This window comes from Spiractinospora alimapuensis, from assembly GCF_018437505.1.
Lineage (GTDB): Bacteria > Actinomycetota > Actinomycetes > Streptosporangiales > Streptosporangiaceae > Spiractinospora > Spiractinospora alimapuensis.
Genome location: NZ_CP072467.1, coordinates 5078298 through 5135968 on the forward strand (window position 1 = coordinate 5078298; position 57671 = coordinate 5135968).

53 protein-coding genes and 1 pseudogene (2 of these 54 cut by a window edge) are annotated in these 57671 nt (G+C 67.4%); 23 read left to right on the forward strand and 31 right to left on the reverse strand.

Annotated elements, in window-relative coordinates; translation table 11 throughout:
* Together J4H86_RS23735 and J4H86_RS23740 are read right to left on the reverse strand one after the other, a co-directional pair.
* Positions 1–1390 carry the 5' portion of a serine/threonine-protein kinase gene (locus tag J4H86_RS23735; RefSeq protein ID WP_236540489.1) on the reverse strand. Its footprint begins 86 nt before the window's first position, so 1390 of the gene's 1476 nt are visible here — the first part of the coding sequence; it begins with the start codon at positions 1388–1390; the stop codon falls past the left edge of the window.
* 1357 nt (positions 1391–2747) lie between these two features.
* Positions 2748–2963: a hypothetical protein gene (locus tag J4H86_RS23740; RefSeq protein ID WP_236540491.1), complete on the reverse strand. Its 216-nt coding sequence runs from the start codon at positions 2961–2963 to the stop codon at positions 2748–2750.
* Positions 2964–3057: 94 nt separating this feature from the next.
* Here J4H86_RS23740 and J4H86_RS23745 point away from each other — a divergent pair, with 94 nt between their 5' ends.
* Complete coding sequence (locus J4H86_RS23745; protein WP_236540493.1) at positions 3058–3450, forward strand: hypothetical protein; 393 nt, start codon at positions 3058–3060, stop codon at positions 3448–3450.
* Positions 3451–4042: 592 nt separating this feature from the next.
* Here J4H86_RS23745 and J4H86_RS23750 read toward each other — a convergent pair.
* Complete coding sequence (locus J4H86_RS23750; RefSeq protein ID WP_236540494.1) at positions 4043–4807, reverse strand: TrmB family transcriptional regulator; 765 nt, start codon at positions 4805–4807, stop codon at positions 4043–4045.
* A 199-nt stretch (positions 4808–5006) separates the two neighbouring features.
* Here J4H86_RS23750 and J4H86_RS23755 point away from each other — a divergent pair, with 199 nt between their 5' ends.
* Complete coding sequence (locus tag J4H86_RS23755; RefSeq protein ID WP_236540495.1) at positions 5007–6047, forward strand: carbon-nitrogen hydrolase family protein; 1041 nt, start codon at positions 5007–5009, stop codon at positions 6045–6047.
* Entirely contained in the window at positions 6040–7377 is a 1338-nt protein-coding gene (locus tag J4H86_RS23760; protein WP_236540497.1) for an MFS transporter, read from the forward strand. Before J4H86_RS23755 ends, J4H86_RS23760 begins: the two co-directional genes overlap by 8 nt.
* A 74-nt stretch (positions 7378–7451) precedes the next feature.
* Here J4H86_RS23760 and J4H86_RS23765 read toward each other — a convergent pair whose 3' ends face one another.
* Positions 7452–9359: a hypothetical protein gene (locus J4H86_RS23765; RefSeq protein WP_236540498.1), complete on the reverse strand. Its 1908-nt coding sequence runs from the start codon at positions 9357–9359 to the stop codon at positions 7452–7454.
* A gap of 307 nt (positions 9360–9666) precedes the next feature.
* Between J4H86_RS23765 and J4H86_RS23770 the strand changes: the two genes are divergently transcribed.
* Positions 9667–10458 (forward strand): IclR family transcriptional regulator, encoded by a 792-nt coding sequence (locus J4H86_RS23770; protein WP_269134599.1) that lies wholly within the window; start codon positions 9667–9669, stop codon positions 10456–10458.
* Positions 10459–10476: 18 nt separating this feature from the next.
* On the opposite strand, the gene J4H86_RS23775 is transcribed toward J4H86_RS23770, so the two are convergent.
* The 9 genes from J4H86_RS23775 to J4H86_RS23815 all read right to left on the reverse strand — a co-directional run bounded on the left by J4H86_RS23775 (position 10477) and on the right by J4H86_RS23815 (position 17353).
* Complete coding sequence (locus J4H86_RS23775) at positions 10477–11265, reverse strand: 2-keto-4-pentenoate hydratase (protein ID WP_236540502.1); 789 nt, start codon at positions 11263–11265, stop codon at positions 10477–10479.
* Complete coding sequence (locus J4H86_RS23780) at positions 11262–11711, reverse strand: ester cyclase (RefSeq protein ID WP_236540504.1); 450 nt, start codon at positions 11709–11711, stop codon at positions 11262–11264. Before J4H86_RS23780 ends, J4H86_RS23775 begins: the two co-directional genes overlap by 4 nt.
* A gap of 4 nt (positions 11712–11715) precedes the next feature.
* Positions 11716–12267 carry a flavin reductase family protein gene (locus J4H86_RS23785; protein ID WP_236540506.1) on the reverse strand — a complete coding sequence of 184 codons (552 nt, stop codon included), beginning with the start codon at positions 12265–12267 and terminating at the stop codon, positions 11716–11718.
* Positions 12268–12287: 20 nt separating this feature from the next.
* Entirely contained in the window at positions 12288–13661 is a 1374-nt protein-coding gene (locus J4H86_RS23790) for an LLM class flavin-dependent oxidoreductase (RefSeq protein WP_236540508.1), read from the reverse strand.
* Between the two features lie 438 nt (positions 13662–14099).
* The gene (locus J4H86_RS23795) at positions 14100–14528 is read right to left on the reverse strand and encodes a VOC family protein (RefSeq protein WP_236544150.1); all 429 of its coding nucleotides are present in this window, start codon (positions 14526–14528) and stop codon (positions 14100–14102) included.
* 104 nt (positions 14529–14632) lie between these two features.
* On the reverse strand, positions 14633–15928 hold the full coding sequence (locus tag J4H86_RS23800; RefSeq protein ID WP_330932450.1) for a flavin monoamine oxidase family protein: 1296 nt from the start codon (positions 15926–15928) through the stop codon (positions 14633–14635).
* 82 nt (positions 15929–16010) lie between these two features.
* Positions 16011–16589 carry a PadR family transcriptional regulator gene (locus J4H86_RS23805; protein WP_236540509.1) on the reverse strand — a complete coding sequence of 193 codons (579 nt, stop codon included), beginning with the start codon at positions 16587–16589 and terminating at the stop codon, positions 16011–16013.
* 49 nt (positions 16590–16638) lie between these two features.
* On the reverse strand, positions 16639–16986 hold the full coding sequence (locus J4H86_RS23810) for a hypothetical protein (protein WP_236540511.1): 348 nt from the start codon (positions 16984–16986) through the stop codon (positions 16639–16641).
* A 4-nt stretch (positions 16987–16990) separates the two neighbouring features.
* Positions 16991–17353: a hypothetical protein gene (locus tag J4H86_RS23815; protein WP_236540513.1), complete on the reverse strand. Its 363-nt coding sequence runs from the start codon at positions 17351–17353 to the stop codon at positions 16991–16993.
* Between the two features lie 168 nt (positions 17354–17521).
* Here J4H86_RS23815 and J4H86_RS23820 point away from each other — a divergent pair, with 168 nt between their 5' ends.
* Positions 17522–18379 carry a helix-turn-helix domain-containing protein gene (locus tag J4H86_RS23820; RefSeq protein ID WP_236540515.1) on the forward strand — a complete coding sequence of 286 codons (858 nt, stop codon included), beginning with the start codon at positions 17522–17524 and terminating at the stop codon, positions 18377–18379.
* The gene (locus tag J4H86_RS23825) at positions 18376–18576 is read left to right on the forward strand and encodes a DUF397 domain-containing protein (RefSeq protein WP_236540517.1); all 201 of its coding nucleotides are present in this window, start codon (positions 18376–18378) and stop codon (positions 18574–18576) included. The genes J4H86_RS23820 and J4H86_RS23825 overlap by 4 nt, the downstream gene beginning before the upstream one ends.
* Positions 18577–18615: 39 nt before the next feature.
* Here the strand turns inward: J4H86_RS23825 and J4H86_RS23830 are convergent, their stop codons facing one another.
* The 7 genes from J4H86_RS23830 to J4H86_RS23860 all read right to left on the reverse strand — a co-directional run bounded on the left by J4H86_RS23830 (position 18616) and on the right by J4H86_RS23860 (position 24887).
* Positions 18616–19215, reverse strand: a complete 600-nt coding sequence (locus J4H86_RS23830; RefSeq protein WP_236540519.1) for a GNAT family N-acetyltransferase — start codon at positions 19213–19215, stop codon at positions 18616–18618.
* 189 nt (positions 19216–19404) lie between these two features.
* Complete coding sequence (locus J4H86_RS23835) at positions 19405–19788, reverse strand: hypothetical protein (protein WP_236540521.1); 384 nt, start codon at positions 19786–19788, stop codon at positions 19405–19407.
* Between the two features lie 425 nt (positions 19789–20213).
* Positions 20214–21815 (reverse strand): serine/threonine-protein kinase, encoded by a 1602-nt coding sequence (locus tag J4H86_RS23840; RefSeq protein WP_269134498.1) that lies wholly within the window; start codon positions 21813–21815, stop codon positions 20214–20216.
* Positions 21816–21841: 26 nt separating this feature from the next.
* A complete protein-coding gene (locus J4H86_RS23845) occupies positions 21842–22444 on the reverse strand; it encodes a C40 family peptidase (RefSeq protein WP_236540524.1) in 603 nt (200 codons plus the stop codon).
* A 155-nt stretch (positions 22445–22599) separates the two neighbouring features.
* A complete protein-coding gene (locus tag J4H86_RS23850; RefSeq protein ID WP_236540526.1) occupies positions 22600–22893 on the reverse strand; it encodes an endonuclease domain-containing protein in 294 nt (97 codons plus the stop codon).
* A 42-nt stretch (positions 22894–22935) separates the two neighbouring features.
* A complete protein-coding gene (locus tag J4H86_RS23855; protein WP_236540529.1) occupies positions 22936–23529 on the reverse strand; it encodes a type IV toxin-antitoxin system AbiEi family antitoxin domain-containing protein in 594 nt (197 codons plus the stop codon).
* 71 nt (positions 23530–23600) lie between these two features.
* Positions 23601–24887, reverse strand: a complete 1287-nt coding sequence (locus J4H86_RS23860; RefSeq protein WP_236540531.1) for an MFS transporter — start codon at positions 24885–24887, stop codon at positions 23601–23603.
* A 284-nt stretch (positions 24888–25171) separates the two neighbouring features.
* Here J4H86_RS23860 and J4H86_RS23865 point away from each other — a divergent pair, with 284 nt between their 5' ends.
* The 14 genes from J4H86_RS23865 (at position 25172) to J4H86_RS23930 (ending at position 41561) form a co-directional block, all read left to right on the forward strand.
* Entirely contained in the window at positions 25172–25717 is a 546-nt protein-coding gene (locus tag J4H86_RS23865; RefSeq protein WP_236540533.1) for an SRPBCC family protein, read from the forward strand.
* Between the two features lie 98 nt (positions 25718–25815).
* Positions 25816–27117, forward strand: a complete 1302-nt coding sequence (locus J4H86_RS23870; protein ID WP_236540535.1) for an AAA family ATPase — start codon at positions 25816–25818, stop codon at positions 27115–27117.
* 474 nt (positions 27118–27591) lie between these two features.
* A complete protein-coding gene (locus tag J4H86_RS23875; protein ID WP_236540538.1) occupies positions 27592–29190 on the forward strand; it encodes an FGGY-family carbohydrate kinase in 1599 nt (532 codons plus the stop codon).
* The gene (locus tag J4H86_RS23880) at positions 29187–29837 is read left to right on the forward strand and encodes a histidine phosphatase family protein (RefSeq protein ID WP_236540540.1); all 651 of its coding nucleotides are present in this window, start codon (positions 29187–29189) and stop codon (positions 29835–29837) included. The genes J4H86_RS23875 and J4H86_RS23880 overlap by 4 nt, the downstream gene beginning before the upstream one ends.
* A gap of 309 nt (positions 29838–30146) precedes the next feature.
* Positions 30147–31553, forward strand: coding sequence for an ABC transporter substrate-binding protein (locus tag J4H86_RS23885; protein ID WP_236540542.1), 1407 nt, complete (start codon positions 30147–30149; stop codon positions 31551–31553).
* Positions 31553–32503, forward strand: a complete 951-nt coding sequence (locus tag J4H86_RS23890) for a carbohydrate ABC transporter permease (protein ID WP_236540544.1) — start codon at positions 31553–31555, stop codon at positions 32501–32503. The genes J4H86_RS23885 and J4H86_RS23890 overlap by 1 nt, the downstream gene beginning before the upstream one ends.
* 5 nt (positions 32504–32508) lie before the next feature.
* Positions 32509–33372, forward strand: a complete 864-nt coding sequence (locus J4H86_RS23895; protein ID WP_236540545.1) for a carbohydrate ABC transporter permease — start codon at positions 32509–32511, stop codon at positions 33370–33372.
* Positions 33372–34520, forward strand: coding sequence for an ABC transporter ATP-binding protein (locus tag J4H86_RS23900; RefSeq protein ID WP_236540547.1), 1149 nt, complete (start codon positions 33372–33374; stop codon positions 34518–34520). The genes J4H86_RS23895 and J4H86_RS23900 overlap by 1 nt, the downstream gene beginning before the upstream one ends.
* A complete protein-coding gene (locus tag J4H86_RS23905) occupies positions 34517–35296 on the forward strand; it encodes a DeoR/GlpR family DNA-binding transcription regulator (protein ID WP_236540548.1) in 780 nt (259 codons plus the stop codon). Before J4H86_RS23900 ends, J4H86_RS23905 begins: the two co-directional genes overlap by 4 nt.
* Entirely contained in the window at positions 35293–36039 is a 747-nt protein-coding gene (locus J4H86_RS23910) for an HAD family hydrolase (protein ID WP_236540549.1), read from the forward strand. The genes J4H86_RS23905 and J4H86_RS23910 overlap by 4 nt, the downstream gene beginning before the upstream one ends.
* Positions 36036–37115, forward strand: a complete 1080-nt coding sequence (locus J4H86_RS23915) for an ABC transporter ATP-binding protein (protein WP_236540550.1) — start codon at positions 36036–36038, stop codon at positions 37113–37115. The genes J4H86_RS23910 and J4H86_RS23915 overlap by 4 nt, the downstream gene beginning before the upstream one ends.
* A gap of 195 nt (positions 37116–37310) precedes the next feature.
* Complete coding sequence (locus J4H86_RS23920) at positions 37311–38357, forward strand: 2-hydroxyacid dehydrogenase (RefSeq protein WP_236540551.1); 1047 nt, start codon at positions 37311–37313, stop codon at positions 38355–38357.
* Between the two features lies 1 nt (position 38358).
* Complete coding sequence (locus J4H86_RS23925) at positions 38359–39846, forward strand: FGGY-family carbohydrate kinase (protein ID WP_236540552.1); 1488 nt, start codon at positions 38359–38361, stop codon at positions 39844–39846.
* 29 nt (positions 39847–39875) lie between these two features.
* A complete protein-coding gene (locus J4H86_RS23930; RefSeq protein WP_236540553.1) occupies positions 39876–41561 on the forward strand; it encodes a glycerol-3-phosphate dehydrogenase/oxidase in 1686 nt (561 codons plus the stop codon).
* On the opposite strand, the gene J4H86_RS23935 is transcribed toward J4H86_RS23930, so the two are convergent.
* Positions 41516–42388, reverse strand: coding sequence for a hypothetical protein (locus J4H86_RS23935; RefSeq protein ID WP_236540554.1), 873 nt, complete (start codon positions 42386–42388; stop codon positions 41516–41518). The genes J4H86_RS23930 and J4H86_RS23935 overlap by 46 nt on opposite strands.
* A 129-nt stretch (positions 42389–42517) precedes the next feature.
* Entirely contained in the window at positions 42518–43120 is a 603-nt protein-coding gene (locus J4H86_RS23940; RefSeq protein WP_236540555.1) for a hypothetical protein, read from the reverse strand.
* A 434-nt stretch (positions 43121–43554) separates the two neighbouring features.
* Between J4H86_RS23940 and J4H86_RS23945 the strand changes: the two genes are divergently transcribed.
* Positions 43555–44406, forward strand: a complete 852-nt coding sequence (locus tag J4H86_RS23945; RefSeq protein WP_236540556.1) for an SAM-dependent methyltransferase — start codon at positions 43555–43557, stop codon at positions 44404–44406.
* A 56-nt stretch (positions 44407–44462) separates the two neighbouring features.
* Here the strand turns inward: J4H86_RS23945 and J4H86_RS23950 are convergent, their stop codons facing one another.
* The 6 genes from J4H86_RS23950 to J4H86_RS23975 all read right to left on the reverse strand — a co-directional run bounded on the left by J4H86_RS23950 (position 44463) and on the right by J4H86_RS23975 (position 50891).
* Positions 44463–45449 (reverse strand): aldo/keto reductase, encoded by a 987-nt coding sequence (locus J4H86_RS23950; RefSeq protein ID WP_236540557.1) that lies wholly within the window; start codon positions 45447–45449, stop codon positions 44463–44465.
* The gene (locus J4H86_RS23955; RefSeq protein ID WP_236540558.1) at positions 45446–45838 is read right to left on the reverse strand and encodes a MerR family transcriptional regulator; all 393 of its coding nucleotides are present in this window, start codon (positions 45836–45838) and stop codon (positions 45446–45448) included. Before J4H86_RS23955 ends, J4H86_RS23950 begins: the two co-directional genes overlap by 4 nt.
* A gap of 118 nt (positions 45839–45956) precedes the next feature.
* Positions 45957–47762, reverse strand: coding sequence for an SMP-30/gluconolactonase/LRE family protein (locus J4H86_RS23960; RefSeq protein WP_236540559.1), 1806 nt, complete (start codon positions 47760–47762; stop codon positions 45957–45959).
* 336 nt (positions 47763–48098) lie between these two features.
* Complete coding sequence (locus tag J4H86_RS23965) at positions 48099–48749, reverse strand: pentapeptide repeat-containing protein (RefSeq protein WP_236540560.1); 651 nt, start codon at positions 48747–48749, stop codon at positions 48099–48101.
* A gap of 58 nt (positions 48750–48807) precedes the next feature.
* Positions 48808–50193, reverse strand: a complete 1386-nt coding sequence (locus J4H86_RS23970) for a dicarboxylate/amino acid:cation symporter (RefSeq protein WP_236540561.1) — start codon at positions 50191–50193, stop codon at positions 48808–48810.
* Positions 50194–50321: 128 nt separating this feature from the next.
* Entirely contained in the window at positions 50322–50891 is a 570-nt protein-coding gene (locus J4H86_RS23975) for a GNAT family N-acetyltransferase (RefSeq protein ID WP_236540562.1), read from the reverse strand.
* A 253-nt stretch (positions 50892–51144) separates the two neighbouring features.
* Here J4H86_RS23975 and J4H86_RS23980 point away from each other — a divergent pair, with 253 nt between their 5' ends.
* Both J4H86_RS23980 and J4H86_RS23985 read left to right on the forward strand, forming a co-directional pair.
* Positions 51145–53658 carry a xanthine dehydrogenase family protein molybdopterin-binding subunit gene (locus J4H86_RS23980; RefSeq protein WP_236540563.1) on the forward strand — a complete coding sequence of 838 codons (2514 nt, stop codon included), beginning with the start codon at positions 51145–51147 and terminating at the stop codon, positions 53656–53658.
* A 175-nt stretch (positions 53659–53833) separates the two neighbouring features.
* Entirely contained in the window at positions 53834–54967 is a 1134-nt protein-coding gene (locus tag J4H86_RS23985; RefSeq protein WP_236544152.1) for a CaiB/BaiF CoA transferase family protein, read from the forward strand.
* A gap of 81 nt (positions 54968–55048) precedes the next feature.
* On the opposite strand, the pseudogene J4H86_RS23990 reads toward J4H86_RS23985, so the two are convergent.
* From J4H86_RS23990 to J4H86_RS24000, 3 genes and pseudogenes are all read right to left on the reverse strand, one after another.
* A pseudogene (locus J4H86_RS23990) lies at positions 55049–55936 on the reverse strand (SAM-dependent methyltransferase).
* Positions 55937–55960: 24 nt separating this feature from the next.
* Complete coding sequence (locus J4H86_RS23995) at positions 55961–56848, reverse strand: SAM-dependent methyltransferase (RefSeq protein WP_236540565.1); 888 nt, start codon at positions 56846–56848, stop codon at positions 55961–55963.
* A 512-nt stretch (positions 56849–57360) separates the two neighbouring features.
* Positions 57361–57671, reverse strand: the 3' portion of a protein-coding gene (locus J4H86_RS24000) for a glutamine amidotransferase (RefSeq protein WP_236540566.1). The gene runs 436 nt beyond the window's last position; 311 of the gene's 747 nt are visible here — the last part of the coding sequence; its start codon lies off the right edge, out of view — the gene reads right to left on this strand; its stop codon occupies positions 57361–57363.

Below are 57671 nucleotides of genomic sequence, written 5' to 3' on the forward strand. Positions count from 1 at the left end.
ACCCCGTCTGGCCCGGTGCGTAGTCCGAGCCCTGCAGCCGCACCACTCCCCGCTCTGGGGCGTCGGGCACGGTGAACCTGATGGTCTGCGAACCCGACCACGCGTCCACGTCGCCCGTCAGCGCGCCCTCGGCGGCGTTGGCCGGCCCGTCCTCGGTCAGGACATGGAAGTTCTGCCCGGTGAGCAGCCCGGTGAGCGCGCTCTGGTAGGTGGCGAGAGCGGTGAACTCCACGCCGTCGTCGGTGGACTGGGCGTCGACCATCTGCACGACCCAGACGGGCTCGTCGTCCTCGCCCAGTACGATCGTGTCGTCGCCGTCGATGGCGCTGACCTGGTAGCCGTTGACCTCGGCCGGGAGTCCACTGGCGTCGAACGGCTCCTGCCCCTCCGGCGCGTCCGCGGAAGCGTCGGGGGCGGGCTGCTCGTCGGCCACGGCCTCGGCGGCGAAGGGCCCCACGTCATACATCGCGTAGCCAACCGAGGCCGTGCCCAGCACCAACGCGCTCACGGCGACGACCAAAGCCGGCATGCCGCTGGACGTGGGGGCCTGGGGTGGGGCCGGGATCTCGGTCCAGTCCCGGGCGAAGAGCTGGCCGAGGGCCTCGTCCGCGGCCACGGGTTCGGTCAGGTCTCCCTCGGCCCACAGGGCGTAGACCGCCGACAGCGCCTCGGTGGCGCTGGGGCGACGTTCCGGGTCCCGGCTCAGCGCGGCACGTACCAACGGGCGCAGGGATTCGGGAACGCCGTCCAGGATGGGCGCCTCTTCGGTGACCCGGTAGGCGAGGATCTCCGGAGCGCCGGTTCCGAAGGGTTCCCTGCCGGTCGCGGCGAACGCCACCAACGCGCCCCAGGCGAACATGTCGCCCGACGGGCCGAGTTCCGCCCCGCCGTAGGCCTCCGGAGCGATCCATCCCGGGGTCCCGGCCACGCCCCCGGTCGCGGTCAGGGTGTCGTCGTCGGCCGCGCGGGCGATACCGAAGTCGAGAACCTTGGGCCCGTCCGGAGACAGGATCACGTTCCCCGGCTTGAGGTCGCGGTGGACGACACCCGCGGCGTGCGTGGCGGCGAGAGCCTCCGCCGTGCCGGCGGCCAACCCGAGCAGCATCGGCCCCGTGAGGCGACCCCAGTCCTTGGTGTACTGCCACAGCGTCGGGCCGGGAACGTACTCCGTCACCAGCCAGGGCCGCTCCGCGCGAGGGTCGGAGTCGAGGACACGCACGGTGCAGCGACCGCGTACCCGATCGAGCACCAGGGCTTCGCGGGAGAACCTGGCCCGGAACTCGTCACTGCGGGCGTGCGTGGCGTGGACCATTTTCACCGCAACGCACTGGCCGGTGCGGTCCGCCGCGGCGTACACCGTGCCCATGGCGCCCGAGCCAAGGCGTCCCACGACCCTGTATGGCCCGACACGGGCCGGGTCGTCACCGGACAAAGGGCGCAGGTCCGTCGGGACGGCACCACGGGTAAACCGAGAAGAGGGGGGCATGGATCCGCTTCGCAGACGGGGACAACTTCAGGCAGTTTACGACGATGCACATGCCCTCGAAGACCGTTTTGGTCGATTCGATCGGGGTTATGAAGGCATGATCACCGTGAGCGTCGTTTCGGGGCGGTGTAGATCACATTGGGCGACGGTGATGTGGCCGCTGGGTCACGGTTGGCGCCGCGTTTCGGTCGCTTCCCGCACAGAGGTTCGGCTCCCGCCCATGGGTGGGGGCCGGGTAGTCCACTGTGACCTGCGTCGACGGACAACCTGGTGGCGGGCCCCGAGGAGCTGCTCGGCGCGTCCGCGCCGATGATGGGGCCGGTGTGGTGGGCAGGGGGTGTGGAGACTGTCCGTGTTCGGCCACCGTCAGTGACCCGCCCCGCCCCGCCGTAGGGAGGCCCCGGGGAAAGGAATGGCATATTGCGGCGGACCCAATATCCGGCCACCAGGTCGACGAATGTTGGATCGACGCGTAGCCGGGACGGGGGTGAGGAGCCCGGCATGTGGGAACCCGCCGCGCCGCTGGCTCCAGGGGCCACCATGTGAGCGCGGTGGTCGGCCTGGGGTCGTTCGGTCCGCCCCCCAGGCTTCGTGGCGCGCGTCGGTGTGGGTGAGACGTGGGGAGAACCCGCGCCGCGTTCGCCCGGAGATCCGCCGCTCGGTGCGGGAATCGTATGGTCGGGGTGCGGGGCATACGACCCGTCCTTCCCACCGGAGGCGTGGCGCACGGCTTATCGTTCGTGGTCCGGCGCCGGACGAAGAGGACCACTCCGACGGCCGCGCCGATGCTCACCAGGATCGCGAGGTTGATGGGGGAGAACAGCCGACTCGCGAGGGCACGGTCCTCGGCGGCGTGGGGCACGGCGTTCGCGACTCCGTCGTTGACGAAGAACAGAGTGCCGTCGTCGTCGATCACGGGGCTGTGGGGATCGGTGATCGCAGCGTCCTCTAGTGGGAAGGGCTCCTCCGCGGGGTCGCGGTCCTCCTCGGCGTCCCCAGCGATCACCATCGGCTCCTGGTCGCTGAAGCGGCGGAGGATGTGCCCGGACGCGCTGTCGGTCAGGATGACGGTTCCGTCGGTGTGGACGGCCATGCCGTCCGGCCTGAACCCGTCGCGCACCAGGTCCGGATCCAGTGCGAACACCTCGTGGTCATCACTCGGTGGACGCCGCTCCGAGAGCGAGCGTGGAGGGGCCCTGTCGGAGCCGTAACGTGTGAGTGCGCCGTCGCTCAGGAGGAAGACGGAGCCGTCGTCGGCCACTTAGGTATCGGGTGTGTCGGAGGTGTCCAGAGGCGGATTCGACGGGTCACCGATCTGGTACGTCGCGCCGTACGGCGACATCTCGAAGATTCCGTTCTGACTGCCGAGGACGAGGGCGGCGTCGGCACCACCGAGCGCCAGCGAGAGAACCGACCCGACCTCTTCCTCCCGTGGGAGTGCGACGACGTCACCCGCACGGCCTGGACTGTCCCCCAACACCGCGCCTAGGTCCACGGAGGAGGTGACGGGCGACGGGTGACATCTTCCTCGGAGCCACCTTCCTGAACTGCGGCGGCGGGGAGATGGCGCAGTGTTCCCGGTGTCGTCACCACACACCGTCCTCGCCCGCCGTGACCGCTTCGCCCCTCATCGCCGGGCGCAGCACCGTGTCCTCGCCATCGGCGGGCACACTCACCAGACCCTCGTCGGTGAGAACGTGGACCGAGTCGTCGGCACCCGCGGCGACGTCGATGGGGTCGAACTCCGTGGTACTGGCTCCTTCGGCATCAGGGACGTCGAACTCGACGCTCTCTTGCTCCTGACGGTCGTTCGCGGGGTGGCTGGATCCTGGCCCAACGCCGGGAAAACCGGTTCGGTGTCCCGCTACCGCGGGGTTCCGCCGGTCCGGTTCGTGGCGGCGGTGAGGGACTCCACCATGCCGGCGAGGATCGCCTCCCCCGCTCCAGCGGGTGGAGACGGGTGAACGCCTGCTGGAAGGTCTCGAACTGGGCGCGCGGCGTGACACCGGCCTCCTCTTGGGTGGCGCGTCGGTAGGACCAGCTCGCCCAGGGGTCTAGGGAGTGCTTTGTGAAGGCTTTCGGATGAGGGAGCGGCCGTCGCCCCTACTGGGGTCGCTTCGCGGATGGTGCCCCGGCGGGGGCCCGGGCTTCGGCTCGCAAGGCGATCCGTGATGGGCATCCTGATTGGCTGTTCGAAAGGATCGACGCAGCGAACGTCGTCCTGGCGGTCGCGAGCCCCCAGCACCCCGAACAGGCACAGCGGTTCAAAAATGCGCCTAGCCCCGCGCTCAGCGATGCGATGGATCGATCGCAGGAGCGAGGAGCCCCCACCACCGCGGCGTCGTGGTGCGTGGGGGCTCCGAGCCCGTGTCGTCGACACTCTCGGGCTCGGCCACCACGTCCGCTGATGGTGTGTCGCAGTGTGGGCATTGGGGTTCCCTCGCGCGTGAGGTGGGGTCGCGAGCGCGGATCGGGAGCAAGGCCAGGAGGGTCCCGAAGGCGTCGCGGGTCGCCGTCCATGCTGCTCACCGTGCGAGGGAGGATCGCCCCGGCCCGTCATTCCGGGGCGGCGTCCGGGGTGCTCGCGTTCCACAGCACCTCGAAGAGATGGCGCTGCATCTCCACGTACTCGCGACTCTCGATCATCATCGCGAAGTTCTCCCCACGCGACGACAGCGCGGCGACGGTCTGCGGGCCGATCACCATCGTCATGGTGAAGATGCGCCCCTCGGGCGCGTATCGGGTCTCGCGCAGGTCGTAGCGGCTGGAGTGCCAGCGGTCGGCGAGGTCCTTCTCGGGGGAACGCACGACCTGCAGCCACAGTCCACGTTCGCGGCGGCCGGCGATGTACTCCCGCATCGCCGCCTCCCCAGGGACAGCCAGCAGGTCCCGCATGGAGAGGATCCCCTGGATCGGGCTCGGCCAGTCCAACGTCTCGAACAGGGCTTTGCGGATTCCGGACGCACCCTCCAGGTATCGGACACGCGGATGCGCCCCGACCTTGGCGCGCATCGCCTGGAGCCGAGGCAGGATCTCGTCCAGCGCGCGTTTGCGGTGGTGCCACTCGTCTATCAGGACCTGCGGGTCGTTGGGGGTGAGCACCGTGCGGGTCCGCCCCTGCCTCCGCTCCCCGTCGGCCGTCTCCGCCGAGCTGACGAATCCGCGCCGCGTGAGCCGTTTGGCGATGTCGTAACCGTTGGTGCGGGTCAGGTTGGCGTGCTCCGCCGCCTCCGCGACCGTGGGCCGGTCCAGGTTCAGCACCGCCAGATAGAACGCGGCCTCCTTCCGGTCCAGCCCGATCTGTTCCAATTCTTCAAGCAATCTTTTGTCTCCGCGTCGGACGTCATCGACAAGCAAAGAATGACATTACTAATCAGTCGGCTATTGACCGTCGTGTGCTGCTCGCTTACGGTTCCTGGCAGCCTAAACCGGCCCGGAATAGTTGTCGAGATCCGTCGACACCCATTTCTGGCCCCGTTCTGTTAGCCCGATTTCCTGCGTCCCCTCCAAGGAGGCCGATGTGACCGCCCAAGAGCTCCCCAAAGTCCGCGTCGCCGCGATCCAGGCCTCCCCTGCGTTCCTGGACGTCGCCGCGACCCTGGACAAGTTGGAGAGCCTCGTCGCCGAGGCCGCGGCCCAGGGCGCTGAGTTGGTCGCCCTCGGGGAGAGCTTCGTCGCCGGCTTCCCCATCTGGGGCGGCGTCCTTCCTCCCATCGACCAGCACGAGCTCCACGAACGACTCGTCGCCTCGTCGCTCACCGTGCCCGGCCCCGACGTGGACCGCATCGCCGCCATCGCCGCACGCAACTCGGTCGTGCTGTCGATCGGCGTCAACGAACGCGCCCCACACTCACTGGGACAGGTCTTCAACAGCAACCTGATCTTCGACCGCGACGGCACCCTGGTGAACCACAGGCGCAAGCTCGTCGCCACCTACTACGAACGCCTGACCTGGTCACACGGCGACGCCCACGACCTGAAGCCGGTGGACCTCGGCGGATGGAACCTCGGGGCGCTCATCTGCGGCGAGAACACCAACACCCTCGCCCGCTACACCCTCCTCGCGCAGGGGGAACGGCTGCACGTCGCGTCCTACCCGCCGGCGTGGCCCTTCGACCAGCGTGAGGGAGAGGTCGACTACGACCTGGAAGACGCGATCCGCATTCGCAGCGCCGCGCACGCCTTCGAAGGCAAGGTGTTCAGCGTCGTCGCGGCGACGGCCCTCGGCGACGACGCGGTCGCCGCGGTCGCCGGTGGGGACGAACGCGTCGAGAAGCTCCTGCGCGGGGCGCCCACCGCCTCGCTCATCGTGGGCCCACGAGGCGAGACCCTCGCCGGCCCGCTCGTCGGCACCGAAGGCATCCTCTACGCCGACGTGGACATCCAGGACCAGGTCGTCCTCAAGCGCGTACACGACATCGTCGGCACCTACCAACGGTCCGACCTCTTCCAGCTTCACGTGGACGACCGCCGCCCCTCACCGGTGACTCTCACCGGTGAGCGGGACCGGTGGTCCTCACCCCGGGGACCCGTCCCCGCCGGAGACACCAGCGATGACTGACACCGCCCAGGCCACAGCCCACACCGATCCGCCCGACCGCACCTCACCTCATTACCGCGCCAAGGGCCGGCGCGCGCTCGGCGGCGCCATGTTCGGCTTCTTCGTCGACATGTACGACATCTACCTGCCCGTCATCGCCCTGGCCCCGGCGATGGCCTACTTCGCGGCCACCGACACGTCCAACATCGACATGGCGATCTTCACCGCGTTGATCTTCGTCGCGTCGATCATCGGCCGTCCGCTGGGATCCATCATCTTCGGCCCCATGGGCGACCGCCTCGGCCGCCGGCGCACCACACTGATCGCCGCCGGCGGGTCCGCGGTCTGCACCGGCGCGATGACCGTCATGCCCGGCTTCGCCACGATCGGCGTGTGGGCACTCGTGCTCCTGGTGGTGCTCCGGCTCTTCGACGGGATCTTCCTCGGCGGCGAGTACACGGCCGCCAACCCGCTGGCCATGGAGTACGCGCCTCGCAACCGGCGCGGAATCTACGGATCCCTGATCAACATGGGATATCCGGCGGCGCTGGGCACCATCACCGTTGTCACCATCGTGACCCTGGCGGCGTTCCCGGCCGGTGGCGCCGACGCCCCGTACTCCGAGTGGGGGTGGCGTATCCCCTTCGGGATCGGCTTCCTGCTCTGCTCGGCCCTGTTCGTCCTGTACTGGAAGGCCGTTCCCGAGTCGGAACTGTGGTCCAAGGTCCCGGAGTCCGGCAACCCGCTCAAGGTGCTGTTCAGCGGGAAGAACCTGAAGGCGTTCGGGATCGCCTTCGTCGTCGGCACCGGCTGCTGGCTCACCCTCAACGGCACGGTCGGGGTGTTCTCCAGCCACTTCAGTGGCCTAGGCGTGGACGTCTCCCGGATCAACGTCATCATCCTGATCGCGGCGGGACTCGCCGTCGTGCTGTTCCCGCTCGTGGGCCATCTCGGCCAGTTGTGCGGACGCCGCCAGGTGCTGATGGCCCTCGGCGCGATCAACCTGGTCGTCGGCTCACTGACCCTGTCCCTGGCGGTGCTGTTCCGCGACGAGGTGTTCCTGATCGTGTTCGCCGGGATGGCCATCATCGGCGGGCTCCTCGTCTGGGCGATGATCACCGCGTTCCTGATGGAGCTGTTCCCGACCGAGGTCCGCGCCTCGGGCTACGGAATCGCCTACAGCCTGCCCAGCGTGGTCCCCGCCTTCTACGCCTACTACATGGTGGGCCTCGGCACCTTCATGAACTACGACTACACACCCGTCGTCATCCTGGCCGCGGGCGGCATACTGCTGTTCCTCGGCGGCTACATCGCCAAGGACCTGCGCCACCTGGAGCTGGAGGACGTCTAACCCACGTGTGCGCCCCCACCAGGATTTCTCGACATCGAACGTGTGGGGGTGCACCCGACCCCACTGTCGCGGGGTCAATGCCGCCCGGATTCGGGAGCCGCAGCGACCCGTTTCCGCAGCCAGAGGAGAACACCACCCGCGACCGCGAGGGCCGCGACGGTCACGGAGCCGATGATGAGCGGTACCCGCCACGGTTCGTTGTCCGGGTGGACCGGGGCGTCGGCGGCGTCCACGAGGACGTGCAATCCGTCGTCGCTGCGGAACAGGAGGTTGCCGGCGCTGTCCAGCACGGGGGTTCGGGCGGACCGCAGCACCGTCTCGGTGGCGGCGTCGGAGTCCTCGACCTCCTGCTCGTCGGTGGCGCCCGCGATGACGTCGATATCGTCGTGGCGAACCCGCAGGATCCGGCCCCCGTCGGACATGTAGTAGGTGCGGTCCGCGTCGACCGCGAGGCCGTCGGGGTCGGGGGGATTGTCCATGCCCTCGGTGGTGAACGTCGTCTCCGCCTCACCTTGGGAGTTCATGGCGACGACTCGGACGTCGTCGCCGCTGTCCGCCAGTGCATGCACGGTGTCCCCTCGCGCTGTGATCCCCCGAACAAATCCAAGGTCATCCGGCTGGGACAACTGTCGCAGCCCGAAGTCGCCGAGCACGAACACGTCGCAGTCAGTCGCGAGGAACAGGCGGCCATCGCCTGGAGCGAGGTGGTGTTGAAACTGCGTACAGACCCTCTCGGGCTCAGATTCGGGCGTCAGATCCTCGCCGAAGACCACAGGATCAACCGGTGCGCCCTGGTCGAGGTTCGCGTCTCCGGGGAACGTCAGCAGGTTGCCATCGTCCAGGAGCCAGGCTGTGCCGTCCACCGTCTCGTATACGTCCGACGGGCCCCACAGAGTATGGATGAAGCGGAGTGGCACGGTGAGATTGTCTCGGTAGTGATCATCCTCCAGTCCCATGACACCGCCGCCGGACGTGAGGTTCAGCGTTCCAGGCGTCCTGGGCGTGATGGTGAGAAGCTCTCCGGGCTCGCTCTCCTCGCTTGCGGTGGCGTCCGTCGCGTCACGCACACCGGGCCATCCCAGAGAGACGGCGTCCTCGGCCTCGGTGGTCCATCGAACCAGTAGGAGTTGGGAGGACTCCTGGGCGACCACGATCCCCTGCGCCGTCGCCTCGAGCTTGGTTCCGGGAATGTCGGGGAGGATCTGCGGCCCCTCGTCGTCGAAGCGGATCAGCCCGGCGTTTCCGATGGCATAGACGCGACCGGCGGCGTCGACGGTGACGTCTAGTGCCGCGCCCTCCTCGAGGAGTTCCCCTGGCACGGACTCCGGTTCGCCGTCGCCGAGTTCTGGGTGTTCGATCGCGAGCGCGTCGTCGTCAGTCGCGACATACAGGGTGTTCCGCTGTACGTGCATACCCCGCACCTCGGAGTCCAGATCGACGAATGGCTCGTCATCCTCCGGATCCGCGATGTTCACGCGGGAGATTTCGCTGGACCGGGCCACGTACAGGGCGTCGGGGCCGGCGGCGAGGGTGGGAGAGGACCTCTGGGAGCCATCTGGCGGGATGACTTCCTCGGCCTCGCCATCGTCCCCCACGATGTGGACCGCCGCGTCACCTGTGGAGAAGTAGATGTCGCCGTCCGACGTGACAGCGACGTCATGTGGTGTCGCGTGGTCTGGGGGGACCGTGACCAGTGGGGTGTAGCCACTACGGCCTTCGGCACGCACGATGGACGCGGAGGATTCCTCCTCTTCCTCCGACACCAGACCCCCTTCCTCCGCGATCACGAGCTCGCCGGACTCGTCGGTCGTCATCCCGGTGAGGCCGTCGACGACCGCGGTTTCAGGGAGGAAGAACGCCTCCACCCGCATCGCCGCGCGGTCCGCCAGTGCCGGAGCGCTACTCAGCGCGAACGCGGTCCCCGCGCAGCACAGGAGGGACAGCAGCCGAAAAGGAAGCCGACGGGAGGGAGGAGAAGACAAGGGAACTCCGATCGTGATCTCGTATCTCTCCAGTGAAGACCGTCCGTGGCGGAAAGTCCCGAGAACGGCCGATCACGGCCAGGGGGTCGCGAAGCGTGCGTCACGCCGTCCGAGGGCGCGACGAATGACACGTGTGGCCGGGGATCCGTGCCCTCACGCGGCGTGCGCGCCGTACGGCGTTGACGCAGGTACCGACCCATGGGGACACGTGGTCGATATAGTGGAAAGCGACATAACCGTAGGGAAGCAGAAGATTAACGTGGCCGACAGCAGCGAGAACGACGATACCGCTAACGCGCCCGATATGATGAATCGGTCGGTTATTCGGGCGATGACTCTGCTCAGTCAAATGGGGAATTACCCGCAGGGAGTAACGGCGACAGAACTCGCGCAAATCACCGGACTGGCCCGGCCCACGGTATTTCGACTATTGCTCAGTATGGCGCACGCCGGTTTCCTGGAAAAGTCGGACGGGGTTTTCTCCCTAGGGTGGGAGGTGGCCCGGCTCGGCCGCAGGGCGGACCCGCACCGCGGCATCATTCCGCGGGTGCAGTTGGTGCTGGATCGGCTCGCGGCCGAGCTGAACGAGACCATCGGCTACGCGGTGGTGACCGGCCCCACCACATTCGACCTCGTCGCCGAGGCCGACAGTTCACACCTCCTGTCCCCGTCGCAGGGCTACATCGGCAAGGACTTTCCGTTGCACGCCAGCGCCACCGGCAAGATCATGTTGGCGAACCTCACCGACGACCAGGTCAAAGCGCTGCTGCCGGAGAACCTGGAGGCGATCACCCAGTACACCGTCACCGAACGCGGTCTCCTGCTGTCCGAGCTCGAGGAGGTGCGGGCTCTCGGCTACTCCACCCTGGACAACGAACTGGAGGAGGGCCTCTTCGGAGTCTCCGTCGGTGTTCGGGACAACGCCGGCCAGCTCATCGGTGTTCTCGCCGCCTCCGGTCTGGACCAACGCATGAAGTCCGCGCACGTGCAGTCGTTCGTCAAGCCGCTGCGCATCGCGGCGTTGAAGATCTCCCACAACCTGTCCGGGCCGCCGCTCGACGCCAGCGTCGTGACCGGAGCGGACTCCGCCGGCGTCTGAACAGCGTCCCATCCGTCCCTAGCCGGGAGCGAGCTCGAAACCCACCTCGCCCCACGCCGCGAAACCGCCGGTCACCGTGCCGGGGGTGTGCAAACGGGCCGCCGCCAGGCAGCTTCCTGGCAGCACCACGTCCCCGGAGCGCAGGGTGACCCCGTAGTCGGCGACGCGGCGGCAGAGCCACGCGACGGCCGACACCGGGTTGCCGTAGATCGCGCGGGTGTTGCCCTGGGCGACGACCGCGCCGTCGAGACGGATCTCCCCCGGCATGTCGGACAGGTTGACCTCGCTGAGCGCCCGTGGCTGCGCCCCGAGAACGACCCCTCCGGAGGAGCCGCAGTCGGCCAGGGTGTCGAAGATGCCGATCCTCCAGTCCCTGACCCGTGAGTCGATGATCTCCAGAGCGGGGACGACGTAGTCGGTGGCGCTGATCACGTCCGCGGCCGTGACGTATGGGCCACCCAGGTCGGCCTTGAGGACGAAGGCCGGCTCCAGCTCCACGTAGGGGTGGATGAAGCCGGACCGGGCGATCGCCAGGTTCTCGGGATGGAACTGGCTGGCCAGCAGGTAGCCGTAGTCGGGTTCGTCCACACCGAACTGGGTCTGCATCGCTTTGGCGATGTTCCCGAGCTTGAAGCCGGCGACTCGGTCACCCCGATCCACCAAGCGCCGGATCACCTCCTGCTGCACCCGGAATCCGTTACGCGCCGTGGCCTCGGGGCCGGTCGCCCCCGGCAACTCGGTGACGGGTTTCCCGGCGTCCCGTGCGGCCACGAGAGTGTCGGCGAGCGCGTCGATGTCCAAGGTCACGTGGGAACGCCCTCCATGGTGCGGCGGCCCGGCCGGCGGGTGCCGATGTGCCAGATGTTCATCGCCGAGAGCAGCTCACGTGGATCCCACACCACGGTCTCCTCGGTGATCCGGTTGTCGCGGTGCCGTAGGAACGCCGCGCCCTGCACCGTGACGGTGCGTCCGGTCGGCGGCACGTCCATGAAGGTCCCCGTGTGGCGTCCACTGCTCTTCCAGTGGATCGCGATCATGTCCCCGTCCTCGACCGCGTGCAGGATCTCCATGGTGAAGCCAGTGAAGGCGTCGTGGGACTCACGGATCTGGGTAAGCACCTCGGGCAGGTGCTCCCGTCCGGTCTTGGAGATCCGCACGTAGTCGGGTGAGGTGATTTCCTCGAACGCCGCGGTCTCCCCGTCGCTCCAGGCGCGGGTCCAGGCGGTGGCGATGGTGGCGAGCATGGTGGACATCGATTCAGTGTCCTTCCGCGATCGGCTTGGGCTCCGGAGCGGGGCCGTCCCAGAGGGTGAACTCTCCGAACGTTCCGCCACGGAACATCAGCGCGTCCCCGGCGCCGGCCTCCATGGCGACGACGGAACCAACAATCACGTAGTGGTCGCCCGCAACGATCTCGGAGAGAACGTCACAGTCGATCCACGCGGTCGAACCCCGCAGTCGCGGCGCGTCCACGGTGCTGCGGTCGTAGGAGAGGCCGGTGAACTTGTCCGGCCCCTTGCGGGAGAGCGCCTTGCACACCGACAACTGATCCGTCGAGAGCACGTTGGCGGTGAACCGCTCCATGGAGCGCAACCACGGCCAGGTGCTTGAGGACTTGTCGACGCAGAAGGTCACCAACGGCGGGTCGAGGGACAGGGACTGGAAGGTGCCGACGACGAAACCGAGCGGACGATCGTCGGGCGTCATGCCCGTGATGGCCACGACCCCGGTGGGCAGCAGGCCGAAGATCGAGCGGTAGTCCTCCGGCGTGACGGTGATGTCCTCGTCGACTGTGTCGATGGTGGTCATCCTGGCCTCCTCGTGTCCACTCAACCCGCGAGAGCGCGGAACGCCGCGCCGTGGTGGTCGTCGCGCAGCCGCGCGGAGCCGGCCGCAGACAGGTTCTCCCGCAGCGTCGCGGCGTCGTAGTGCGTGCGCATCAGGCCTCGCTGCTGCAGCTCCGGCACCACGAACTCGGTGAAGTCCTTGATGTCCTGGTACTTGACGGCGTGGCCCACGTTGAAGCCGGTGATCCCGGTCTCGGTGACCCAGGACTCCAGTTCGTCGGCCACCGTCTCGGGGCCGCCCACGATGACGGGTGAGGCGCCACCGATACCGATGTAGGCGGCGATGTCCCGGGGAGTCCACTCCTTGTCCGGGTCCATCTTGGCGAAGATGTCCACCATGGTCTGCCCGGCGTTGGTGTTGACGTGCCGTAGGGGAGTGTCGGGGTCGAACTCGGCCATGTCGAGGCCGGTCCACCCGCTGTAGCGCGCCATGGCGCCGTCGTAGGAGACGTACTCCAGGTAGTCCTCGTACTTCTTCTCCGCTTCGGCGTCGGTGCGGGCGCTGATGACGGTCACCATCTGCAGGATCCCGATCCCGGATGGGTCTCGGCCGAACTCCGCGGCCTGGGCGCGCAGAGCGTCGACCTGCTTCCTAAGCGACGCCTTCGAGGTGGCGTTCATGAAGACGGCCTCGGCGCTGGCCGCGGCGAACCGGACACCTCGGCTTGACCCCCCGGCTTGGAAGATGACGGGCGTTCGTTGCGGCGATGGGGCGCACAGGAAGATTCCCGGCACCGTGAAGTGTTCGCCAGTGTGTCCGACGGGGTGCACCTTGCCCGGGTCGACATAGGTGGCTGTGGTCGAGTCGCGGGTGACGGCGCCGTCCTCCCAGGATCCCTCCCACAGCTTGAGGCACACGTCCAGGAACTCCTCGGCGTGCGTGTACCGGTCGTCGTGCGCGCGCTGGGTGCCGGAACCGAGGTTGCGCGCGGCGCTGTCGGAGTAGGACGTCACGACGTTCCATCCGATGCGGCCCTTGGTCAGATGGTCCAAGGTGGCGAACTTCCGGGCCACGGCGTAGGGGTGGTCGTAGGCGGTGGAGGAGGTGACCCCGAACCCGAGGTGCTCGGTCGCCGCCGCCATCGCCGGGATCACGTAGGACGGGTCGTTGGCGGGGATCTGGGCGACGTCGCGCAGCGCGGCGGCCACATCCCCCTTGTAGACGTCGTGGTAGCCGACGTTGTCGGCGAAGAAGATCCCGTCGAAGCAGGCGCTCTCCAGGAGTTTCGCGTACTCGACCCAGTAGTCCACGGAGGCGTACTCCGCGCTGCGGTCGTCCGGGTGTCGCCACAGTCCCGCGGACAGATGCGCGGGTCCCGCGAAGTCGAAGGCGAAGATCGTCATCTTGTTCGTCAATGACCTCACCTCATGTGTTCGTGTAATGAACTACATGTTCACTAGATGGGCCCAAGGTAAGACTCGACTCCGAGGCGCGTCAATACTCTTGGGGTGGTGTTGTGCGGTTTTTGTGGGGAGTCGACGCGTCGCGTGGATCGCCGCAAGTTGAACGGGTAATTCGCTGATTGAACGCACACGCGGTGTTGGGGAGGGACGTTGCCCGGCGCTCGTGAAGGCATGTGTCGGTGGGGGATACCGGCCCACCTTCGCCCTACTGGGCACCAAGCTCGAGGGATGGAAAGTGCGCGGGGTGGTCCTCCTGGGCGAACAGGCCGGGCTGGTGCGCCGCCGCCTGGAGGCGTGGGCGCGCCGAACCGCGCGAGGTCGTCGCGGTAGGCCGCACCAGGGGATACCCCTCGACGGTGGCGAGATGGTGGTTATGGCGTCCCGGTGTCGTCAGCCGTCGAGCGGCTCGGCGAGGGCGATGATGACTCCCGCCGGGCCGCGGAGGTAGCAGAGGAGGTAACTGTTCTCGTAGCGGGCGACCTCGCCGATGAGCTCGGCGCCGTGTCCCCGCAGGCGGGCAATGACGTCGTCGATATCGGTTACCTCGAACATGACCGAGCGCAGGCCCAGGACGTTCGGGAGTGAGTTCTCCGGTTCCGGCGTGATCGCGTCGGGGGCGTGGAACTTCGTCAGTTCAAGGCGACTGTGACCGTCCGGGGTGCGCATCATGGTGATGTGCACCCGCAGGCCGTCGATCCCGTTCACCCGGTCCACCCACGCACCCTCGATCGGGGCGTCGCCCTCCACCTCCATCCCCAGCTCGACGAAGAACGCGACCGCCGCGGGCAGGTCATCGACCACGACATTGACGTGGTCCATGCGATTGATCGTCATAGGCGTAGCGTAGAACGCGTGTACGACGTTGTCTGGGAGTACACGGCGTTCGCCGGCGGCGCTTTCCGGGTGAAACACCCGACGGCCCGTCACCCGGAGAGCGTCGTGCGGACCTCTCGTGCGGCGCGGAGTCCGCTTTCGATGGCGCCGTCGATGAACCCCGCCCAGACGGTGGCGTAGTCGCTGCTGGCGAAGTGCAGCACACCCTCGTTGCGGCGCTGCTGTTCGTGGTACCGGGTGAGCTGGTGCGGGCGCTGGATGAACCACGTCTCCTTGGAGCGTTCGTCGGCCATCCAGTCGTGACTGGTGACCTCCAGCACCTCCAGGTCGTCCCGCCAGACCTTGAGAGCGCTGTTCACGGCCCCACGGTCGTTGCCGTCGATGCGCGTCGCGTCCGGCCCGAACGCCACCAGGACGGCGTCGTCGTCGCCGATGTACTCGGTGCGCACGACGGCGAGCGGGTGGTGTTGGGAGGAGTAGGCGAAGAACGGGGTGATCGGACCGCGCACCCGGATCCACACCTTGACCCCCTGCGAGGCGGTCCGCTCCGCGCTGGGCTGGATCTTTCCGGCGGGCAGCTCCGGGGACACTTGGAGCTGGTGGAGGACGTTCTGCGGAACGGTGATCACCACGCGGGAGGCCTCGACGACCTGTCCGTCCGCGTAGGTGACGACCGCGGAGTGCTCGCCGTGTGTGATGGAGGAGACCGGCGAGTCCAGACGGATCTCACCGCCGGCGTCCTTCGCGATGGCGTCCACCAGCGCACGGGTCCCGTCGACGAGCCGGAAGATGGCGGACGCCTCGTGCATCAGGTGCCAGGACCCCGCCGCGGCGGCGGTCCACCGCAGGGCACTGGTGAAGGCACACTGGTCCAGCGGAGCATTGAGGTGGCCGACCCAGGCCGCCTCGTTGGCATTGCGCTCCTCGACGGGGAGATCGAGCCGATCCACCATCTCCTGCACGGTGACCCCATCCACCTCGGCGAGGGACTCCACTGTCAACGGCGCGTCCGGGCGCGGGATCCAGGCCATGGTGTCTGCCAGGAGCCGGGTCATACCCGGGTCGATGAGCCGCATGAAGTCGTCGAGTGTGCCGCGACGCACCTCGTCGCCGGCGAGCCAGTACGTCTCCCGGGAGCGAGGCCCTCGCGTGACATCCAGTCCGTAGCGGGAGACCTCACTCCACGCGTGCGGCTGGGTCCAGTGCAGCCAGGTGCCCCCCATCTCCAGGTCCCGGCCGAGTCGATGGTCAGTCCAGGTCCGCCCGCCGATCCTGTCGCGGGCCTCAAGGAGAACAACGTCGATTCCTTGCCGCGTGAGCTCCCGGGCGGCCACCAGCCCCGCCACTCCGGCGCCGACAATCACCACATCGCGCTTCTCGGTCACACCGTCTCCTGTAACTCCGAACGGGGGTTTGGGTCAGGAACACCATTGATGCACGATAACGTTCAATGAATGAACACGTCGTTCAGCGTATGGTTACGGACGGGAGCCTGTCAACGATGGGAGCCGGCTGGTTCTCACTGATCAGTCGCTCGAGCCACGTCACGGTTCCCTGGGCCGTGCGTAAGCGGTAGTCCAGGGTCACGCGGGAGTAGTGGAGGCCGGGCCGGCTGTGGGGGGGATGGTGGTCCGTCGCATGGCTGAGAGCGGGATCGATCGACCGCAGCTCTTGCAGGTCGACGAGAGCGCGGGTATGCAGTGCCCGCAGCACAGTCTCCCGTTCCGCGGGGGAGTCGAGGCAGCCCAGCAAGAGCACGCGAGCCAGCATCGACGCCTCCGAGTCCTCGGTGCGCAGTGGATTGCGCATCCAGTCGCGCCAGGCCTGCCGCCCCTGGTCGGTCGCGGTGTAGCGCTTCGCGTTACGCGGCGCGACCGAGTCGGAGACGAGCATCACGTCACCGGCCTCGTGCAACTGCCGCAGAGCTCGGTGAATGCTTCCGTAGCTCGCGGAGTAGATGTGGCCGAGGCCGGACGCGAACCGCGCGTGCAGCTCGTACAGCGACATCGAGTGGGTGAGGAGCAGGCCGAGAATCAGGAACTTCACGCCCAAGAACTTATTTCATGGGCCGATCATGCGAACCGCCAGGTAAGCCTCATTGGATCATGGGCCACAGGATCAACGCGTCGTTGTCCACGCAGAGTTCGATCCTGTGGCCGTGGTGCTCGACCGTTCCCCCGAGGGTCTGCTGGAGTTCGTTCAGGCCCTCGCCGGTGACGATGAGCAGCGCGCTGCGCGGAACCATGTAGACACCGGGCACGCGGCCGATCCAGGCGGCCTGGCCGGTGTTCACGATCCCGTAGTGCAGGCCGGAGTCGTCGTGCCGGAACGGAGCCCACCGTTCGCCTTCGACGTCCTGGTGCGGGCCCGTGTGTCCCGCCGAGAGTACGCAGGGGCGGTGGCGGCGCGCGCCGCAGTGCCATGGCGGAGAGATGTAGGACATGGCGTCACCACTCCTCCCGCTCGAAAAGGACCAGGACCTGCCGGACCAGTCGCGCCACCTCGGTGACGTCGCCGGCCGGGCGCAGCTTCTCCATCTCGAACGGGACGATGTGCGTCTCGAAGTGTTCCGCCGGCCAGAAGAGGTACCACCAGAGCTCGCCGGTGATGGGGACGGGGCGAAGGCCGATTCGCTGCTTCCCGCGTCCGTAACAGCCGGCGAGGGCGACGAAGTCGGGGATGCGCGCGTCCACGACGCCGTAGGGCCGATCGACCCGCGTGTGCAGCCCCCGTTCCTTCAGCGCCGCAGACAGGCTGCCGAGCGGATCATCCGGAGGGACGACGACTGGGGCAGGGGAGTGTGGGGACATGGGGGTTCACCACCCAGGGGATCAGGCTGATCGCTGAGTGCGACCAGCGATGGGTTCAGATTATGCCCCATGCGACACCCGCACAAGTGGGTTTTGCACATTGGGTAAATTCAACCTGAGGGAGAGCTTCGTTCTATGCTCGCTTGTCGATGACGAAGGAGGACCTGCGTGCCGAGTGATCCTGTGATGTCAGTGCGCCACCGTCAGTTGTCCGCTGAGCTGCGTCGGCTTCGGCAAGCCAGGGGAGTCAACGCGGCCGAGGTTGCCGACGCGATGGGTTGGGATCGGACGAAGGTCAACCGGATGGAACGTGGGAAGTGGAAGCGGCTTAACCCACAGGACATTCGCGCGCTAGCCGAGTACTACGGCGTATCAGAGGGACAAGAGAGGGACGCCCTCGTGGAGCTGGCGAAGCAGAGCAAGCTGAAAGGCTGGTGGGAGCGCTATGGCGACCTCCTCGGCTCCAGCTCCTACGTCGCGCTTGAAGCCGAAGCGGAGTCACTATGGTCCTACGAAGCCCTGGTCATCCCTGGGCTGTTCCAGACCGCTGACTATGCATCAGCGATGCTTCGGGGACGGGTGTCGCTCGATGTAATCGAGCGACGGACGCAACTTCGACTTGCACGTCAAGAGCGTCTCCATGGCGCCGGAGCGCTGTCGGTATGCTCCGTGATCGATGAGGCCGCTCTGCGGAAGTTCATCGGTAGTGCGGAGATCATGCGCGCTCAGTTGCGCCACCTCATTGCCGCGAACGAGCAGCCAAACGTCGAACTCCGCATCGTGCCTAATTCGGCAGGGGCGCACCCTGGGGTCGCCGGACAGTTTGTGGTCCTCGACTTCCCGTTAGCCCCAGGTGCCTCGGTTGTATTCCTTGAGAACGCCCATGATGGCTTCTATCTCGATGACCCGGCGCATGTCGAACAGTATCGGCATATATATAATGGAGTGCGCGAATTGTCGCTCGATGTCCATCAATCGGTGGAATTCATGCGCGGACTTCATGATGAGTTGGAGTGGCCCTCATGACCAACAACCTGCCCTGGCGGAAGAGCAGCTACAGTCAGCCGGAAGGACCGAACTGCGTCGAGTGCGCTGCCCTCACCCCTGGCGCCGTGGCCATGCGTGACTCCCAGAACCCGGGTGCTGCGGTTCTCCCGTTCCCCCATACCGAATGGGCGGCCTTCATCGGTGCCGTGAAGCGCGAACCGGACGACTTGGTGTAGCCGCCGGGGGCGGGATCCCCACCGCCCCCGCCAGATTCGTCATCGCACCGGTTCGCGGACCATACACCACGTTGTCGGACCGTCGTCCGGCAGCCGAACTTCGGCCGTGATGGTGAACCCGAGCTTCTCGTACAGGCGCACGTTGCCCTCTTCAGAGGTCTCCAGGAACGCGGGCACGCCTGCCTTCTCGGCGGCGTCCAGCCCGGGCTGGATCACGGCCTTGCCGAGTCCTCGCCCCTGCACGTCGGGCCGAACCCCCACCGTGCCCAGGAACCACACCGGGGTGGTCGGACGGTGCGGGTTCATCGCCTCCTCCGCCCGGGCCGAGAACTCCGCCCGGTCACCGGAGATCTCCGCCGCCGCCTCGGCGAGCGGCGCGAAGGCGGCAGCGACGTCGGTGTCCGGCGTCGTCCACACCGCCACCGCGGAGACGTCATCGGAGACCCAGGCACTCCCGTGTACCAACCCGATGTGTTCGAAGAAGAGTCGCTGCATCCGGCGAACCCGCTGTCCGTGGTCGTCGGCGGCCACGGTATGGCGGATCCAGGAGTAGTCAGCGAAGGCCTGGCCGAGCGTCTCCACGGCGGCGTCGACGTCCTGGGGGTTGGCGGGTCGGACGCGATCAGCGGCAGCGGGCATACGGATTCCCTGTTTCGTCGTCGATGGGTACGTCGCCTTCGACGGTAGTCCGTGACGCGAACTGGCTCGTCCCACGGACCCAAGCCCGGAGCGCACCCTGACCGAGATTCCAGCGAGCCGTGCGCTTGATGCGCCGGCGCGACCCACAAGCCAGGGAAGACGGCTGCCACCCCTTGCGGCCCCAAGCCGTCACCGGATGGAGCGCACCAAGTCAATCGTCTCAGCGCAGTCGGCGCGGACGGCTAGCTCGTTCGCGGCATTGTGGTCCGGATCGGCCACCAGTGCCTGGTAACCCCACAGGCAGTCCTCCACCTCCCACGCGGCGGTGAACTGGGGGTGGTCGTCGACGGTGGCGAACCACTTGGCGTCGTCACCGTTGGTGTAGAGGTCGATGTACTGCACCTCGTTGCTGAGAGCGCTCTCGACATCGGCCAGGGTGACGTCCCCCTCCGGTATGCCGAGCAACGAGTCGATCGCGGCGGCCTGCTCGTCGAGGTAACTGAGCACAGGGTCCCGCCGCGTCTTCTCCCCGCCGGCATGATCGGTCTCCCCAGGCTCAATCGTGGGAACCAACAAGGCAGCGCCAACCGCGAGCGCCACCCCCGCGCCAGTCAGCAACCCGCAGCCACAGCCGCGCCGAAGAACGGACCACGTTGTGGGTGACAGGCGTCGTCGCGGCGCTTTGGGTGCCAGCGGCATGCCAGGACGGAAATACGGATGCACGGCGCCTCCGAAGAGCGCGGGACATGCGTCGACCGTACCCCGGGGCCATCCCAATCACCGACAAGACACGTCGAACCCCGATGAATCGACCACAACTTGCCCCGCACCGATTTGGGGAAACCGCTGCGCTTCAGCGCCCGGCGCGGCAGGATGGGAGTGCGTTCGGAAGGGGGACGCGTCGCAGCCTCCGTTTCGATGGAGGGCAGCCGCGCCGTTCAACGGTGTGTGCGGATCCTGGCATCCGCCCCCCGCCCTGTGGGGGGCGGACCCAGGTACTACTCATACGGGTCCGCCGCGCAGTCCCGCCACGAATCACCCTCATTGTGCAAGAACTGTGTGCCCGTCTCCGCGTAGGGCTCGGAGCGGTAGCAGAGGTGGGGGTCTGTCTGGGGTGTATCCGTTTTCAGCACGAGTGCCCCGGCTCCGTTATTACCAGCCATGGATACACTCAAGGTGAATTGGATCTTCGGCTCTTGCGGAGAGAGAACACCGAGTATCTCTCCCGGCTCATGGATCCAGTTCGCGCTATCAGCAGGGTCAGTGGTGTCACCCGTCGCAACGTAGAAGTATCCACTGCCGAAGGACAGCGATCCAGATTCGGCTAGATATTCTACGCTTCCGTTGAAGTCGACTCCTGTCGGCGAGGGATCAGCTGTCTCCATAGTTATTTCAATAATTGGCTCCCCGTTTATGGATTGTCTGTAAATCCCTGGATCACTGGCTATGTACTCGCCCTCGCCCGCGACGTTATCGGGGAGCTGCTCGGGATTGGAGTCGTTAGCCTCCAATGCCGAAGAAGGGGGATCCTGCGTCTCCGCCGTATCTGTTTCACTCGTGTGATCCAGGGTGAGGTAGGTTGTCGCACCTAGGATGACCAGGGCTACGGCTGCCGTGGCCATGACTACCCAAACCCGCGAATACGTTCCGCTGTCCGCGTGTGCTTTCCAGTCCTGGGGGACATGGATCGTGTCGGGGAGATTGCGCCATTCCGTCTCGATCAGTGTTGCAACAAGAGTTGACGGAGGATCGTCTGGAATCGAGTACCCAGTGTGAGATTTTAAGGCTGTAAGCGGCTCCCTAGGCTCTGGGCGAGCGTTGGGATCGGGAGCGAGCGCACCTTCCACGAGGGGATACAAGACCTCCGGTGTTCCCTGAATGTCAGGTGAATTGTGCATCGTACGGTCCGCAACAACTTGAGGGCTCCCGGTGCCGTAGGGGGAACGTCCAGTCGCGGCGAATGCAACCAATCCACCCCAGGCGAAGATGTCGGCTGCCGGGCTTGCTTCCGCTCCGTGGTACCGCTCTGGCGCTATCCAGCCGGGCGAACCCATCAGACCGCCGGTGCGGGTGATCCCTGTGCCGTCCAGCGCGCGGGCGATGCCGAAGTCCAACACCTTGGGTCCGTCCGGGGCCAGGATCACATTGCTGGGCTTCAGGTCCCGATGCACGATGCCGGCACTGTGGATGGCGTGAAGCGCTTCGGCCAATCCGGCGGCCAATGCGAGCACCATTCCTTCCGGCATCGGGCCCGAGGTCGTGACATGCTCGCGCAGGGTGGGCCCGGGCACGTACTCGGTAGCCAACCAGGGGGTATCCGCGTCGGGGTCGGCGCCCGCGAAGGCTGGTGTACACCGGGCATTGACCCGTTCCACCAGTCGTACCTCGCGGGCGAAGCGCGCTCGGAACTCGTCGTTGTCTGCGAACTCGGGATGGACCAGTTTGACGGCCAAGCACAGGCCGTCGCCGTCGACTGCGCCGTACACCGCGCCCATCCCACCGGCGCCCAACCGACCCACGATCCGGTACGGCCCGACGCGGCTGGGATCACCGGCCTCTACGGGCTTGAGGGTGGCGGGGAAAGGACGACGAGAGGCCATGAGGTATAGAAATCGAGGTATAGAAGCTACGTGATCACGCGGCGGGCGCCCATGTAGCGCTGCTGCCAGTAGCTGTCGAGTGTGACGACCTGACACGGGTTCCCGCAGTGCATCATCTGGTTGTTGCCGATGAACATCCCCATGTGGTCGGGCTGGGGGCGGCTGCTGCCCATGTTTAGGAAGATAAGGTCTCCGGGAGTCAGCTCGCTCTGACTCACCTCCGGTAACGCCGGCCACATGGTGGTCGTGGTGCGCGGGATGTTCACCCCCACTTGCAGGTAGGCCTGCTGGATGAGACCGGAGCAGTCGAACGCGTCAGGGCCGTTGCCGCCCCACAGGTAGGGCTTGCCTTGTTGGGCGACCGCCCACTCGATGACGGTGAGTAGGTCCTCGTGGTCGACATCGCCGATCTCGACACCGCCGCCGATGCCGAACGCGGGAGGTTCCTCCGGCTCGTCCGGGCGGTCGTGTTCGGTCCAGGTCTCCCCGCCACACTCCGGTCCCTCGACCAGGCAGACCGCTTCGCGTACGCCGTCGTGAATCTGGTCCGGGATATCCGTCGCGGCGACGGTAGTGACGATGGCGGCGCCAATGCCAATGGCGATGCCGTGCTCCAGAATGGAAGCCACCGGTGCCTCCCGGGAAGATCACCTTCGGGGGAATCGGTCTGTCCCTGGTTCAGTCCACCGTAACGGTATTACCCATACGGGAACAGGGCCGGGGCGTCGATGGGGTGCCGAGTATCAAGATCAAAATGCGTACTGGGCAGTGGTGAGTAGATCATCTACTTCGAGGACCTGCGAATCATCGAGGGAATGTAGTCGGGTTCGAAAACATCATTCCAGGTGAAGCGGAGAATCCGCCATCCGGGAAATGCCTGGGCGAGCTTGTTCTGGCGACGGCGGTCGCGGTACAGCGCCTCTGGATGTCGGTGGGGCTCCTGGCCGTCGCACTCCACGAGGGCGCGGGCCTCGCGGAACAACAGATCGACCACAGCGATGAGGTTCCCGGCGTTGTCCACGCACGGGTACTGCAGTTGATCCGGCTCGATACCGGCGTCCTGGCAGCGCAGACGCACCCGGGTCTCCAGGGGCGATTCGGCGCGGCCGTCGGTCAGCGCTCACCACGACCGCCGCAGTCGCCCGTCAGGCTGTCTCCCACCCGTGGCGCTCACCTCCCGGAGCAGGTGTTCGCCACGCACCGCCTGCCTGTTGAGCGCGGAGTCGACCAAGGACACCGCGATGTCGCGGCCTTGCGTCGACATCAGGTCCCGTAGCGTGCGCCGAATCGTGGTGATCCGGACCCCGTTGCGCCGCTGGATCTCGTTCTCCTCGATGGACCACGAGTGGAGCCGGACCCGTGCTCCCGCGTAGGTCTTCGATCGCTTCCCCGCGAGTACGACCTCCCCGCGCCACGGGGGAAGCCCCTGCAACCCCCACAACCGGGCCGCGGTCTCTCCCACGGCGACGGCCGCCGGCCCCGCAATGAGCTGCCCGGCCTTGACGGCCGAGTGCAGGCGCCCACGTTCGGTGTTCGCGGTCATCCTGCGGATCCGGTAGACGCCGTGGTGTACCGAGAGCCAGTACCCGCGCTTCAGTCGATAACCGATCTGGGGAATGGACATTCCATGTGCCACGGCTTGTTCCCGGGACACCACGCCGTGCTGTTGGCCGGCGAGTTTCTCGGCGGCCTCAAGGTGTTTGTGATTGGCCATGACTCACAATGCGCCACGGTGCCCCGGTCTCGCTGGTTATCCACAGGCTGGATCCTGTGCGGCCATGGCGATCACGGAGTGGACGGGTCGGCGCCCGCGGAGCCGCGGTCTTCGTCGCGGCCGTGGCCAGGATCGGCGTCGTCGCCGCCACCGCTCCTGCCCGCTCGACGCAGGGCGCGCGGCAGGGTCAGGGCGACCGCGACGGTGGCGACGATCCCACCCCCTCCCGCGACGATGAGCGTGACGGGCGCCGAGGTCGCGTCGAGCAACAGACCACCGCCGAGGTAAGACAGTCCGGCGGCCACGCCGACCGCCCCGTACAGGTTGCCGAACACCCGCCCGAGTATCCGGGACGGGACCATGCGCTGGAGCAGGGTATTGGTCGCCACGTCCATCGCCGCGATACCAATGCCCCGCACGGCCTGCAGGGCGAAGGCGGCGGCGACAGCCCACGCCAAGCCGGTCAGCAGATTGCCCAGGCTGCTCACGGCGAACCCGATGAGGAGCAGGACGAGCATCGAGCTGTACCCGCCGTAGCGGGCAAGCAGCGCGTAGCCCCCCACGAGTCCGATGCCCACAGCCCCCAGCAGCAGACTGGCGGCCGCGTTCCCCGCCGCGAAGTCGTCCTTGGCCAGCACCACCAGTGCCACGTCGTCGATCCCGTTGAAGGCGACCACGACGCAGAAGCCCAGCGCTATCAACCGGATCGGCGTGATCGACCAGATGTAGCCCAGCCCTTCCTTGGCCTCGGCAACAAGGGAGGTCGGTGTGCCGTCGTTAGGAGCCGGGGGGAGGGAATGCACCCGCAGGAGGACGAGCGCGGAGAACCCGTAGGCCAGCGCCGCGCCGAAGAGCACGCCCTGGACCCCCAGGAAGGGGAACAGCGCCGCCGCTACCAGTGGCCCGACGGCCTCGGCGCCGTTGGTGCCGAACCCGACGCTGGCGTTGGCCGACTCCAGATCCTTCTCGCGGACCAGACCGGGTACGGCCGCGCGTGACGCCGGCAAGAACACCTGGCCAGCCGTCGCCCGCGCGGCGACCAGGACCAGGAGCACTGGCAAGGGCGGCATCGAGAGCGCGATCAACAGCAGCGCGACCCCCTGGACCACCTCACAGGTGATCATCACCCGCTTGAGATCGAAGCGGTCGCTGATCGCACCGGAGACAGGTCCCAGCAGGGCGGGAAAGAAGTCCCCGACCAGTAGCAGTACGGAGATCGCTATCGCTTGGCCGGTGGAGTCTGCCACGAACAGCATGAGCGCGACCAGGCTGACCGCCTCCCCGGTATAGGAGACGGTTCGTGACGTGAACAACGCACGGAACGGGGCGTTGGCAACGAGCAGGCGCAGTCCTCCCACCGGCTCATCCGCTGGCTGAGGGCCGGAACTCGAGCCGGTCAATGTGGGCTGCTTTCGTCTTTGACGCGCGCCGCACCCGAAGACTCGCGAACACGGCGTGGAGAGGAATCGGCGCTGGTGAGCCGAGAGAGGAGCAAAACGATCAGTAGTGTACGCCCGCGGAGGCTCATCGACCACAGATTTTTCGGTTCGAGTAGTAGCCCACGCTGTCGTTGACCCCGACCACGCTCGCCCGCTCCTGCGCTCGGTATCGTGGCGCCCCAGCGATTCCATGGGAGGTCTGGATGCGGTGGATCGACGGCCCGCGCGCCGAAGCGGAGGTCATTGTCAACGCGGCCCCTAGCCAAGTGTGGCCAGTGGTCAGCGACATCGAGCTATCCGCCCGTTTCAGCCCCGAACTACAACGTGTGGAATGGCTGGACGGAGCCACCGGCCCCGCCTCCGGGGCCCGCTTCGCCGGCTACAACCAGAACGAACACCTGGGGGACTGGCGCAGCGTCTCCGAAATCGTCGAGTTCGCGCCTGAACACCACTTCGCCTGGGCCGTCATCGCCATCGACACCCGCCTGGGCGAACTCACCGGAACCCCCACGGAACCGATCGCCACCTGGCACTTCACCCTGACCCCCACTGAAGAGGGGGGAACCCGTGTCGTCCACGACACGTCCCTCGGCCCCGCCCGCTCCGCCATGAACCTCGCCATCGAACGCCACCCCGACCACGAAGAAAAAATCATCGACACCCGCATCGCCGAAATCCAGGCGGCCATGCTGAGGACCGTGCAGGGCGTGCAGGAACTGGTGGAGGGAAAGCCATCGCGTAGTAGGTGACCGACGCCGACTACGGAATGCATACCGCGCGCGGATCTTTCGGTCCTAAGGTGAGCACAAGCAACGCACCTTCGAGAAGCGCCGGACCGGAGACAAGCATGCTGCTGCGTTTCCGCGTGACAAACCACAAGTCGCTGCGCGACGAGCAGCACCTCGTGCTCACCCCGTCCGAGCAGCAGGGTGACGAGCTGCCGCCTCCTGGTGAGGCACGCGCGCTCCCGGTAGTGGGCATCTTCGGCCCGAACGCCTCGGGCAAGTCCAACGTGGTGCGCGCGTTGTGGGACATGAAAGAGCGGGTGCTGCGGGGAAATCACCGCTTCCCTCAGGAGCCGGAGCCAGTTGTGCCACTCCCTCGGTGGCCCTTCCGTCTCGACGCGGAGGCGCGGGCGAGCGCCTCAACGTACGTGGTGGATCTCCTTCTGGACGAACAGCGGTGCACATACGGCTTCTCGGTCACCGACGAGGCTGTTGTGGAGGAATGGCTGTACAGCTATTCGGCGAACAACCAAAAGACTGTCATCTTTCACCGTCGCGGCGACGATATATCCGAAGGAACGGTCAGGTCGGTCATCGAGGATGTTATCGAGTTCGAATCAAACGCGCTCGTCATGGAAGTATTCGCGGATATCAGGCCCGGCTTGATTGTCGGCGATGATCTCGGCGCGCTCAACCCGGTGTTGGATTGGTTTGGTCGTGACCTCTCAATGAGTAGTCCCAGTATGCTTTATTCGCCTGCCGTCCCTGCGCCGTATCAGCTTGATGATGATTCGTTACGCCGGCTCTCCGCCATCCTGCGTGCCGCGGACACGGGGATTGAGCGGGTGTCGATCAAAAAGGAGCGAATTGTCTCCGAGCGCGGCGAAGACCGGGTAATGCCTCGCTGGCTTTTTTATCACTACGGTGGAGATGAATCGGATCCCTTGCAGGAATGGGAGCAGTCGCAAGGTATACGGGCACTGCTGCGGCTCGCCTTCTCCGTGCTGAGGGTTCTGAGGGGCAGGGGGAAAGCCCTCGTTGTCGACGAGATCGACGTCGGCCTCCACACAGCCCTGTCCGCGCGATTGATCGAACTCTTTCAGAGTCCAGAGACGAATCCGTTGAACGCTCAGCTGATCTTCACGAGTCATGATCCCCTGCTGCTCGGCGTTATCCGCGGGCGGGTCGTGCTGGAACAGGACCAGATCTGGTTCACCGAGAAGGACGCCGGTGGCGCGACCGAGCTCTACCCCTACTCTGGCTACGGTGATGACGATGCGGGCGCCCGGGTAAAGCGTTACCTGGCTGGGCGATTCGGGGCGACGCCGTTCCTCGACGATGATCTGTTCCTAGCGGCACTCGCCGAACGGGAAAGCGACGAATCGAATGATGCTCCCGACCAGCCCCGGCAGGACGACCGGTAGGCGCCGATCCTCCACTCTCGACTACCGGTTCGTGCTTCCCCGACACTGAGGGCTGAGCCGCTCCGCCCCCAATGAGCACGCCACCGGCGACCGCACGCCCACCACAAGCGGCCCCGGCGGGGAATTGGTCTGGCGCAAACAACTCCGAGGACGCCGGGGCCGCCAGTGGAACGGCCCAAGGGCCGCGTTGTGCGGGGATGTGGAGGCGGCGGGAGCCCGGCGGCCCGTGGTCGCTTGGGGCCCGCGTAGCCTCCTCCGCCATCTATTCCCTCATCCGGGGAATTGGAACGTACCGAATCGATCTCTCTGTGACGTCCAGTCCACGCGGCGTGCTGTCGCAGCGCCTTCCGGTGCCGGGAGCCCCATTGACCTGCGACGGTCGGAACGCCCCGTGTTTTGGTCCCTCCCGAGATAGCCAAATATCAACAATGAGTGTTAAGTTCACATTGTCTGTAACAGTGGGGAGGGCTGGGAATGGTTCAGCGCCGCGGGGCGCAGCGGGGCTGGCTGGGGATCGACCTGGGTACGCAGAGCGTCCGGGCTGTTCTCGTCGATGACGAGGGTGTGATCCTGGGGTCGGCGTCAGTTCCGTTGGAGAGCAGTCGTCCCGCGGAGGGCCGGCACGAGCAGGATCCGGAGCGGTGGTGGGCGGCGGTGGCCGAGGCCTGTCAATCGGCCATGGCGGAGGCCGGGCCCGCCGAGGTGGGAGGTTTGGCCTGTTGTGCGACCTCCGGGACGATACTCCTCACCGAACCCACCGGCGAGGATCCGGTTCGCCCGTTGACTCCCGCCCTGATGTACGACGACGCTCGTGCCCAAGAGCAGGGCGAACGAGTCCGGGCGGCGATCGTGCCGGCGTGGCGGGAGGCGGGGCTCACTCCCCAGCGCACGTGGGCGCTGCCCAAGGCGTTGTGGCTGATGGAGCACGAGAGGCCTCCACGTCACGCCCGTCTCACCCACCAGGCCGACCTGATCAATTCCCGGTTCCTCGGCCGTCCCGCCGCCACCGACACCAGTCATGCCCTCAAGAGCGGCGCCGACCCCGCGCGGGGCACCTGGCCGACCGACGACCTGACCCGGCTCGGCCTCGCGCCGGAGTTGCTCCCCCCACTGGTGTGGCCGGGCGCCACCCTGGGGGAGGTGTCCGCCCGCGCCGCCCGCGCCACGGGGGTCCCGTCGGGCACACCCGTCGTCGCCGGCATGACCGACGGGTGCGCGGCACAGATCGCGGCCGGAGTGCTTGACGTGGGCCGGTGGCAGTTCTCGGTGGGCACCACGCTGGTGCTCAAAGGGGCCTCCACCGCGTTGCTGCGCGACCCCACCGGCGCCCTGTACTCACATCGCGGCCCCGACGGGGCGTGGTGGCCCGGCGGGGCCTCCAGCGCGGGCACGGTGCCCATCAACAAGGAGTTCTCGCCGGAGTCCTTTGACGCTTTCACGCGTGCCGCCGCGAAACACGAGCCGTCCCCACAGGTCGCCTACCCGCTGGGGGGACTGGGGGAGCGGTTTCCCTTCCACAACCCCGACGCCCACGCGATCGCTCTCGGCGTCGCCAACTCCGACGGAGAGCGTTTCGCGGCCCTGCTGCAGGGCGTGGCGTTCGTGGAGCGGCTCTGTCTGGACCTGGTGACCACACTGGGCGCGACCGTCGACGGGCCCGTCACTCTCACGGGCGGGGCGACCCGAAGCACCTATTGGACCCAACTGCAGGCCGACATCCTCGGCCGCGGCGTCGTCGTGCCCGGGATCGCCCAAGGGGCCGTCGGCATGGCCATCCTCGCGGCCTACGCCCGCGGCGACCGGCCATCGGCGACGTCGGCCCCATCCCCGCCGCCACCGGAAGCGGCCTCGGGGCCACGCCCCCAGAACGCCTTCGGCGGCGACCTGGCGGGGACCGGTGACCTCGCCGGCGTGGCGAAGCGCATGCTTGGCCCCACACGCTCGTATGATCCCCGCCCGGGCGGGACACAACGGTTCGCCGAGCCATACGCGCGCCTGGTGGGCGAGCTCCGCCGCCGGGAGTGGATCGGCACGGAGTTGGAACGAACGGCACTGGAGGGGCTGGGCGAATGACGAACCCGCGGACCACGCTGTACGTGGTGCGGCACGGAGAGACGACATACCACGGTGAGAACCGCTACTGCGGCAGCACCGACGCTCCCCTCGACGAGTCCGGAGTGCGCCAGGCGCGAAACCTCGCACGCTGGGCGGGCGGTGCGGGCCTCACGGCCGTGTACAGCTCAACGCTCTCCCGCGCCGTGGACACCGCGGATCCGTGCGCGCGGGCCGCAGGGGTCATGCCGCTGCGCGACGAACGACTCGTGGAGGTCGACTTCGGGCAGGGGGAGGGGCTGACCTCGGCGGAGATGCGGGACCAGTGGCCCCAGGAGCGGGCCGCCTTCGAACGTGACCCCGTCGCCCACCACCTCCCCGGCGGCGAGGACCCGGTTCGGGCGACGCGGCGTGGTCGGGCCGCGTTGGACGCCGTCGTGAGCGACAACCTCGGCGGAACGGTACTCGTGGTCTGTCACGGCACCCTGCTGCGTCTGATGGTGTGCTCCATCGCCGGGATCGCCCTGGCCCGCTACCGCGACCTGTTCCCCGTCGTCCGCAACACGGCGGGATTCACGTTGCGCTACTCCGTCCCCGGCGCCGAGGACACCAGGAACGCCTCCTGGTCCGTCCTCGGCTTCAACGTCCCCCTGGCCGTCGACGACTAGCCGGCCCCGGAAAGGAGTCCCCGACCGACCACGCCGAGCACGTGCTCGCGCATGCCCTGGTGGCGATAAATGGGGCCAAAAAATCACCGTGGTGCGTGTTAAGAACTCTTGACTTCATGTGAAATTGTGGGGCACGCTCAGGATTCAACGCGGAGAGCGCGGGGCGCGACTTGGGTCGTTCGGGACGTGTCCACGGCGAATTATCCCTGATCGGCCGCGTTGTGGGACAGGTGTCCGCGCCGGGATATGGAGGTCGGGTTGAACAACAACAGGAACAACCATCCTGGGAATTTCACGCGCCTCGCTAACATGAACCGCCGTTCGATGCTCCGCATGGCGGGCTCGGCGGTGGCGCTGGGTGCCGGAGTGCCCCTGCTCAACGCCTGCGGATTCGGCGGAGGCGAAACCGACGGCGACTCGGAGGCCAACGAGGTCACCGGGGATTTCGACTGGAAGAAGCACGACGGCACCACCGTGCGTCTGTTGATGAACAGGCACCCGTTCACCGACGCCCTGCGCGCCCACATGGACGAGTTCCAAGATCTCACCGGGATCACCCTCGAAATCGACGAGTTCCCGGAGTCGAACTACTTCGACAAAGTCACCCTGGAGTTGCAGTCCCAGCAGGGAAACTACGACGCGTTCATGATCGGCGCCTACATGGTGTGGCAATACGGCCCACCTGGTTATCTCGAGGACCTCAATCCGTGGATTCAGAACTCCTCCGCCACCCACGCCGAGTTCGAACCCGACGACTTCTTTCCCAACCTGCTCGCCGCCGGCCAATGGGACTTCACTCCCGGCTCGGAGCTGGGCGGCAGCGACCAGCAGTGGATGCTGCCGTGGGGCTTCGAGAGCAACTGCATCGCCTACCGCACCGACGTGTTCGACGCCCTGGGGGTGAGCCCCGCGGAGACCTTCGACGAGCTCATCGACCTAGCCCAGACAATCACCGAGCGTGCCCCTGACGAGGGCTTCGACGACATGTACGGCATCGCCGTGCGCGGATCCCGGGAGTGGGCGACCATCCACCCGGGCTTCATGACCATGTACACACGGCTCGGACTCCAGGACTTCGAGGTCGACGGGGAGACTCTGATCCCCCGCATGAACACCCCCGAGGCCGTGGAGTTCACCGAGAAGTGGGCCGACATGGTGCGTGAGTCCGGGCCCGACGGGTGGACCTCCTACACCTGGTACGACGCCTCCAGCGACCTCGGCGACGGACGGGCCGCGATGCTCTTCGACGCCAGCAACGCCTCCTACTTCCAGAACCAGGACACCGCGGCCGCGGGCAAACTCGCCTGGCACCCCGGACCCACCGGCCCCGACGGGTCCCTGGCCACCAACCTGTGGATCTGGTCGCTGGCGATGAACTCAGCGTCGGAGAACAAGCAGGCCGCCTGGTGGTTCATCCAGTGGGCGACCTCCAAGGAGCACCTGCAGTGGGCCGCGGAGAACGAGCAGCACATCGACACCGTGCGCCAGTCGGTGGCCGAGTCCCCCGAGTACGTCGACACCCTTGCCGAGAACGAGCAGTATCTGGAGACCTTCGAGGCGGTGGTCGAGGAGAGCCAGATCCAGTTCACGCCGCAGGCCGAGTTCTTCGACGCCACGACCTCCTGGGCGGCCGCGTTGCAGGAGATCTACGGCGGCGCCGACGCGCAGGAGACGCTGGACGGATTGGCTGACGAACTGGACGAGAGAGTCAACTGATGTCGGTTGCCGTTCCGTCGTCGACGCGGACCGAGCGTGGGTCACCGGCTCCGGGACCGGACACGCCGCGGGTCTCCCGTCGACGCCGGGCCCTGCGCCCCTACCTGCTCGCCGTACCGGCGGTGCTGCTGTGTGTGGGCATCCTCTACCCGTTCTTCCTCGGCGCGTCCTACACCCTGTTCGACTTCTCCGCCCAGAACCCCGACCCCGACATGGTGGGTGCGGAGAACTACACCACGATCCTCACCAGTGCGGCGTTCTGGAACTCCGCCCGCGTCACCGCGATCTACGCCATCGGGGCCACGGTGGTGGAGACGGTGCTCGGCGTAGGTATCGCGCTGCTGCTGAACCGTTCCACCATCCTGGGCCGGATGTTGGAGCGGGTGGTCATCATCCCGCTGATGGTCGCCCCCGTGGTGGCCGCCATCATGTGGCGACTCCTGCTCAACCCGGAGGTGGGGTGGGTGGCACCCATCGCCGGGTGGATCGGTCTCACCCACACCGGCACCGACTCACCCGTGGCGGCGATGGTGTGGACGATCGTCGTCGACGTCTGGATCTTCACCCCGTTCGTCACGGTGATCGCGTTGGCGGGACTGAGTTCCCTGCCGAGCTCCCCGTTCGAGGCCGCCGCCGTTGACGGCGCCGGGTGGTGGATGACGTTCCGCCGGCTCACCCTGCCCATGCTGTGGCCCTACCTCCTGGTCGCCGTCATCTTCCGGCTCATGGACTCGGTGAAGATGTTCGACGTCATCTACAGCCTCACCAGCGGTGGCCCCGGCAGTGCCACCACCTCCATGTCCATCCAGGCCTACCAGGAGGCCATCACCTACGCCCGCTACAGCCGAGGACTCACCTACATGCTGCTGTTGTGGGCGGTCGTGTTCGTCGTCTCCATGATCCTGGTGCGCTACCTGCGCCGGATCCAGTCCAGGGCCGCGGGGGTGTGACACCGATGCCCACCACGAACGAGGCCCCACGGCCCGGGCGACTGCGACGGTTCGTCCTGGACCGGCTCACCGACGCCACCCTCCTGGTCTACTTCGCGTTCGCGCTGCTGCCGGTGCTGTTCATCGTCCTGCTCAGCCTGAAGACCAACGCCGAACAGACCACCACCCACCTCTCCTTCGCGCCGACCTTCGACAACTACCGATCGGTGCTGGGGCTCGACGACACCGGGTCCTCCTACCTGAGGTTCTTCATGTCGAGCCTCATCACCTCGGTGGGGGCGGTGCTGGTCTCCCTCGCCATCGGCATCCCCATGGCCTACGCCGCGGCACGCTACCGTTTCCGCCGCAGCGAGGATCTCATGTTCATGCTGCTCAGCTTCAGGTTCGCACCGGAGCTGACGGTGATCATCCCGCTGGCCGTGCTGTACCAACAGATGGGGCTCTACGACACCCACGTGGGCATGATCTGGGTGCTGCAGCTCGTCACCATGCCGCTCGTGGTGTGGATCCTGCGGTCGTTCTTCCAGGACATGCCGGCGGAACTGGAGGAGGCGGCGCTCCTGGACGGCTACACACGCCGCCAGGCCTTCTTCCGGGTCGCGTTGCCGCTGGTCTCGCCGGGAATCGCCGCTGTGTCGCTGCTGGCGTTCATCTTCGCGTGGAACAACTTCATCTTTCCCTTCACGCTCACCTCGGGCAACGCCCAGACCGTGACCGTGAGCACGCTGGCGTTCCTCGGAGGCAACCAGGTGCGGTTCAACCTCGTGGCCGCCGGCGCGGTGATGGCGGCGCTACCGCCGCTGATCCTCGCACTGCTCATCCAGCGCTACCTGGTGCGCGGACTGTCGTTCGGGGCGGTGAAGAGCTGATGGCCACGGTCGAGGTCACTGACCTGCACAAGAAGTTCGGTAGCGTCGCCGCACTCGAGGGCGTCACCTTCGACGTGCGTGACGGCGAGTTCTTCTGCCTGCTCGGTCCCTCGGGTGCGGGAAAGACCACCACGTTGAAGACCATCGCGGGGTTGTTGGAACCCAACACCGGCACCGTGCACCTCAACGGTGTCGACGTGGCCGATGTCGAGCCCAACCATCGCGGCCTGGCCATGTGCTTCGAGAGCTACGCCCTCTACCCGCAACTGAACGTCTTCGCCAACATGGCCTCACCCCTACGGTCGCCGCGGCTGAGGCAACCCGAGGAGCGGGTCCGCGCCCGCGTGGAGGAGATCGCGGGCATGTTGGGCATCGACCACCTCCTCGAACGCGGCGTCGGCCAACTCTCCAACGGACAGCGCCAGCGCGTCGCGCTCGGCCGGGTGCTGGTACGCCCCGCCAGCGCCTACCTCCTCGACGAACCCCTGGCTCACCTCGACGCCAAGCTCCGCACCGAGATGCGCGCGGAGCTGAAGTCCATCGCGCACAGCGGCCTCAACACGACCACCATCTACGTCACCCACGACTACGTCGAGGCGTTGTCCCTCGCCGACCGGATCGCCGTCATCCACCAGGGGCGGATCCAACAGGTGGGCACACCCGAGGAGGTGTGGCGCGCGCCCGACAACGCCTTCGTCGCCCAGACCTTCGGCAAGCCACGTATCACCCTCGTGCCCGGACACCTGAACACCGGTGCCCGGGGAATGGTGTTCGAAGGCGGGGACGGGGGGATCCGACTTCCCCTGCCGCACCTCGACACCTCCGCCGGTACCGCCGCCACGACGGGACGCGTCACCACCGGTGACGAGCTCCAGGTCGGGATCCGTCCCCGGGACCTGACCCTGCGCACGGACGAGGATCACATCCCCGACGACCAGGTCCGGTTGGACGGAACCGTCTATGTGCTCGAGCATCTCGGGAGACAGACGGAGGTCACCGTGCGCGTTGGCGGGGTGCTGCTCTCGGTCGTGGCACAACGCGCCGAGGTCGCCGCCCTGGGCATCAACGATCAAGTGTCACTGTCCCTGGACCCCAGGTCCGCGCACGTGTTCCTCCCGGGAGACGAAGGAAAGAGGATCACACATTGACGGGGGAAAAGGCCCGCACACCCGAGGACCGACAGCGACAGATCACCGACGTCGTGCTGGAGCGCGGGAGTATCTCGGCGCAGGAACTGTCGGAGACGTTCGGAGTCAGCGTCATGACCATCCACCGTGACCTGGACGAACTAGCCCGCCGTGGAGTCGTCCGCAAGTTCCGCGGCGGGGTCACCGCCCTGCCGTCGGGAGTCTTCGAGTCCAACGTGGCCTACCGGCGCAAGGCCATGCAGGGGGAGAAGGACGCCATCGCCAAGCGCGCGGCCAGCCACGTGGAGCCCGGCATGTCCATCATGCTGGACGACGCCACCACGACCAGCGCGATGATCCCGCACCTCGCCGGCATCACGCCGTTGCGGGTCGCCACCAACTACCTCGACGGGATGCGTCGCCTCAGCGCGATGCCGAGTATCTCCCTAATGGCCCTCGGCGGTGACTACGACCCTCTGCACGATTCCTTCCTCGGTGTCTCCTGCGTCGAGTGCATCGAGTCCATCCGGGTCGACGCGGTGTTCGTCTCCACCTCGGCCCTGTCGGGCAGCTTCGCGTACCACCAGGAGGACCGCATCGTCACCGTCAAACGCACCATGCTGGACGTCGCCGCGAAACGCTACCTGCTGATGGACCACACCAAGCTGGGCAAGGTCGCCCTCCACCGCCTGGTCCCGCTCGCGGAGTTCGACCTGGTGATCGTGGACGCCGGCACCCCGTCGGAGGTCATCAACGACATGGCCCGCAACGACGTCCGGTTCGAGGTCGCGACGTGAGGGCCGCGCCGACCCCGGTCCGTGGCGTGGTTCTTGACCTCGACGGCGTCATCGTGCACAGCGAACACCTCTGGGAGCGGGGGTGGCAGACCTGCTCCGCTCGCCGTGGCACCCGATGGGGCCCGGAGGACACCACTACCGTGCAGGGCATGAGCGCGCCCGAGTGGGCCCGCTACCTCGCCGAACGCGTGGGCGCGCCGGACGACGCCGAGAAAGTGCGCGCCGAGTGTGTCGCCGACGTCGTCCGGGCGGTGGAGGAGGGGGAGGCACCACTGCTGCCCGGCGCCGACACACTCGTCGCCGAACTCAGCGCACGCGTCCCGGTCGGACTCGCCTCCTCCGCGGCCCGCCCCGTCATCGACGCCGTGCTGCACACCCACGCCCTACATGACCACTTCACCGCGACGGTCTCCAGCGAGGAAGTGGAGCGCGGCAAGCCCCAGCCGGACGTCTACCTCGCCGCCAGCCACGCCATCGGCATCCCCGCCCAGGAGGGGCTGGCGATGGAGGACTCCGGCAACGGCATCCGCGCCGCGCACGCCGCCGGGCTGTGGGTGGTCGCCATCCCCAACCCCGACTACCCCCCGGGGCCGGACGCCCTGCGCCTCGCCGACCACATCGCCGCCGACCACCGCGACGCGCTGGCCCACGCACTGGCGCACGTTCGGGGGTGCGACAGTGACCACACTCGATCCGCGCCGCCGCGGGGTGAACCCGCCGCCAGAAACGGGGCTCAGCCGTGAGTAGCCTGCAGCTGATCGACCTCACCAAGATCTACCAGACCCGCGGCCGGCCGCCGGTGGAGGCCGTCAGCGGCTTCGAGCTCGAGGTGGGCAGTGGCGAGCTCGTGGCCCTGCTGGGGCCGTCTGGCTGCGGGAAGTCGACCACCCTGCGCATGGTCGCCGGCCTGGAGCACGTGACCGGCGGCGACATCCGGATCGGCGGCACGTCTGTCGCGGGACTCCCGCCGCAGCGGCGCAACATCGGGGTCGCGTTCGAGAACTACGCCCTGTACCCGCCGCTCACGGTGGAGGAGAACATCGCCTTCGGGCTGCGTGCCCGCCGAGCCGCCCAACGCGAGGAACGGGTCGTCGACGTGGCGTCCAGGATCGGGCTCACCGACATCCTGCACCTGCGCCCGGCCGCCCTGTCGTCGGGCCAGAAGCAGCGCGTCGCCCTGGCGCGGGCCATCGCCCGCCACCCCGACGTACTCCTTCTCGACGAGCCGCTCTCCCACCTGGACGCCGCCCAACGCGACGCCACCCGGCGGGAACTCCGGCACCTCCAGCAGGAACTCGGCTACACCACCATTCTCGTCACGCACGACCAGGAAGAGGCCCTGAGCCTCGCCGACCGGGTGGTGGTGATGAACGAAGGCGCCGCCCAACAGGTCGGGACCCCCGACGAGATCTACGACGACCCCCACGACCTCTTCGTCGCCGGCTTCGTTGGCGAACCCCCCATGAACCTGCTCCCGGGCCGCGCCACCTCCGACCGGCGGACCATTCGCCTCGGCGATGCCGTCACGATCCCGGTCACGTGCGGCGATCCGATTCCTGAGCGGGTCGTGGTGGGCGTCCGTCCTGAGGACGTCCGCGTCACCGACCGCGCGACCGCCGACCTCACCGGCCGCGTCGTCGTCCACGAGGACCTCCAGGAGTACGGCCTCGTCACCGTCCAACTTCCCGGAGAGTCCGGCCAACTGGTGGCCGAAACCGACCCCGGCGCCCCCATACCCCCCAACACCGAAGTTCCCCTCAGCCTGCACCGAGACCGCACCTTCGTCTTCGCCACCGAGACGGGGACCCGAGTCCGGTGACCCCTCGAGCGACGGCGCGGTGTGGGGAGACCAGGTACGGCGGCGGGGACACCTCACACGTCCGAACGGGGACGGTAGCCGCCCAGGAGGCGGTGCCGTCCTGTCGTTCGGTAGGTGACGCCACGCGTTCCGGTGGAGCGCGGGAGTCGCAGCTCGTCCGTGTTCATGTTGCCCGGCCATCCAGGGAGTTGTGCTGTGAGTGATGGATCGATCCTCGCCGCCGGTGACGGTTTCGTCGCACCGGAACTGTTCGCAGCGGCGCTATCCGAGCAGGTGGGAGATGGGCGGGCGATTCGGGAGTTGACACTGCCCTGGCCACTGGTGCCGTTCGGGCCGGTGGCTGAGGTGGGGGAGGCCTCCGGTGACGAGGATGTCGTGATCGAGGCGCTTGGCGACGCCGAGATCGCCGTCACGCACCTCGCCCCCTTCACCGAACGGATCTTCGCAGCGGCGCCCGGGCTGCGCATGGTCGCGGTGTCCCGAGGTGGACCCGTCAACGTCAACCTGGAAGCGGCCACCCGGCACGGGGTCGCCGTCACCTACGCTCCCGGACGCAACGCGACCGCGGTCGCCGAGTTCACCATCGGACTGATGATCGCCGCCTGCCGCAACATCGGGGCCGCCCACGCCTCGATCGTCCAGGGCGGATGGCCGACCGGCTACTTCGAGTACTCCAAGTCGGGGATCGAGCTCAGCGCCGCCACCGTCGGCCTCGTGGGATACGGCGCCGTGGGGATGCGGGTCGCCCGGCTCCTCGACGCCTTCGGCGCGCGCGTCGTCGTCTACGACCCGCACCTGCGGAAGGAGGACGTCGAGCCCACCGCCACGTTGCTGACCGACCTCGACGAACTCCTGTCCCAGTCGCAGGTCGTCAGTCTGCACCAGCGCGCCACACCCGAGACACGCGGCATGATCGGCGCCGCGCAGCTCGGGCGGATGCCCACGGGATCGGTCCTCGTCAACACCGGGCGTGGCAGCGTCCTGGACTACGCCGCCCTCACCGCGGCGCTGGAGTCCGGGCACCTCGGCGGAGCCGGACTCGACGTGTTCGACACCGAGCCGCTTCCGAACGAGGCACGACTGCGGTCCCTGTCCAACGTCGTGCTCGCCCCGCACATCGCGGGGTGCAGTCGCCAGGTCGCCGAGCGCGCGGCCCAGATCACCGCCGCCGAGGTCGGGCGGTTCCTCCGCGGTGAACCCCTGGCGAACCGCGCGAATCCGACGGTGCCGGGGGAGGCGTGACATGTTCCTCGGCGTCGATCTCGGCACCTCCATCATCAAGGCGGCGATGTTCCACCCCGACGGAACCGCGGCCGCGGTCCGTTCCCGTCCCGCCCACCTGATCTCCCCTCAGGACGGCTGGTTCGAACAGGATCCCGAGGAGGTCCTCACGGGCTTGGCGGAGGTGGTACGGGCCGCCGTCGCCGAGGCGGGGGAGCCTCCGCGACTCGTCGGGATCACGGGGCAGGGCGACGGGGTGTGGCTCGCCGACGCCGACGGTCGTCCCGTGCGCCCGGCGATCTCCTGGATGGACGCCCGCGCCACCCCCGTCGTGGACCGTTGGGTACGCGACGGCGTCGTCCAGGACGTCTACGCCCGCACCGGCGGCACCCTCTTCCCTGGCGCGGCCGCGGCCATTCTCGCCTGGATGGAGGAGCACGAGCCCGAATCGCTCGACTCCGCCACGACCGCCGGGTACTGCAAGGACCTGGTCATGCAACGGTTGACCGGCGTCCGCGCGACCGACCCCTCCGAGGCGAGCCTGCCCTTCCTCGACCCGCGCAGCCTCGACTACGACATCACCGCCCTTCGTTCATGCGGTCTGGAACACCGCGCCGGATTACTCGCACCCGTCGCGCGCCCGGTCCCCGCGGGGGAGCTCACCGCCGAGGGCGCCCAACTGCTCGGGCTTCCCGCCGGCACACCCGTGGCGTCCGGTCCCTTCGACCTGCCGGCCTGTGCGATCGGCTCCGGCCTGCGGCGACACGGCGACGGACACGTCATCGTGGGCACCACCCTGGCCTGCCAAGTCCTGGTCGACGCTCTGGACACCGACCGGGAACCCACCGGCATGCATCTGTCCATGCCCACGACACAGGACCTGTGGCTGCGCGCCCTCCCCGCCATGGTGGGAACCGCGGCCATTGACTGGGTCCTGTCCATCGTTGGCGCGCGGCACGACGACCTGGACGGCATCCTCTCCGACAGCCGCATCGGTGCCGGGGGAGTCACCTGCCTGCCCTACTTCTCCCCCTCGGGGGAACGGGCCCCCTTCCTGGAGCCCCGCGCCCGCGCGGGGTTCGACGAGCTCACCCTGCAAACCACAAGAGCCGACCTGGTGCGCGCCACCTGTGAGTCCGTCGCCTACGCCGCCCGCCACTGCCTCGACACCGCCGGCCTGACCGGCGACGTCGTCGTCTCCGGTGGGGGAATGGCCAGCCGCCGGTGGATGGCCGTCTTCGCCGACGTGCTCGGTCGCCCCATCCACCTCGCCCGCCCCGGAGAGGCCGGAGCCCGAGGAGCGGTCCTCGCCGCCGCGCGGACCTTCGGGGCCGACATCGATCCGACCGAGTGGACCACCGTGGAGGAAACCGTCCCACCCGACGCCACCCGCGCCGCCCACTACGAGGAGGGCTACGCCGAACACCTCCACCGCGTGCGGTCGGCCCGGGAACGGTGGCAGCCCCTCACCGCCACCCAAGAGGTTCCCGGGCCCCGCGCGGCGCCATGACTCGTCGATCCCGAAGGGGAGGATGAAGTGTGTCGATTCGCGGACGGTCGCCCGTCGGCGGCGGTGGCCCGTTGAGCGCCACGGACCGGGCCCGGTTGGGTGCGCAGCAGCGGCGGCGCGCCTGGGAACGGTTGTCGCGGGACGAGTTCGACCTGGTCGTGGTGGGTGGTGGGGTCACCGGGGCCGGGACGGCCTTGGACGCCGTCACACGGGGGCTGTCGGTCGCGCTGGTGGAGGCCGGGGACTTCGCTTCGGGGACGTCGTCGCGGTCGGGGAAGGTGTTCCACGGCGGGCTGCGGTACCTCGAGCAGCTTAACTTCTCGCTCGTGCGCGAGGCCCTGACCGAGCGCGACCTCATGGTGGACCGGCTCTGCCCACACCTGGTGTCGCCGGAGCCCTTCCTCTTCCCGCTGGCCCATCACTGGGAACGGCCCTATCTCGGGGCGGGCGTGCTGCTCTACGACCTGCTGCGTCTGGGCGGGCCGCGTAGCGTCCCCAACCACAGGCACCTCAGCCAGCGTCAGACCCTGCGCGCCGCGCCCGGCCTGCGGAGCGACGCGGTGGCCGGCGGGGTGCGGTACTACGACGTTCGGGTCGACGACGCCCGCCATACCCTCACCGTTGTCCGCACCGCGGCGCGGCTCGGTGCGGAGGTGATCTCCCGTGTCTCGGCGGTCGCGATCCCTCGTGACGGAGGGCGTGTTCGCGGGGTTCGCGTCCGTGACGGCGAGACGGGTGCGGAAACGACGGTACGCGCCCGCGCCGTCGTCAACGCCACCGGCGTGTGGGCGGCCGATGTACAGGGACTCGCCGCACCCCCGACCGTCTCGATCACCGCGGCGAAAGGGATCCACCTTGTGCTGCCACGGGACAGGATCAACGCGAACACGGGCCTCATCACCAGGACCGCCGACAGCGTGTTCATCGTCCGTCGCTGGTTCGACCACTGGCTGATGGGCACCACGGACACTCCCTGGACCGGTGACCGCGCGGAACCCGTCGCCACCGACGAGGACGTGGACTACCTACTCACCCAGGCCAACCGTCTCCTGGCTCGCCCCCTGGCCAGGTCCGACCTGGTCGGCGTCTATGCCGGACTGCGGCCGCTGGTCTCGGGAGCCAGCCACGACACCGCCGGCCTCTCCCGTGACCACACCGTGGTCGGCGGGCCCGACGGACTGGTCACGGTGGTCGGTGGCAAGTACACCACCTACCGGCTGATGGCACGGGACGCCGTCGACGCGGCGACCCGGTGGCTGCCGCGCGCTGTTCCAGGCAGCATCACCCACCGCCAGCCACTCACCGGGGCGGACGGCTTCCACACGCTGATGCGTCAGCGCGACAGTCTCGCCACCGAGGCGGGGCTCTCCACGCGCTGGCTCCGCCACCTCCTCGGCCGCTACGGCGGGCACACCACCGAACTCCTCGACCTCATCGCCGACCGGCCAGAGCTGGGTGAACCCCTCCCGGGGATCGCGTACCTGGGAGCCGAGTTCGTGTACGCGGCCCGCCACGAGGGCGCGCTTCACCTCGACGACCTGCTCACCCGCCGCACCCGGGCGTTCATGGAGTCAGCGGACCAGGGACGGAGCGCCGCACCCGTCGCGGTCCGCTTGGTGGCGCCGGAGCTCGGATGGGACGAGGAGCGGTGCGCCGAGGAGGTACGCACCTACATCGCGTCGTCCGCCGTCGACTGGACGCGGTCCATACGGTAGTGCAGCCGCAGTGCGGGGAGGCTCCACAGCCGGAGGTCGTGATCGGTACGCAGCGTACCGTGCGGATCGACGTAGACATCGAAGGTCTCGACGATCGGAACCCGCCGCACCCACGCACCGACCTGGTCCGCAGCGCGGACCAGGAGGTAGGCGCCATCGTCGCCGAACCGCCCTCGAGGGGAGACCAGCCGCAGTGCCCCGCCGCTGGCGTTCTCCGGGCGAAGGAACACCGTCACGTTTCCGTTGGGCAGGGGGAACACCACGCGGACGCTGGGCCGCTGGGCACCGGGTCGTGTCGCGATGCCATACCAACCGCTGTAGACCATCTGCCCCGTCGCCCGCAGCCGACGCACCCACGCGGTGCCCGCCAGGGACTCGCCCACCCGGACGGGAACCACGGCGCTGTCCATCCCCTGCGCCGTGTCCGACCGCCGAAGCGGCAACGCCAACTGCTGCAACCGCTGGCTGAAGACGCGACTGAGCATCCATCCGAACGGATAGGCCGGTGGCCACCAAGTCGCCCACGCCCGCATCCGCCACCGCGCCGTCGCCTCGTAGAAGTTCCGGACCTCAGGCCGTAGCGCCTCAGGGTCGAACCCCGCACCCGCGAGGTCCCCCATCGAGCACAACAACCCACCCGAGTCCCCCTCCGTCACCCGACCGCCGACGCGCCGTGCCTCCGCTCGCACCCACCGGTCCCCCACCACGTCCGGAGCCCCGACCGGCCCGTCCAACCACGAGTGCTCACGTAGGTCCAACCGCCGTCCAGTCACTCGAACCCAGCGCTGGGTCGCCAAGTCAACGGTCCGATCCGTGGTGGTCGCCATAGCCCTCCCTCGACCGACAGCCCACCGGTCACTGTCTCCCGGTGGCGACCGGTGGGGCAAGGGCGGGGGAGCGGGGTGAGTCCAGATCGGAGGATCACACCCCCTCGGTGGAGTGGCGACGACGCTTCGCTAGGGGATCCAGGTACCGTTGCTGTCCAGTTCCCAGCCGGACACGTCGGTCTCCTGAACGTGCAGTTCGCCGCTCTGCATGACGGTGACCCTGGCCTCGGCCAGCCACGGTGCGGTGCCATCGTCGTCGATGTACGGGAAGACCACTCTGACGTCGTGGGCGTCGTCGTCCGGCCCGGACGAGCACGGCAATGACACCACCGCGCCGGAATAGTCCTCCTCGACCTCGAACTCGGTCCAGGAAGTCCTCGTCAGGGTGTCGAAGGCGGCCGCGTCGGGGCCGGAGTCGTAGTCCAGACCGTTGACGCGCTCAACGAGACGTTCGTGCCCACCGTCGGCGAAGTCGAACTGGAACTCCACGGCGCACCGTGTCGGCTCGTCGGGCTCGGCCGCGGTGATGGCGACGGCGTCGAGAATACGGGTCTCCGCGTACTCTTCGTCCAGCTCGACGAGCTCGTCGGGAACACGGAACTGCCAGCTCTCGGCTGACTCGGTCGGCGCCTCCGTGAAATCGAACGCCTCGCCGGACGAGCACGCGGTCAGAGCGAACATAGTGACGAGGCTCCCGGCCGCGAGGCGGACAGGAAGCTTAATGCTGGTCAAGGGGGTAATCTCCTCAGATTTCACGGAAAGGGGGGCTTAATGATCTCTGTTCTACCGCACCCTGGGGATGCCCGGCGTCACTGCCCCGTCACTTGAACGGTGGTCCGGAGTCCCTTCGTCGTCGGCTGCCCCACAGGGGCACGCGCCCGGCCACGACTGGGCCGGCCCACAACGGAGTCGACTCGCGGAGCCACCCAACTTCACCGTTGAGACGCTGAAATCCTGACCGGTCCGCAGCGGCGTGTCTTGTCACACTGCGCGTGCGTGGTCGAATGTTGCGGGCTTGGTGGCCTGCAGGTTTCGGTGGACTGGCAGTACACGACGTGATCAGCGCGGGCGAAGTTCCAGGATGAGTAGGTCCCAGACCGCTAGTATGGTCGCGCCGCGTTGTCCTATCCGCCGGATTCGGCGCCGGCTCACAATTGGATCACTTCATGGCTGATGATTCGTTCCTGTGGGAACTGTCTGTGGATGTCCCCACCCCCGCGCGGGTGTACAACTACTCCATCGGAGGAAAGGACCATTTCTCCGCTGACCGAGAGGCCGCACTGTCGGCCGCGAGTCAGTACCCCGAAGTGATCGACGTTTCGCGAGAGAACCGTCTGTTCCTCTACCGCGCGGTGCGCCTGTTCGCCCGTGACCAAGGAATCTCGCAGTTCCTCGACCTGGGATCTGGACTACCGGGATCCCCCAACGTGCATGAGGTCGCACACGAGTTCAATCCCGTGTCCCGGGTCAGCTACGTGGACCGGGATCCGATGGTGCTCGCGCACGGGCGGGCGCTCCTCGTGCCGGACGATCGTGTGGCCGTCGTTGAGGGGGACGTCATGCGGCCCGAAGTGCTTCTCGACGATCTCGTCTCCAGCGGACGGATAGACCTGTCCCAGCCTGTGGGAATGCTGCTGCTGTCCGTCCCGCAGTTCGTGGCGCAGGACCGCCGCCTGAGCAGAGCGCTGGAGCACTACTGGGACGCGGTCGCCCCCGGCAGTTACCTCGCGGTGTCACAGCTTGCCGCGCTGTCCCAGGCGGAGGTCCACCGGCTCAACGAGTTCGTCAGTCAGCGGTTCCGGATCGGCTGGCGGGCCCGCCTTCCTGAGGAGATCAACGCCTACCTGGGAAAGTGGGTGCCAGTCGAGCCGGGCCTGGGCGACGTCGACGCCTGGCGCCCTGACCCCACACAACCGCCTATCACCGACATCGACGAACGTGGGCAGCGGTTTCTCGGCGCGTCGCGACGCCAGAAGCGGATCTTCGAGTATGGCGGGGTCCTCTACAAACCCGAGTGACCGCCAGGACGGTGGTGTCCCGACGGCCGTGAACCAGGGTTCGCCCAATGCGGATGCTAGCCAGCGTTGTCGAGGGTGGTGCGCTGGTCGGGAGTGAGGTCCAGCTCGGTCGCGGCGAGGGCTTCGTCGACCTGCCACACCGTGGTCACGCCGACCAGGGGGATGATGGGCACGTCCTGGGACATGAGCCAGGCGAGGACGACCTGGTTGCGGGTTGCCTCGGTCTCCTTGGCGACGGTGTCCAGTGCGGCCAGGCGGGACTCCGTCCCCGGGTGGTGATAGGGCGGGCTGAGCTCGCGGTCGGGGCGGGTGTAGGAACCGAACAGCAGCGGAGTGTAGGTCACCAGCGTCGTGTCGCGGCCGGCGAGGTTCTCCGAACGCGCGAAGTCGAGATGCTCCTCAGTGACGTGCTGGTGTGAGGCCTCCGGCAGCGGGACGTCCAGCCGGGGACGCAGGTAACTGTAGCGCAGCTGCAGCACACGGTAGCGCGGCCATCCCCGTGCTTCGCTGAGCCCACGAGCACGTTCCAGGCGCCACGCGGCGTGGTTACTGGCGCCAGTCAATCCGACCGTCCCCGCTGCGACCTCCGCCCCCAGTGCTTCCAGGGTCTCCTCCTGTGGGACGCGTCGGTCGTCGACGTGTGGGTAGTACAGGTCGAGCCGCTCCACGCCTAGCCGGGAACGGCTGCCCGCCACAGCGGCCCGCACGGCGGCTGCGGAGTTCCCTTCCCAACTCTCGATGCCGCCGCCGGGAACCGTTGGACGCGCCCCGAACTTCGTGCCGATGACGAGCCGTTCCCGGTCCGGTTTCCGGGATGCCAGCCAGTGGCCGATCGTGCGCTCCGAGTCGTCCGGACCGTATCCGTCGACCCAGAACTGGTAGTTGTTCGCGGTGTCGATCATGGTTCCGCCGCGCTCGACGAACCGGTCCAGGATCGCGAAGGACGTCTCCTCGTCGGCCTCACCGCCGAGCTTCATGGCCCCAAGGCAGATCGCGCTCACCCGCCGCGCCTCGGCTCCTTCACCGATGGTCTGGTACTTCACAGTGGAACCTCGCTTCCGCGCGCCGCGAGCACCTCGCGGTAGTAGTCGATCTTGTGTCGGATGGCGGCCTGGCGTTCCTGCAGCTCGTCGATGCGGTGTGACAGTTGCTCGTCGTGGTCGCCGAGGAGCCGGACCCGTTCCTCGATCGTCTGGTCGCCGGCGCGCACCAGTTCGGCGAAGGTCCGCAACCGCGCGATCGGCATGTCCGTGTCGCGGAGGCACCGCACCAGGTCGAGAAGCTCGACATCCGACGCCCGGTATCGCCGATGCCCGGAAGGCGCCCGCTCCACCTCGGTGAGCAGACCCTCCTTCTCGTAGTACCGCAGCGTGTCTAGAGTGAGCCCAAACCGGGCCGCCACCTCGCCAGGGGTGTAGCTGGAGGGATTCATGCGCCGAGCCTCCCACCTGGAGCGCACTCCAGGTCAAGACCACGCCGCCCCTGAGGGGTAGAGGCAAGGCGGCAGGATCGGCGGCGTCATGCTGTGTTCGTGGGGCTGTCTGGTTTGATCACTCTTCGCGATTGCGGTAGACGACGATGACGACTCCGACCACGGCAGCGATGGTGAGCACGACGGTACCGGCGATGGTGGTGTTGATTCGACGTGAGAATGGCCGGATATCTGGAGCATTGGCGGCGTCGTACAGCACATACTGGGTGGACCAGTTGTCGAAATAGAGATCTCCGGATTCATCCAGTTCGAGTTCTCTCACGCTGTAGAAATATACTTCATCGGCGGTGGTGGGTGGCTCAGGTGATTCCTCGGATCTGGAGGCGCTCGCCGCAATGGGCGTCACCCGGTCCTCGGGGGAAACGCGGAGAATCGCTTCACCGGAACTACGGAAAGAGCCGCCGTCAACTAGAGGCTCCTGAAAGTTGCCAGCCACGTAGACAGTGCCGTCAGGGCTTGTGGTGGGCTTACGTGGCTTAAATTTGTTGTCCCCGTCGGAGAGGTCGATGGCATCAAGTCCGGAGTCATCAACCCGGACGAGCTCGTTGTCTCCACCTGGTGGCGCGGCATAGGCGAGTACTCCATCGTCATAGGCCGCCAGGTCATAGATCGTCCGGTAATCGTCCAACTGGGCAAAGTATTCCAATTCTCTCGACTCGGTCAACGTGTAGATCGTGTTTTGGCGAGAGACGTACACGGTGTCATGGCTGGCCGATGCGGAATTGGCGTTATGCGTCAGCAGAGTGGCCGATTCATCCGGGAAGACCTGAAACGCAGAAAGGCCTACAGAGATGAATCTGGATCGGCCGGGGCCGAACGAAATGGTGTGCAGTGGCCCCACGGATGGAACGTTGCTTCCCCTGGTTGGAGGAATGTCGCGGCGGTCAGATTCAGCGATATCTAGGATGCGGTCATCATCGACCGAGGAACCCGCCTCGGTGTCCGATGAGGTGCTTGGTGTTTGTGGTATAACGAGTTCGCTGTCGGGGATCGACGAGCGCCAAATATCACCCATTGCGCTGATGAAATACAAGTGCTCGTCGCTGTCGGTGGCGATTGAAGTAGTTCTTGGCGGGAAGGGGAGGCGTTGGCTTTCGTTCTCTCGTATTACTTCGAGTTCTAGTGTCGAGGCGACAAAGAGTGTATCCTTGATTGCCGCGATGTGGATCTGTTTTTCTTCAGTCCATTCTTCTTCCTGGGCCAGATCGAAGCTTTCGATGGGGCCGGAGAGTTCTTCGTTTTCCAGCTGATAGACATCATTTAATGTCGCGAGGTAGAGGGTGCCAGTCTCATCGGTAGTTAGCCCAACGTCTTCTTGGTGCCTCATCCAGTCTTCGGCGGTGACAATTTGTTCTTCCTGGGTGTCGGGTTCAAGTTGATAGAGTCCGGAGTCTTCCATGTACGCGTAAACCGTGTCCCCGTGAGCGGTGATGCGAATCAGCGGTTCGCTGTCGTCGTCTTCGGTGGTTAATGCCTCGGTGAGCTCCCCATCGGCGTCGACAGTGTGCACGCCTCCCATTTCGGAGCCGGCGACGAAGATCGTGCCGTCATCGGTGACCGCGATTTCGTCGGGATTGATTGGCGGGTCAGAATCTCGGTCGAGCTCGGCGAGGATGTCAACTTCTCCGTCCAGAGAATGAGAGACAACCGCACTCTCAGCGAGTGCGATGATGTCACCATCCGGACCGATCATGAGATCCTGGTATCCGAGGACCTCTTCAGGGCGGTCATCGTGGCTGACCACTTGAACCATCTCCCCAATCGGCTCTTCCTGTGGCGCATCCACGTCGTCCTCATCGCTCTCATCGGCGAGAGGGGGCGTGGCGGTGAGCCCCAGTGTGAGCAGAGAGCAGGCACCTGTCACGAGGATTCGAAGGTAGGGAGGGTGCGGCGTGGCGGCCCTCCTCCTCGGCGGGTGCGCGGGAGTCAGCGCCGACGCTACGAAGGCACCGAGGGTGATCCACGGGGAACGTTGGGTGGCTCGCGGGAAGTGCACGGGTCGCCTTCCGGACGGGGGAATAGGGGCCGGCGTCGAGTCTGGCCAATGGGCCCTCCGGTCCGCATCCTCGTACGCCCTCAACCCGCCTGCCCAAAGTCATGGCCTAAGGGCAAAGAGTGATCGATCGAGGTCTGGGTTCTGTGCGCCCGGCAGGTTGGCGGACCTCTGTAACCACCGCGAACACGGTGGCCGTATTCGGCCCTAGTCGGCGACTTTCACGCCGAGGGCGTGGGCGAATGGTAGGGCGAGCTCGACGAGTTGGGCGGGGCTGATGACGGCTCCGCGGAGGGATTCGGCGCCGTCGAGGAGGGTGATGGACTCCGCACCACGGAGGTCGACGTCGGTGAGGGTGGCGCCGGAGAGGTGGACCTTGTCCAGAGTGCTCCCGGGGAAGGAGACCCTGGTGAACTTGGCGCCAGCGAGGTCGACCTCTCGGAGCAGGCAGTCGACGAAGACGACGTCGCGAAGTGTGGTGGCACGCAGGTTCACGACGTCGAAGCGACAGTTGAAGAAGGTGACCCGCGACATCTCCGAGTCGAACAGCGCCACCCCGGACAGGGCGTTGCCCACCAGCTCGGCGTCCACCCACACGCTGCGGACCATGTCCGTGCCGCTCCACCGCACTGCGTGCATCCACACGTCGTTGAACCGCGTGTGACGCAGACGGCCCCCGGCGAACGTGACGGCGGAGAGCGCCGACTCGACAAAGCGAGCGTTGTCGGCCGTCACCTCGTCCACCGTCACGTCGTTCATGTGGACACCGTCGTATTCGCCTTCCCGCTCCGGCGGGCCCGACCACGGCTCCAGAAACTCCGCATAGGGCAGCTCCAGAAGACCGCGTGGTGTGTGCATGGTGTCCCCCTCCGTCGATGGTGCTGGGGGGACACTATCGACAGTGACACTGACCTGCTCAATCGGCGGGAGAGTCACTCACCGCGACATTGGGCCCCGCCGGTGAGGCCGGAGCGGGCGCCGCGGATCCCTCCTCGTCGAGCATGTCGCGTTCCGTCTGGGCCACCACGCGGGTGACCACCAGGTCGCCGGTGACGTTGCACATGGTCCGCGCCATGTCCAGGACGGCGTCGATCCCCGCGACGAGGGCGACCGGTGCGAGAGGGAGTCCCATCGTGGTGACGGTCATCGTCAGCATGATGACGCCGGCGCCCGGCACGCCCGCGGTTCCGATCGACGCCAGCACGCCGACCAACACCACCGTCGCCAGTTGGCCCGGGGTCAGCGTCACGCCGGCGATGTTCGCGATGAACACGGTGGCGGCACCGACGTAAATGGCCGTCCCGTCCATGTTGATGGTCGCGCCCAAGGGAAGGCTGAACCCGTACACGCCCTCGTTCACGCCCATCCGCTTCGCCGCCCGGATCGACACGGGCAGCGTCCCGTTGGACGAGCGGGTCACGAACGCGGTGAGCATGGGGTCCTTCGCCGCGCTGAAGAAGCGAACCACCCCGACCCGGAACAGCAACAGGATGACGCTGTACACCAGGATCTGGACGAATATCGCGCCGTACACGACCCCGGTGAGACGCAACAACGGCAACAGGACCGCCACGCCGGTCTCCGCCATCACCACCGCGATGAGGGCGAACACTCCGATCGGCGCGTACTCCAACACGCCACGCACGACACGGAACACCAGCTCAGCGGCGGCGTCGACCCCGGTGCGCAGAAAGGTCCCCATTCCCCGGATCCGCGCGTCGTCGCTTCCAAGCATGAAGGCCAGAGAGACACCGAAGACGAGCGCGATGAACATGACACCCAGCACGTTGCCGTCGACCAGCGCTTCGAACGGATTGGCCGGGAAGATCCCCAGGAGGGTGTCCGCCACGTCCACGTTCTCCGCCGACTCCTCGGTGTCGTCCGGCATGCTCAGACCGGTTCCTGGGGAGACGGCCAGGGCGATCGCCAGCCCCACCGCGATAGCGAAGGCGGACGTGAAGAGGTACAGCACGAACACCTTGCCGCCGATCCGCCCCAGCCGCTGCGGAGTGATCGAGGAGGCTCCCGCGACCAGAGTGGTGAGGATGAGGGGGAAGACAAGGAGTTGGAGCAGGTTGAGGAAGATCTGGCCGAGGGGGTCGAGCACGGTGATTCCGTGGGCGCCGATCCACGTCAGGATCATCCCGAGGACGGGAATGTCGGCTCCCGCTCCACCGGAGAACGCGCGAATCGCCAGTCCGGTGACCAGGCCTCCGACGAGACCGACCGTGAGCTTCCAGATGAGGGGGACAGCCAGGTAGCGGCGCCACAGGCCGGGCGCGTGAGGGGTCGCTGGGGCCATGGTGTTGTCCTTGGTTTCTCGGGGCACGGACATTTCCGTGGGTATACCGAGCGAACAAGGTCAACACACTCGCCACGCCCACCGAGTTCGACGGTGACGATGGCCCGAACCGGCCGCGTGTCGCGGCTTCACCTCGCGGACGGCACCCAGTCGACACGGTTCAACGCGTAGAGATGTGCGGGAGTACCGAGTTCGGTGGTGAAGTCCCCGCGGTAGTCGAGGCCGGTGTTCCGGGCGACCGTGGCCGAGGCGATGTTGTCGCGGTGGAGTCGCGCCACGAGGACGTCGGAGTCGATGTCCCGGAAGGACTCGTCGCGCACGATGCGTGCCGCGTGGGTGGCGATGCCACGCCCCCAGTGTTCCGGGTCGGTCCACCAGCCGATCTCCACCGCCGAGGTGTCCACCTCCAGGACGGGGGCGTGTAGATAGTTGGCCGCCGCGACTCCGAGGAACCCGCCGGACTCCTCGTCGATGATCCCGCGCCAACCGAAGCCGTGCGTGCGCCAGTGCTCAAGACACCGCTCATGGCGCTCCTCGGCCTGCTTCCGCGGCCAGGGTGAGCCGTCACCGATGAAGGTCGTGACCCGGGGGTCGGAGCCCAGCCGCACGAGTTCCGAGCGGAAACGCTCCTCCCATGGGTCGAGACGGAGTCGCGGAAGCGGGCGAGGGGAACGCGAGGACGGATCGAGGCGTGACATTGCCGCACTCTACAACTCCGTGCCCGCCGCATGTGTGGACTCACGACAACGCCGACGGGCGCGTGGTGTGGTGGCCGGTCGTGGGCGAGACCCTCGCGCTCCGCGCGGTTTCCGGGCGCCACACGTCTCGACTGAGGGCGCCGATTCTGGTCGAATCGTACGGTCGGCACAGCGAACCACTTACGGGAGTGTCCATGCGCCTCCGCAGTACCGCCGCGCCAAGCCCCGCGCCCGTCCCCGAAGGGAGGGACCAGTGACGACAGGCCCCACCGAACTCCGTGGGTCGATCTTCGGACACGAGGTGCGTCGGGTCGAGGACAGTCGTCTCATCGTCGGCGGCGGTGAGTTCATCGACAACCTCAACCTGCCCGGAACCGCCCACGTCGCGTTCGTGCGCTCGCCGCTGGCCCACGCGCGGGTGCACGGCGTCTCGACCGAGGAGGCACGTAAGTCGCCCGGCGTGCTCGCCGTCGTCACCCACGCCGACATCGACCACCACCCCCTCCCAACCCTGGGCCCCATCCCCACGGAGATGCGGCGACAACTCCTCGCGGACGGCATCGTTCGATACGTCGGCGAGCCCGTGGCGGTGGTAGTCGCCGAGACGCGAGCCGAGGCCGTGGACGCGGTGGACCTCGTTGATGTCGACTACGAGCCACTGACCGCCGTGGTCGACGCGGACGAGGCCGTCGCCGACAACGTCCTGCTCTTCCCGGACGTCGGCACGAACACCGCCATCAACAACGACAGGAACGCCGACGCCTTCACACCCGCGTTCTTCGATGACTGTGAGGTGGTCGTCCGCGTCGACATCGCGAACCAGCGCATCGCCCCAACCCCGATGGAACCCCGTGCGGCCGCGGCGAGGTGGGAGGGTGACCGACTCCAGGTGTGGGCCTCCACCCAGGAACCGCACGGTCTGCGGGGCGACGTCGCGCAGGTGCTCGGCCTGCCGGCCGACCGCGTTCGGGTCATCGCGCCCGCCGTCGGTGGCGGGTTCGGCGCCAAGACGGGCGGCTACCCCGAGTACTGCGTCATGGGCGCGTTGTCCGCCATCGTCGACCGGCCCGTCACCTGGATCGAGTCCCGATCAGAGTGCATGGTGGGCCTCGGACACGGCCGCGCCCAGTCGATGGTCGCCGAGATGGGGGGAGACCACTCCGGCAATGTGTCCGCCTACCGGCTGAGTGTCCAGGGCGACATCGGTGCCTACCCCCTGCTCGGTGCGGTGCTCCCGGGAACGGCCAGTCGCATGGGGCCGGCGGTCTACGACATCGAGCGCTATGCCACTCGCTCCCGGGCAGTGGTGACCAACACGGTGCCGGTCGTTCCCTATCGGGGGGCCGGCCGTCCTGAGGCCGCCTACGCGGCGGAGCGGGCCATGGACGCATTCGCCGCCGAAATCGGCATGGACCCGGTGGAGCTGCGGCACCGGAACCTCCTCGGCGACGACCGCTTCCCACACCGCACCGCGACCGGAATGACCTACGACAGCGGGGCCTACGCCGCGGCGCTGGACACGGCGGTGCGAGCGGCTGAGTACGACTCCCTGCGCGAGGAACAGCGAGCGCGGCGGGAAGCCGGCGACACGGTACAGCTCGGGGTCGGCGTTTCGACCTACGTCGAGATCACCAACCCGGCTGTGAACGCCGAACACGGCGCCGTCGACATCGACGCCGAGGGCAACGCGGTCGTGCGGAGCGGAACCCACTCCCACGGCCAGGGCCACGAAACGATGTACGGGATGATCCTGGCCGAGGTGCTCGGCATCGCCTCCGACCGGATCACGTTTATCCAGGGTGACACCGACGTCGTCCCCACGGGCGGTGGCACCTCCGGGTCACGCTCCCTGCAGGTCGGGGGATCGGCCGTGCACAGCGCCGCGCGAAAAGTCCTCGACCAGGCGCGGGAGCTCGCCGCGACCATCCTCGAGGCCTCGGCCGACGACCTCGTCTTCGACACATCCACCGCCACGTTCACCGTGCAGGGCGTGCCGGGGGTCTCGGTGGGCTGGGCGGACCTGGGCGCCTACGCCGCCGATCACGACGAGACACTGGGCGCGGCCGTCGACTACCAACCCGCGGGCGCCACCTTCCCGTTCGGCGCACACATCGCCGTCGTCGAGGTCGACACCGAGACCGGCGGCGTGCGGCTGCGCCAGATGATCGCGGTCGACGACTGCGGCCGTATCCTCAACCCGATGCTGGTGGCGGGCCAGGTGCACGGCGGTGTCGCGCAGGGGATCTCCCAGGCCCTCTTCGAAGAGGTCCGCTACGACGCGGCCGGCAACATCCAGACCGGTACCCTCGCCGACTACACGATCCCCTCGGCCGCGGACCTCCCCGACTTCGACCGTGTCCCGTTGGAGACCCCCACTCCACTCAACGAGCTCGGCGCGAAGGGCATCGGTGAGTCCGGCACCATCGGGTCCACCCCCGCGGTCGCCAACGCGATCGTGGACGCGTTGTCGCACCTGGGCGTCACGCATATCAACCTTCCCGCCACCCCCGAACGCGTCTGGGAAACCCTGCGCGACGCCCGGTCACAGGCGGTGCTGGCCCCGACCCACGCACCGCCCTCGCAGGAGTCTCCCGACGCCCACGCCCACGAAGATCGTCCACGAGTGCCGCGGGTTCCGCGGGAGTCCCTGCCCGCTGGGGTCCTCGGACGCCTCCTCCAACCACGAACCGTCGCCATCGCCGCCGCCACGGTGGGCGCGGCACTCGCGGTCCGGTACCTCCGTAACCGCCTACGCCGCCGCCGGTGACGGCACGACCGCGTCGCCGATAGGTCCGAGGGAGTCGGGACAGCCTGAGGTAGAAGGGGAGACATCCGGTCGCCGAGGTGGGGCGATCGAGGGACGGACGGCTGACGGGTGTTCGGACTCGTCAGCATGAGGGGACCGATTGGGGCCCCTGGTTGCGGAGGACACAGTGAGCACGATGCCGATGTCCGGGTTGGTTGTGGCGGACTTCAGTCGGGTACTGGCGGCGCCGTACGCCGCCATGCTGCTCGGTGACCTGGGGGCCGACGTGATCAAGGTGGAGCACCCCAAGACCGGGGACGACACACGCGCCTGGGGGCCGCCCTTCGTCGAGGGGGAGGCGACCTACTTCATGGGGGTCAACCGCAACAAGCGTTCCGTGGCGGCCGATCTCACCAGCGACGCGGACCGGGCGCGCGTCGTCGAACTGGTGCGGCGCGCCGACGTGCTGTTGGAGAACTTCCGTCCCGGAACCATGGCACGCTTCGGGCTCTCCTACGAGGAGGCGCGGGAGTTGAACCCGGGCTTGGTCTACTGCTCCATCACCGGATTCGGCGAAGGCCAGGGAGCCACGTTGCCGGGGTACGACCTTCTGGCCCAGGCCGTGGGCGGGCTGATGAGCGTCACGGGATCAGATCCGGACAGTCCGGTCAAGGCTGGAGTGGCCCTCGTGGACGTGTTGACCGGCCTGCACGCGACGGTCGGTGTCCTCGCCGCGCTCCGGGAACGAGACCACAGCGGTCATGGCCAACGTGTGGAGGTCAACCTGTTGTCGACTCTGCTCTCCAGCATGGTGAACCAGAGCGCCGGGTACGCGATGGCGGGAATGGTTCCGGGCATCCTCGGCAACCGGCACCCCTCCATCGCGCCGTACGACGTCTACCCGACCGCGGACCAACCTCTCGTGGTCGCCGTGGGCAACGACCGTCAGTTCACTGCTCTCTGCGAGGGTCTTGGGGTCCCGGAGCTGGCGACCGATCCCCGATTCGCGACCAACACCGACCGGGTCGCCCACATCGACTCCCTCACCGAACTATTGGCCGAACGACTCCGGACCCGACCGGCCACGGAGTGGACCTCGGTCCTCACCCCCCGCCGCGTGCCCTGCGGACCGGTCAACGACCTCGCCTCAGCGTTCGCCTTCGCGGAGTCCCTGGACCTCTCGCCCACCGTCCCTACCGGCATGGGAGAGGACACGGTGTCCACGGTCGCCAACCCCATCGGCCTGTCGCGTACCCCACCCCGCTACGACAGGCGCCCACCCCACCTGGGCGAGCACACCGCCGAGATCAACCGGTGGCTGGAGGGGTAGGCCGAGGCTCCAGCGACTCCCCCTTCCCGACCGGCGGGGGCGGCGGGACACTCGACGTCCACCCCCGCCGTCGCGCTGGTTTCAGGGCTTGCGGAACACTCCGCCGAACTCGCACCCGCGCTTGGTGCGCTCCGAGGCGCCCAGGTGGTGCCGGATGATGGGGTGCGGGTCGGGGAGAGGCGGCTGGTCGGGGTCGGGGCGCCAGTCCTTGATGTCGCCGAGCCCTGGCGCCACAGGCTCCAGGTGGGACGTCCATGGCTCCACGTCCTCCGGGGCGCGGATCTTCCACACCGCGCCGACGTCCTTCCCCGCCTGGTTCGCCGCCGCCCGGTCCGCCGCTTGGTGCAGGACGACGTGGGAGAGTGCCAGGTAACTGCCACTGGGGAAGTGGTCGATGGGTGCCGTGATGGCGCGTAGCGCGTCAGTGTCGTCCAGGATCAGGTGTGAGACGGAGAGCATTAGGACGGCGACTCGCCGCGAGGGGTCAAGCAGGCGTTGGGTGTCGGGATGCTCGAGAATGCTCGGGAGGTCGGTGAAGTCCGCCTGGACGACGGCGGTCGAGCTGTCACTGGCCAGTAGCGCCCTGCCGTGGGCGAGGACGATCGGGTCGTTGTCCACGTAGACGACGCGGGCGTCGGGTTGGAACTCACTCGCGACCTGGTGCACGTTCTGGTCAGTCGGCAATCCCGAGCCGAGGTCCAGGAACTGCGTGATCCCGACCTCCTAGGCAAGGAACCGGACCACACGGTAGAGGAAGAGCCGGTTCTGCCGCGCGATGTCCACGGTCTCCGGGAACGCTTCCATCGTCGCGGCGATCGCCTGCCGGTCGACCTCGAAATTGTCCTTGCTTCCCAGCGAGATCCCGTACATCCGGGCTGCGGTGGGGCGGTCGGTGGGGATCTCGGGAGGGTAGGTGAAGGCGTCCGGCTCTTGGCTGGACCGCTTCATGAAGTCGTTGGGTTGTGGCATTGGGGGCTCCAGTGGAAGGGGTCGTCACGGCTTGCGGAGCACACCGCCGTGCAGGTATCCGCGCCGTCCGCGTTCGGACTCCCCAAGGAGGTGGCGGACGGAGGGGTGTGGGTCGGGGAGAGGGGTCTGGTTGGGGTCGGGGCGCCAGTCTCTGACGTCGCACAGACCAGGGTCCACGGGCTCCAGGTGCTCCATCCACGCGTTCACCTCGGCGGGCGTGCGGTACTTCAGGCCGACCCCCACCTCGGTCCCCGCCTTTTCCAACGCGTCGCGGTCATTGGAGTCGGGGGCGATAGTGCTGGAGAACGCGAGGTAGCTTCCGCTGGGAAGGGCGGCCATGGTGCGGTGGACCAGGCCCCGCGCGACGTCATCCTGGGGGATCAACTGCAGCAGTGACGACATCACCACACCGACCGGTTGGCCGAGGTCCAGGATCAACCGCGCTGTGGGGTGGTTGAGGACCGCGTCGGTGTCGGTCACGTCCACTTGGATGACGGCGGCCGCGTCGTCGCCGGCGACGAGGTCGCGCGCGTGTGCGATCACGACGGGATCGTGGTCGGCGTAGAGGACGCGAGCATGGGGGTGGTGTTCTCGGGCGACCTGGTGGACGTTGTTCTCGTTCGGGAGGCCGGAACCCAGGTCGAGGAACTGGGTGATTCCGGCTTCCCCCGCGAGGAACCGGACCGCACGGTACAGGTACTGCCGACCTTCCCGCGTGAAGTCGATGCTCTCGGGAAAGTGCGACAGTGAGGCGAGCGATGCGTCGAGGTCCAGTTCGACGTTGTCCGTGCTTCCCAGTGCCAGACCCGAGATTCGGGCCACCGTCGGCTGATTCGAGAGTTCCCCGAGCGGAGAGGTCCCCCCGTCCTGCTGCTGGCGGGACCGCTGCGAGGACTCGTGGGATTCGGACATGGCGAACCTTTCCAACAGACGACTCGTGACACTGGAAGCGGATCCTGACCGACGGGGTCAGGGTTTTCGTGGGGCGCCTCCACACTCGACGGCACGTATTCGGGTGGAGGACTGACCCGGAAGGCGGATGACCCGGAGGCGTGGCGACTGCCGGTCCACCTCGAAGTTGTCCTTGCTCCCTAGCGGGATCCCGTACATGCGGGCCGCGGTGGGGCGGTCGGTGGGGATCCCGGGAGGGTAGGTGAAGGAGTCAGACTGTGCGCTTGATCGCTTCATGAAGTCGTTCGAGGGCAACGAGGGTCTCCCCGAGGGTGGGCAACCGAGGTCACGAAGATCGCCCAGTGTAGCCATATCGGGGTCAACGGGACAGGCCCTTCCGTCGTTGGGCGCATGGTGGTAAATGCCCAGAATCCCGTATAGGCCGAAAGAAACGGACTCTGGGGCGGATTTCACTCGCCCCAGAGTCCGGTCACGCTCCGTATATGTAATACCGGTCGGCCATTAGTCGGTCGTCAGTCGGCCAGCCAACGGATCAGTCCGTCGAACAGGGCCTGGTAGCCGTCCCAGTTCTCGCAGAACTCCGGGGGCGCCCAGTGTGGCGAGCAGTCCGAGGTGAACACCGCGGTGCGCCCCTGTCCGTGGGAGGCGACGGTGACGAGCGGGTCACCGTTGATCTCCGCGAGTGTGGTCGACTCGGGCCGGGCGATGACCCTGTTGTAGCCGAGCAGGTGCGGCCACCGCGAGCCCGCGCCGGCGGTCGCGGGGTGCTGGGCGTCGAGTACGGCGGGGTCGGCGCCGGCGGGCAGTTCCACCCGGTCGTCCT

Bases quoted from the DNA above. Each gene is read 5' to 3' on its own strand.
- J4H86_RS23770 (WP_269134599.1), top strand. From the start codon at position 9,667: ATGAATCGGTCGGTTATTCGGGCGATGACTCTGCTCAGTCAAATGGGG.
- J4H86_RS23865 (WP_236540533.1), top strand. From the start codon at position 25,172: ATGCGGTGGATCGACGGCCCGCGCGCCGAAGCGGAGGTCATTGTCAAC.
- J4H86_RS23925 (WP_236540552.1), top strand. From the start codon at position 38,359: ATGTTCCTCGGCGTCGATCTCGGCACCTCCATCATCAAGGCGGCGATG.
- J4H86_RS23985 (WP_236544152.1), top strand. From the start codon at position 53,834: ATGCCGATGTCCGGGTTGGTTGTGGCGGACTTCAGTCGGGTACTGGCG.
- J4H86_RS23825 (WP_236540517.1), top strand. From the start codon at position 18,376: ATGACCAACAACCTGCCCTGGCGGAAGAGCAGCTACAGTCAGCCGGAA.
- J4H86_RS23935 (WP_236540554.1), bottom strand. From the start codon at position 42,388: ATGGCGACCACCACGGATCGGACCGTTGACTTGGCGACCCAGCGCTGG.
- J4H86_RS23885 (WP_236540542.1), top strand. From the start codon at position 30,147: ATGAACCGCCGTTCGATGCTCCGCATGGCGGGCTCGGCGGTGGCGCTG.
- J4H86_RS23900 (WP_236540547.1), top strand. From the start codon at position 33,372: ATGGCCACGGTCGAGGTCACTGACCTGCACAAGAAGTTCGGTAGCGTC.
- J4H86_RS23875 (WP_236540538.1), top strand. From the start codon at position 27,592: ATGGTTCAGCGCCGCGGGGCGCAGCGGGGCTGGCTGGGGATCGACCTG.
- J4H86_RS23945 (WP_236540556.1), top strand. From the start codon at position 43,555: ATGGCTGATGATTCGTTCCTGTGGGAACTGTCTGTGGATGTCCCCACC.
- J4H86_RS23855 (WP_236540529.1), bottom strand. From the start codon at position 23,529: ATGGCCAATCACAAACACCTTGAGGCCGCCGAGAAACTCGCCGGCCAA.
- J4H86_RS23880 (WP_236540540.1), top strand. From the start codon at position 29,187: ATGACGAACCCGCGGACCACGCTGTACGTGGTGCGGCACGGAGAGACG.
- J4H86_RS23760 (WP_236540497.1), top strand. From the start codon at position 6,040: ATGACTGACACCGCCCAGGCCACAGCCCACACCGATCCGCCCGACCGC.
- J4H86_RS23870 (WP_236540535.1), top strand. From the start codon at position 25,816: ATGCTGCTGCGTTTCCGCGTGACAAACCACAAGTCGCTGCGCGACGAG.
- J4H86_RS23975 (WP_236540562.1), bottom strand. From the start codon at position 50,891: ATGTCACGCCTCGATCCGTCCTCGCGTTCCCCTCGCCCGCTTCCGCGA.
- J4H86_RS23890 (WP_236540544.1), top strand. From the start codon at position 31,553: ATGTCGGTTGCCGTTCCGTCGTCGACGCGGACCGAGCGTGGGTCACCG.
- J4H86_RS23995 (WP_236540565.1), bottom strand. From the start codon at position 56,848: ATGTCCGAATCCCACGAGTCCTCGCAGCGGTCCCGCCAGCAGCAGGAC.
- J4H86_RS23970 (WP_236540561.1), bottom strand. From the start codon at position 50,193: ATGGCCCCAGCGACCCCTCACGCGCCCGGCCTGTGGCGCCGCTACCTG.
- J4H86_RS23780 (WP_236540504.1), bottom strand. From the start codon at position 11,711: ATGTCCACCATGCTCGCCACCATCGCCACCGCCTGGACCCGCGCCTGG.
- J4H86_RS23810 (WP_236540511.1), bottom strand. From the start codon at position 16,986: ATGTCCTACATCTCTCCGCCATGGCACTGCGGCGCGCGCCGCCACCGC.
- J4H86_RS23785 (WP_236540506.1), bottom strand. From the start codon at position 12,267: ATGACCACCATCGACACAGTCGACGAGGACATCACCGTCACGCCGGAG.
- J4H86_RS23965 (WP_236540560.1), bottom strand. From the start codon at position 48,749: ATGCACACACCACGCGGTCTTCTGGAGCTGCCCTATGCGGAGTTTCTG.
- J4H86_RS23895 (WP_236540545.1), top strand. From the start codon at position 32,509: ATGCCCACCACGAACGAGGCCCCACGGCCCGGGCGACTGCGACGGTTC.
- J4H86_RS23795 (WP_236544150.1), bottom strand. From the start codon at position 14,528: ATGGACCACGTCAATGTCGTGGTCGATGACCTGCCCGCGGCGGTCGCG.
- J4H86_RS23815 (WP_236540513.1), bottom strand. From the start codon at position 17,353: ATGTCCCCACACTCCCCTGCCCCAGTCGTCGTCCCTCCGGATGATCCG.
- J4H86_RS23830 (WP_236540519.1), bottom strand. From the start codon at position 19,215: ATGCCCGCTGCCGCTGATCGCGTCCGACCCGCCAACCCCCAGGACGTC.
- J4H86_RS23840 (WP_269134498.1), bottom strand. From the start codon at position 21,815: ATGGCCTCTCGTCGTCCTTTCCCCGCCACCCTCAAGCCCGTAGAGGCC.
- J4H86_RS23955 (WP_236540558.1), bottom strand. From the start codon at position 45,838: ATGAATCCCTCCAGCTACACCCCTGGCGAGGTGGCGGCCCGGTTTGGG.